Origin of the sequence: Stappia sp. P2PMeth1, from assembly GCF_900185735.1 — a bacterium.
Lineage (GTDB): Bacteria > Pseudomonadota > Alphaproteobacteria > Rhizobiales > Stappiaceae > Stappia.
Map to the genome: position 1 here is coordinate 1 of NZ_FYAW01000016.1, position 53,463 is coordinate 53,463.

The 53,463-nt window shown below is 65.3% G+C and carries 62 protein-coding genes and 2 pseudogenes (1 of these 64 only partly in view); 49 read left to right on the forward strand and 15 right to left on the reverse strand.

The window, feature by feature from the left end:
- Positions 1 to 154: 154 nt before the first annotated feature.
- The 6 genes and pseudogenes from P2PM1_RS08440 to P2PM1_RS08465 form a co-directional block, all read left to right on the forward strand.
- Positions 155 to 250, forward strand: a pseudogene (locus P2PM1_RS08440) (zincin-like metallopeptidase domain-containing protein); the annotation flags it as partial.
- 218 nt (positions 251 to 468) lie between these two features.
- Positions 469 to 1,926 carry a site-specific integrase gene (locus P2PM1_RS08445; protein ID WP_049775853.1) on the forward strand — a complete coding sequence of 486 codons (1,458 nt, stop codon included), beginning with the start codon at positions 469 to 471 and terminating at the stop codon, positions 1,924 to 1,926.
- Complete coding sequence (locus P2PM1_RS08450; RefSeq protein ID WP_012112822.1) at positions 1,923 to 3,764, forward strand: hypothetical protein; 1,842 nt, start codon at positions 1,923 to 1,925, stop codon at positions 3,762 to 3,764. Before P2PM1_RS08445 ends, P2PM1_RS08450 begins: the two co-directional genes overlap by 4 nt.
- Positions 3,761 to 5,926: a hypothetical protein gene (locus tag P2PM1_RS08455; protein ID WP_012112821.1), complete on the forward strand. Its 2,166-nt coding sequence runs from the start codon at positions 3,761 to 3,763 to the stop codon at positions 5,924 to 5,926. The genes P2PM1_RS08450 and P2PM1_RS08455 overlap by 4 nt, the downstream gene beginning before the upstream one ends.
- Complete coding sequence (locus P2PM1_RS08460) at positions 5,923 to 6,363, forward strand: hypothetical protein (protein ID WP_012112820.1); 441 nt, start codon at positions 5,923 to 5,925, stop codon at positions 6,361 to 6,363. Before P2PM1_RS08455 ends, P2PM1_RS08460 begins: the two co-directional genes overlap by 4 nt.
- A gap of 216 nt (positions 6,364 to 6,579) precedes the next feature.
- Positions 6,580 to 7,506, forward strand: a complete 927-nt coding sequence (locus P2PM1_RS08465) for an ArdC family protein (RefSeq protein WP_012112819.1) — start codon at positions 6,580 to 6,582, stop codon at positions 7,504 to 7,506.
- Between the two features lie 16 nt (positions 7,507 to 7,522).
- Here P2PM1_RS08465 and P2PM1_RS08470 read toward each other — a convergent pair whose 3' ends face one another.
- The gene (locus tag P2PM1_RS08470; RefSeq protein ID WP_012112818.1) at positions 7,523 to 7,951 is read right to left on the reverse strand and encodes a helix-turn-helix domain-containing protein; all 429 of its coding nucleotides are present in this window, start codon (positions 7,949 to 7,951) and stop codon (positions 7,523 to 7,525) included.
- Between the two features lie 116 nt (positions 7,952 to 8,067).
- Here P2PM1_RS08470 and P2PM1_RS08475 point away from each other — a divergent pair, with 116 nt between their 5' ends.
- The 18 genes and pseudogenes from P2PM1_RS08475 (at position 8,068) to P2PM1_RS08560 (ending at position 20,956) form a co-directional block, all read left to right on the forward strand.
- Positions 8,068 to 8,463 (forward strand): mercuric transporter MerT family protein, encoded by a 396-nt coding sequence (locus P2PM1_RS08475; protein ID WP_231771510.1) that lies wholly within the window; start codon positions 8,068 to 8,070, stop codon positions 8,461 to 8,463.
- Between the two features lie 21 nt (positions 8,464 to 8,484).
- Positions 8,485 to 8,781 (forward strand): heavy-metal-associated domain-containing protein, encoded by a 297-nt coding sequence (locus tag P2PM1_RS08480; RefSeq protein ID WP_012112816.1) that lies wholly within the window; start codon positions 8,485 to 8,487, stop codon positions 8,779 to 8,781.
- A gap of 1 nt (position 8,782) precedes the next feature.
- Positions 8,783 to 9,031, forward strand: a complete 249-nt coding sequence (locus P2PM1_RS08485) for a hypothetical protein (protein ID WP_036742955.1) — start codon at positions 8,783 to 8,785, stop codon at positions 9,029 to 9,031.
- The gene (gene merBA / locus P2PM1_RS08490) at positions 9,028 to 11,331 is read left to right on the forward strand and encodes a bifunctional organomercurial lyase/mercury(II) reductase MerBA (RefSeq protein ID WP_012112815.1); all 2,304 of its coding nucleotides are present in this window, start codon (positions 9,028 to 9,030) and stop codon (positions 11,329 to 11,331) included. Before P2PM1_RS08485 ends, merBA begins: the two co-directional genes overlap by 4 nt.
- Positions 11,332 to 11,378: 47 nt before the next feature.
- Positions 11,379 to 12,725: an NAD(P)/FAD-dependent oxidoreductase gene (locus P2PM1_RS08495; RefSeq protein WP_012112814.1), complete on the forward strand. Its 1,347-nt coding sequence runs from the start codon at positions 11,379 to 11,381 to the stop codon at positions 12,723 to 12,725.
- Positions 12,726 to 12,957: 232 nt separating this feature from the next.
- Positions 12,958 to 13,188, forward strand: a pseudogene (locus tag P2PM1_RS08500) (zincin-like metallopeptidase domain-containing protein); the annotation flags it as partial.
- On the forward strand, positions 13,185 to 13,580 hold the full coding sequence (locus tag P2PM1_RS08505; protein ID WP_039194750.1) for a DUF2958 domain-containing protein: 396 nt from the start codon (positions 13,185 to 13,187) through the stop codon (positions 13,578 to 13,580). The pseudogene P2PM1_RS08500 and the gene P2PM1_RS08505, both read left to right, overlap by 4 nt.
- Before the next feature lie 123 nt (positions 13,581 to 13,703).
- On the forward strand, positions 13,704 to 15,854 hold the full coding sequence (locus tag P2PM1_RS08510; RefSeq protein WP_039194752.1) for a chromosome partitioning protein ParB: 2,151 nt from the start codon (positions 13,704 to 13,706) through the stop codon (positions 15,852 to 15,854).
- A gap of 98 nt (positions 15,855 to 15,952) precedes the next feature.
- On the forward strand, positions 15,953 to 16,429 hold the full coding sequence (locus tag P2PM1_RS08515) for a hypothetical protein (protein ID WP_012092595.1): 477 nt from the start codon (positions 15,953 to 15,955) through the stop codon (positions 16,427 to 16,429).
- A 71-nt stretch (positions 16,430 to 16,500) separates the two neighbouring features.
- A complete protein-coding gene (locus P2PM1_RS08520; protein WP_012092596.1) occupies positions 16,501 to 16,767 on the forward strand; it encodes a DUF6117 family protein in 267 nt (88 codons plus the stop codon).
- Entirely contained in the window at positions 16,764 to 17,060 is a 297-nt protein-coding gene (locus tag P2PM1_RS08525; protein WP_012092597.1) for a hypothetical protein, read from the forward strand. Before P2PM1_RS08520 ends, P2PM1_RS08525 begins: the two co-directional genes overlap by 4 nt.
- 424 nt (positions 17,061 to 17,484) lie before the next feature.
- The gene (locus tag P2PM1_RS08530) at positions 17,485 to 17,649 is read left to right on the forward strand and encodes a hypothetical protein (protein WP_166507195.1); all 165 of its coding nucleotides are present in this window, start codon (positions 17,485 to 17,487) and stop codon (positions 17,647 to 17,649) included.
- A gap of 210 nt (positions 17,650 to 17,859) precedes the next feature.
- Complete coding sequence (locus tag P2PM1_RS08535) at positions 17,860 to 18,348, forward strand: DUF6878 family protein (RefSeq protein WP_012092608.1); 489 nt, start codon at positions 17,860 to 17,862, stop codon at positions 18,346 to 18,348.
- Positions 18,349 to 18,358: 10 nt separating this feature from the next.
- A complete protein-coding gene (locus P2PM1_RS08540; RefSeq protein ID WP_012092609.1) occupies positions 18,359 to 18,739 on the forward strand; it encodes a hypothetical protein in 381 nt (126 codons plus the stop codon).
- Between the two features lie 39 nt (positions 18,740 to 18,778).
- Positions 18,779 to 19,147, forward strand: a complete 369-nt coding sequence (locus P2PM1_RS08545; protein ID WP_012092610.1) for a thermonuclease family protein — start codon at positions 18,779 to 18,781, stop codon at positions 19,145 to 19,147.
- Between the two features lie 131 nt (positions 19,148 to 19,278).
- Entirely contained in the window at positions 19,279 to 19,836 is a 558-nt protein-coding gene (locus P2PM1_RS08550; protein WP_039194755.1) for a hypothetical protein, read from the forward strand.
- Positions 19,837 to 19,902: 66 nt separating this feature from the next.
- Complete coding sequence (locus tag P2PM1_RS08555; RefSeq protein WP_186398808.1) at positions 19,903 to 20,319, forward strand: hypothetical protein; 417 nt, start codon at positions 19,903 to 19,905, stop codon at positions 20,317 to 20,319.
- Positions 20,312 to 20,956 (forward strand): antitoxin, encoded by a 645-nt coding sequence (locus P2PM1_RS08560; RefSeq protein ID WP_039194756.1) that lies wholly within the window; start codon positions 20,312 to 20,314, stop codon positions 20,954 to 20,956. Before P2PM1_RS08555 ends, P2PM1_RS08560 begins: the two co-directional genes overlap by 8 nt.
- Positions 20,957 to 20,973: 17 nt before the next feature.
- Here the strand turns inward: P2PM1_RS08560 and P2PM1_RS08565 are convergent, their stop codons facing one another.
- Positions 20,974 to 21,357 (reverse strand): type II toxin-antitoxin system VapC family toxin, encoded by a 384-nt coding sequence (locus P2PM1_RS08565; RefSeq protein ID WP_012092614.1) that lies wholly within the window; start codon positions 21,355 to 21,357, stop codon positions 20,974 to 20,976.
- Positions 21,354 to 21,611, reverse strand: coding sequence for a type II toxin-antitoxin system Phd/YefM family antitoxin (locus P2PM1_RS08570; protein ID WP_028034381.1), 258 nt, complete (start codon positions 21,609 to 21,611; stop codon positions 21,354 to 21,356). Before P2PM1_RS08570 ends, P2PM1_RS08565 begins: the two co-directional genes overlap by 4 nt.
- A 161-nt stretch (positions 21,612 to 21,772) precedes the next feature.
- Between P2PM1_RS08570 and P2PM1_RS08575 the strand changes: the two genes are divergently transcribed.
- The 24 genes from P2PM1_RS08575 (at position 21,773) to P2PM1_RS08685 (ending at position 43,339) form a co-directional block, all read left to right on the forward strand.
- Positions 21,773 to 22,195: an antirestriction protein gene (locus P2PM1_RS08575; protein ID WP_012092616.1), complete on the forward strand. Its 423-nt coding sequence runs from the start codon at positions 21,773 to 21,775 to the stop codon at positions 22,193 to 22,195.
- A gap of 158 nt (positions 22,196 to 22,353) precedes the next feature.
- Complete coding sequence (locus tag P2PM1_RS08580; RefSeq protein ID WP_039194760.1) at positions 22,354 to 26,709, forward strand: strawberry notch-like NTP hydrolase domain-containing protein; 4,356 nt, start codon at positions 22,354 to 22,356, stop codon at positions 26,707 to 26,709.
- Complete coding sequence (locus P2PM1_RS08585) at positions 26,709 to 27,752, forward strand: toprim domain-containing protein (protein WP_039194763.1); 1,044 nt, start codon at positions 26,709 to 26,711, stop codon at positions 27,750 to 27,752. Before P2PM1_RS08580 ends, P2PM1_RS08585 begins: the two co-directional genes overlap by 1 nt.
- A 338-nt stretch (positions 27,753 to 28,090) precedes the next feature.
- Positions 28,091 to 29,026, forward strand: coding sequence for a DUF2493 domain-containing protein (locus P2PM1_RS08590; protein WP_012092619.1), 936 nt, complete (start codon positions 28,091 to 28,093; stop codon positions 29,024 to 29,026).
- A 160-nt stretch (positions 29,027 to 29,186) separates the two neighbouring features.
- Positions 29,187 to 29,603 carry a hypothetical protein gene (locus tag P2PM1_RS08595; RefSeq protein WP_039194765.1) on the forward strand — a complete coding sequence of 139 codons (417 nt, stop codon included), beginning with the start codon at positions 29,187 to 29,189 and terminating at the stop codon, positions 29,601 to 29,603.
- Between the two features lie 703 nt (positions 29,604 to 30,306).
- Positions 30,307 to 30,708, forward strand: coding sequence for a single-stranded DNA-binding protein (locus P2PM1_RS08600; RefSeq protein WP_012092621.1), 402 nt, complete (start codon positions 30,307 to 30,309; stop codon positions 30,706 to 30,708).
- A 232-nt stretch (positions 30,709 to 30,940) separates the two neighbouring features.
- On the forward strand, positions 30,941 to 31,192 hold the full coding sequence (locus tag P2PM1_RS08605; protein WP_012092622.1) for a helix-turn-helix transcriptional regulator: 252 nt from the start codon (positions 30,941 to 30,943) through the stop codon (positions 31,190 to 31,192).
- Between the two features lie 96 nt (positions 31,193 to 31,288).
- Entirely contained in the window at positions 31,289 to 31,564 is a 276-nt protein-coding gene (locus P2PM1_RS08610; RefSeq protein WP_039194909.1) for a DNA -binding domain-containing protein, read from the forward strand.
- 112 nt (positions 31,565 to 31,676) lie between these two features.
- Complete coding sequence (locus tag P2PM1_RS25410) at positions 31,677 to 31,985, forward strand: transcriptional regulator domain-containing protein (RefSeq protein ID WP_073469400.1); 309 nt, start codon at positions 31,677 to 31,679, stop codon at positions 31,983 to 31,985.
- Entirely contained in the window at positions 31,939 to 32,448 is a 510-nt protein-coding gene (locus P2PM1_RS08615; protein WP_197057540.1) for a DUF2285 domain-containing protein, read from the forward strand. Before P2PM1_RS25410 ends, P2PM1_RS08615 begins: the two co-directional genes overlap by 47 nt.
- A gap of 139 nt (positions 32,449 to 32,587) precedes the next feature.
- On the forward strand, positions 32,588 to 32,869 hold the full coding sequence (locus P2PM1_RS08620) for an AlpA family transcriptional regulator (protein ID WP_039194768.1): 282 nt from the start codon (positions 32,588 to 32,590) through the stop codon (positions 32,867 to 32,869).
- An 18-nt stretch (positions 32,870 to 32,887) separates the two neighbouring features.
- Positions 32,888 to 34,063, forward strand: coding sequence for a replication initiator protein A (locus P2PM1_RS08625; RefSeq protein WP_039194769.1), 1,176 nt, complete (start codon positions 32,888 to 32,890; stop codon positions 34,061 to 34,063).
- Positions 34,060 to 34,713: a ParA family partition ATPase gene (gene parA, locus P2PM1_RS08630; RefSeq protein ID WP_012092628.1), complete on the forward strand. Its 654-nt coding sequence runs from the start codon at positions 34,060 to 34,062 to the stop codon at positions 34,711 to 34,713. Before P2PM1_RS08625 ends, parA begins: the two co-directional genes overlap by 4 nt.
- Positions 34,710 to 35,453 (forward strand): site-specific DNA-methyltransferase, encoded by a 744-nt coding sequence (locus tag P2PM1_RS08635; RefSeq protein ID WP_039194770.1) that lies wholly within the window; start codon positions 34,710 to 34,712, stop codon positions 35,451 to 35,453. Before parA ends, P2PM1_RS08635 begins: the two co-directional genes overlap by 4 nt.
- On the forward strand, positions 35,450 to 35,704 hold the full coding sequence (locus P2PM1_RS08640) for a hypothetical protein (protein ID WP_039194771.1): 255 nt from the start codon (positions 35,450 to 35,452) through the stop codon (positions 35,702 to 35,704). The genes P2PM1_RS08635 and P2PM1_RS08640 overlap by 4 nt, the downstream gene beginning before the upstream one ends.
- On the forward strand, positions 35,701 to 36,186 hold the full coding sequence (locus P2PM1_RS08645) for a DUF2840 domain-containing protein (protein ID WP_012092631.1): 486 nt from the start codon (positions 35,701 to 35,703) through the stop codon (positions 36,184 to 36,186). Before P2PM1_RS08640 ends, P2PM1_RS08645 begins: the two co-directional genes overlap by 4 nt.
- Entirely contained in the window at positions 36,183 to 36,728 is a 546-nt protein-coding gene (locus P2PM1_RS08650) for a S26 family signal peptidase (RefSeq protein ID WP_012092632.1), read from the forward strand. The genes P2PM1_RS08645 and P2PM1_RS08650 overlap by 4 nt, the downstream gene beginning before the upstream one ends.
- A 68-nt stretch (positions 36,729 to 36,796) precedes the next feature.
- Entirely contained in the window at positions 36,797 to 37,132 is a 336-nt protein-coding gene (locus tag P2PM1_RS08655; RefSeq protein ID WP_012092633.1) for a DUF736 domain-containing protein, read from the forward strand.
- A 2-nt stretch (positions 37,133 to 37,134) separates the two neighbouring features.
- A complete protein-coding gene (locus tag P2PM1_RS08660) occupies positions 37,135 to 37,899 on the forward strand; it encodes a lytic transglycosylase domain-containing protein (RefSeq protein WP_012092634.1) in 765 nt (254 codons plus the stop codon).
- Between the two features lie 243 nt (positions 37,900 to 38,142).
- Positions 38,143 to 39,882 (forward strand): VirD2 family relaxase/mobilization nuclease, encoded by a 1,740-nt coding sequence (locus P2PM1_RS08665; protein WP_037092212.1) that lies wholly within the window; start codon positions 38,143 to 38,145, stop codon positions 39,880 to 39,882.
- A 24-nt stretch (positions 39,883 to 39,906) separates the two neighbouring features.
- Positions 39,907 to 41,892, forward strand: coding sequence for a conjugal transfer protein TraG (locus tag P2PM1_RS08670; protein WP_012092636.1), 1,986 nt, complete (start codon positions 39,907 to 39,909; stop codon positions 41,890 to 41,892).
- A gap of 4 nt (positions 41,893 to 41,896) precedes the next feature.
- On the forward strand, positions 41,897 to 42,346 hold the full coding sequence (locus P2PM1_RS08675; protein WP_012092637.1) for a CopG family transcriptional regulator: 450 nt from the start codon (positions 41,897 to 41,899) through the stop codon (positions 42,344 to 42,346).
- Between the two features lie 140 nt (positions 42,347 to 42,486).
- Positions 42,487 to 42,771, forward strand: coding sequence for a hypothetical protein (locus P2PM1_RS08680; protein ID WP_036749074.1), 285 nt, complete (start codon positions 42,487 to 42,489; stop codon positions 42,769 to 42,771).
- Between the two features lie 91 nt (positions 42,772 to 42,862).
- Positions 42,863 to 43,339 (forward strand): hypothetical protein, encoded by a 477-nt coding sequence (locus tag P2PM1_RS08685; protein WP_147307258.1) that lies wholly within the window; start codon positions 42,863 to 42,865, stop codon positions 43,337 to 43,339.
- A gap of 152 nt (positions 43,340 to 43,491) precedes the next feature.
- On the opposite strand, the gene P2PM1_RS08690 is transcribed toward P2PM1_RS08685, so the two are convergent.
- Genes P2PM1_RS08690 through P2PM1_RS08715 form a run of 6 tightly spaced genes read right to left on the reverse strand, consistent with a single transcriptional unit; the run spans position 43,492 to position 47,878 of the window.
- Positions 43,492 to 44,718: an MFS transporter gene (locus tag P2PM1_RS08690; RefSeq protein ID WP_012092639.1), complete on the reverse strand. Its 1,227-nt coding sequence runs from the start codon at positions 44,716 to 44,718 to the stop codon at positions 43,492 to 43,494.
- Positions 44,715 to 45,431 carry an arsenical resistance protein ArsH gene (gene arsH / locus P2PM1_RS08695; RefSeq protein ID WP_012092640.1) on the reverse strand — a complete coding sequence of 239 codons (717 nt, stop codon included), beginning with the start codon at positions 45,429 to 45,431 and terminating at the stop codon, positions 44,715 to 44,717. Before arsH ends, P2PM1_RS08690 begins: the two co-directional genes overlap by 4 nt.
- Positions 45,428 to 46,516, reverse strand: coding sequence for an ACR3 family arsenite efflux transporter (arsB, locus tag P2PM1_RS08700; RefSeq protein WP_012092641.1), 1,089 nt, complete (start codon positions 46,514 to 46,516; stop codon positions 45,428 to 45,430). The genes arsH and arsB overlap by 4 nt, the downstream gene beginning before the upstream one ends.
- 27 nt (positions 46,517 to 46,543) lie before the next feature.
- Positions 46,544 to 46,969, reverse strand: a complete 426-nt coding sequence (gene arsC, locus P2PM1_RS08705) for an arsenate reductase (glutaredoxin) (RefSeq protein ID WP_012092642.1) — start codon at positions 46,967 to 46,969, stop codon at positions 46,544 to 46,546.
- Positions 46,970 to 46,977: 8 nt separating this feature from the next.
- Positions 46,978 to 47,526: an arsenate reductase ArsC gene (locus P2PM1_RS08710; protein ID WP_012092643.1), complete on the reverse strand. Its 549-nt coding sequence runs from the start codon at positions 47,524 to 47,526 to the stop codon at positions 46,978 to 46,980.
- A complete protein-coding gene (locus tag P2PM1_RS08715; protein WP_012092644.1) occupies positions 47,519 to 47,878 on the reverse strand; it encodes a helix-turn-helix transcriptional regulator in 360 nt (119 codons plus the stop codon). The genes P2PM1_RS08710 and P2PM1_RS08715 overlap by 8 nt, the downstream gene beginning before the upstream one ends.
- A 46-nt stretch (positions 47,879 to 47,924) precedes the next feature.
- On the opposite strand from P2PM1_RS08715, the gene P2PM1_RS08720 reads away from it, so the two are divergent.
- Positions 47,925 to 48,422 (forward strand): DUF6428 family protein, encoded by a 498-nt coding sequence (locus P2PM1_RS08720; RefSeq protein ID WP_012092645.1) that lies wholly within the window; start codon positions 47,925 to 47,927, stop codon positions 48,420 to 48,422.
- A gap of 105 nt (positions 48,423 to 48,527) precedes the next feature.
- Here the strand turns inward: P2PM1_RS08720 and lspA are convergent, their stop codons facing one another.
- From lspA to P2PM1_RS08750, 6 genes are all read right to left on the reverse strand, one after another.
- A complete protein-coding gene (gene lspA / locus P2PM1_RS08725; RefSeq protein WP_012092646.1) occupies positions 48,528 to 48,992 on the reverse strand; it encodes a signal peptidase II in 465 nt (154 codons plus the stop codon).
- Positions 48,993 to 49,017: 25 nt separating this feature from the next.
- Positions 49,018 to 49,761 (reverse strand): cytochrome c biogenesis CcdA family protein, encoded by a 744-nt coding sequence (locus P2PM1_RS08730; protein WP_012092647.1) that lies wholly within the window; start codon positions 49,759 to 49,761, stop codon positions 49,018 to 49,020.
- Positions 49,761 to 50,381, reverse strand: a complete 621-nt coding sequence (locus tag P2PM1_RS08735) for an SCO family protein (protein WP_012092648.1) — start codon at positions 50,379 to 50,381, stop codon at positions 49,761 to 49,763. The genes P2PM1_RS08730 and P2PM1_RS08735 overlap by 1 nt, the downstream gene beginning before the upstream one ends.
- Positions 50,378 to 50,881 carry a copper chaperone PCu(A)C gene (locus tag P2PM1_RS08740; RefSeq protein WP_028034400.1) on the reverse strand — a complete coding sequence of 168 codons (504 nt, stop codon included), beginning with the start codon at positions 50,879 to 50,881 and terminating at the stop codon, positions 50,378 to 50,380. Before P2PM1_RS08740 ends, P2PM1_RS08735 begins: the two co-directional genes overlap by 4 nt.
- Positions 50,874 to 51,491 (reverse strand): cation transporter, encoded by a 618-nt coding sequence (locus P2PM1_RS08745; RefSeq protein WP_012092650.1) that lies wholly within the window; start codon positions 51,489 to 51,491, stop codon positions 50,874 to 50,876. The genes P2PM1_RS08740 and P2PM1_RS08745 overlap by 8 nt, the downstream gene beginning before the upstream one ends.
- A gap of 66 nt (positions 51,492 to 51,557) precedes the next feature.
- On the reverse strand, positions 51,558 to 53,463 hold the 3' portion of the coding sequence (locus tag P2PM1_RS08750; protein WP_028034401.1) for a heavy metal translocating P-type ATPase. It continues 227 nt past the right edge of the window; only the last 1,906 of its 2,133 coding nucleotides appear in the window; its start codon lies off the right edge, out of view — the gene reads right to left on this strand; its stop codon occupies positions 51,558 to 51,560.

Genomic DNA, 53,463 nt, shown 5'->3' on the forward strand with positions numbered 1-53,463 from the left:
GCCCAAGCGATGAGCTGCTCGCTTTCCTCGAAACGCTCTGATTATGCCGAACTGCCGCATGGCCGACAGCAGACGCAACGGCCGCCGAACTCGGCCATGCGGCATAATCCAGCTTACGGCATAATGCCCCTTATGCCGATATCGGCATAATATCCATGCCACAGGCCATGCCTCGCGCTTGGGGCGGGATTTTTCGGGCAGCTTCGGCACGAAGAAATACGCCTTCGAGGAGCTGGTCGCCTTATCCTGACTCTGTGATCCTGTCTCAGAATCATGCATTGGAGGCGCCTCACCACGGCTCCGGTGAAGCTCTTCAGACGTCCGGGTCAAGCGTTCCCGCAGCGTAGCGAGGACAACGCTTGACGCGGCGGCGGCACGACAAGCTGTTCATGGGGTGCAGGCTAAGTCCTGCACCCCTGCCACGCGGCGAGCGGGAGAGCGCGAGGGGAACCCCTCGCATTCTAAACAATGAAGTTGCGCCGAAGGCGCTCCGCTTGGGTATCGTGCGTGCATTTGTATTTTACCGATCTTGACACTATTTCGCGTCCGCTTTTCCTTGATGACCTTGCAGTGAGCCTCGCGCCCGGTGCGCTCGACGCGGTCGAGCGCACCGGGCTGATTCACGGCATGCCGTTCATCCTGATGGATGACGGCAGCTACGATCTCGCTCTCAACCGGTTCTTTCGTGCCTGTCCTGCTATGGGAGCGCGATCGCCGAACACGTGGCGCTCCTACGCCCGCGACATTCTCGTCTGGGCGCGCTTTCTTGTCGAACGGCGCGGCGGCAAGACGGTCTGGCAGGCCGGCCGCGACGATGTCCTGGCCTTTCACCGGGCGCGTCGGCTGTCGGCAGCTCCCTACCGCATCTCGGCTGCGAGCTGGAACCGGAGCGTTGCCGCGCTCGACAAGCTCTATCGCTGGGCTGTCGAGGAAGGAATCATTGCGATCTCGCCCTTCAGCTACGGCGCCACCCTTCGCAGGGCCGGCGGTAGCCGCGCAGTGCTCGCTGTGACGACGAACCGTGCCCGCGAGCGCGCCGCGCGGCGCCACGATACCCGTTACATCGATCTTGGCCGCTACCTGCTGTTCCGCGAGGTGGGATTGCGCGGCCGGCTTCCCGACGGCTCGGAGGACGCGACGTGGCGCGGCCGCAACGGCGAGCGCAATGCGTTGTTTGCCGAGCTTCTCGTCACGACCGGCCTGCGGCTGACAGAGGCCGGCAGTCTGCTGCTGAGTGAGCTGCCGCGCCTGACCGATCCCGAATCGCGCTCGGTGCCGTTCGATCTCCCCGGTCCGATCGCCAAGGGCGGACGACCACGGCGCATCCGCGTTCCCCGCCGGGTACTGAGATTGATCGGCGACTATGTCGATCTCGAGCGCACGGTCTCTGCCGCGCGCTCAGAGCCTTCGGTGTCCGATCCGCTCTGGCTGATGCTGGAGGACGGGAAGGCAACAGACGCGGCGGGCAAGCGTGTCCGGCTCGACCGTCTGACGCTGGGCGAACGCCGCCGCGTGCTGGTCGGCACGCCCGGCCAGGCGCAGCATGCCTTGCTCTGGCTGACTGAAGGCGGCAAGCCCGTGCCCTCGGCGACTTGGGAAGCTGCCTTTCGGCGGGCCTGCACCCGCTGCCGCCGTTTCGGCATCGAGGTCGAGGTGACGCCACACACGCTGCGGCACACCTTCGCCGTCAACATGCTCTCCATGCTGATCCGCGAGCAGATCGGATCCGTGTTCGATCCGCAGGACCAGCACGGCGCAGCCTATCGGCGGATTCTCGGCGATCCTCTGCAGAAGCTCCAGCACCTGCTGGGGCATGCGAGTATCACCAGCACCTACATCTATCTCGACAGCCTCGCCGAGGCGCAGGAGCTGGTCGAGGCCGCCGCGGATCGCTGGGCCGAAGACACGGCTGGCGGCGCGGCATGACCGCCGCGGCGGCTCCATCGGTGCGGCGGCCGGGTCGCCGCGCCCTCTTTCCCGAGGCGCTGCCCGATCCCGAGGGCGAGGCCGCCGCTGCGATCGCATCGCTGCGCTTTACCGTCACGCTGGCGGATCGCAGCAAGACGATCGACCTGACGATGCTCGCCGGCCGCAAGGCATTGGCGCGGACCTTTGCCGGCGCGCTCTGGCGCGCCTGCCAGGTCGGTGGTCCGGCCGGCTCGATCTCGACGGCCTACGCCTATGCCAATGCGCTCAAGACATTTTGGCGCTATCTCGATTCCGCCGGATCGCACGTCGCCCGTCTCTCCGACGTCAGTGCCGTCTGCATCGACGGCTTCGATTCCTGGATGGAGGGGAGCGGCCTGCATCCCAATCACCGCCTGCACCGCATGAGCAAGGTGCTCAACCTGCTGCGGCTTGCCGAGGCCGCGGAGCCCAGCCACCTGCCGCCCGATGCCTCACGCCGGCTGATGTACACGAGCGATCGGCCCGGCGTGCGCGCCAGGCCGCGCGATGCCTATGGCGATGATGTCGCCGCGGCATTGCGGAAGGCGGCGCGCACCGATCTCGCCGCCATCATCCGCCGCTTGGGCGAGGCCGATCGTATTCCGGCGGTCGAGGATTCCGATCGGAGCAAGGCGCTGGCAGCAACCCACAAACAGGTAATGGAAGTGATCGACGCGGAAGGCGTCATCGGGCACAGGCACCCTCTCTTCAAGCGACTCTACACGCTCCGCCGCGAGAGTGGCCTGCCGAACGATCGCCTGATCCACGATCTGCATGGCCGCCGGCATCTCATCGCCGCCGATCTCGTGCCGCTCATCGTGCTTATCTCGCTCGACACCGGCATGGAGATCGAAGCGATCAAGGGCTTGCGAGCGGACTGCCTGAAGAACCCGGCGGGCGGCTATGTCGAGATCGAGTATTGCAAGCGTCGGGCGCGCGGCGCCGAGTGGAAGCGGCTGCGTGTGCGCGACGGCGGTTCCTCGACGCCGGGCGGCTTGATCCGCAAGGCGCTGCAGTGGACCGGTCCGGCGAGAAGCCGGCTCGGCGCCGACACGCTCTGGGCGCACTGTGCCTGGGGCCGCCTGACCCCTCGGGTGCTCAGCATGAAGGAGCTCGCGGCTTCATGGACGCGCCGGCACGGCATCCTTGATGAGCGGGGCCAACGCCTTCGCCTCAATCTGACGCGCCTGCGCAAGACGCATAAGGCGGCATGGTACCGGCGCACGGGCGGCCAGCTCGACCGCTTCGCCGTCGGCCACACTGTCGCGGTCGCGGCCGACCACTACGCCGACATTCCCGCGCTTCGTCATCTGCACGAGGCGACAATTGCCGACGCCATGACCGATGCGCTCGACGCCGCGTTCCCCCCCTGTGTCCTGTCGTCGGAGGAGGAAGCGGCCGTCCAGACCGATCCCGACAAGGCGACCGGCCTTCCCGTTGTCGGCGCCGCCGCGGTCAAGGCGCTGTTCGGCGGCGAGCAGGACGTCTGGCTCGCCAGTTGCGGCGGCTTCTACAACAGCCCGTTCGGCTCGGAGGGAGAGGCCTGTCCGTCCCCCTTCTGGGGGTGTCTCGAATGCAGCAATGCCGTGGTCACCGCCCGCAAGGTGCCCGCGCTCCTGGCCTTCCTCAACTTCATCCGGGCGCAGCGGCAGGTGCTGAGCGAAGCCGACTGGATCGCCAAGTTCGGCCGGGTTCACGGACGCATCGCCGAACAGATTCTGCCCCGGTTCGCCGACGCCGAGATCGAGGAAGCCCGTCGGATTGGGTCATCGGACCCCGCGCTCCTCTACCTGCCGCCCGAAGCGAGAGCGCCATGATGCCGGCACCGATCAAGCTGCCGCAGCACGCGTCGCTGCCTTCGGCCATTTATGGCAACGACGAGCCCGTGCTTGCCGGCGTGGCGGTCAGGGACGATGCCGACCGCACGCGACTTCCGCGCTTCGGTGACGATCTTTGGGACCTGGGCGCCGCCATTTTCCGGGTGAACGCCCGCTACAGCAATTACCGGCTGAACCTCGCCCGCATCGCCGATCCCGTCACGCGGCGGCTGGCGAAGGAGTACGTGATCGCCCGCCTGCGCATCCATGTGCCGGGATATCGGGCGCCCTGCGGCGCGACCTCGGCGATCCGCCTGCTGCGCTACATCCAGCATTTCGCCGCGTTCCTCCGCGCAAGGACTGGCGCCGTCGATCTCAGCCGGATCGATCAGGCGCTGCTCGACGCCTATCTGGCGTATGCCCGTGACGGCGGACGGCGAACGCCTCACGAGACGGTGAAGTATGTCGAGGTGCCGATCGACCTGCATCACCTGGCGCCATGGCTAACCGGCGGCGGCATCGGTTTCCTGCCGTGGCGTGGACGTGCGGCGCACCGCGTTGCCGGCCGGCCGCCAGCGCCCGCCGAGAACGCCACGCCGCGCATTCCCGAGCCGGTCATCGGCGCCATGCTGCGCTGGGCGCTCAAGTATGTCGAGGTCTATGCGCCCGATATCCTCGCGGCGCGGGCCGAGCTTGACGCTCTCGAAGCCCGCTGCGCCCGATTGATGGCGCGGGACGCGCGGGCCGGACGGGCCGTGGCCAAGAACTATCGCGCCCGCGTGGCCAAGTGGCTCGACGTGCGCCGGGCCATGGGCCGAGGCGTGCCGATCTGGGAGCACGCGCCCAATGTGGCCCGCCGCATCGACCCGCTCACCGGCGAAGAGACCCCGCCCTACAATCTCCATCTGATGCGCCTTCACGCCGGCGCTCCGCAGAGCGGCCGCATCAGCCAGTCCGAGCCGACTGCACGACTGATCGAGAAGGCAGCCGCCGAGCTCGGAACCGAGATCGGCGGGCTCGATACGCCGATCTCGATCGATCCGGACACCGGACTGCCATGGCGCGAGCGCTTCGACGGCCTCAGCCTCGCCCGCGAAGAACGGATGTTGCAGGGCGCCTGCTATCTCGTCTGCGCCTACCTCACCGGCATGCGCGACAGCGAGGTGCAGGCGATGCAGCCGGGTTGCGTGTCGCCGGTGCGCAGCGCCGACGGCCTGGTCGAGCGGTACCGGCTGCGCAGCACGGTGTACAAGCGCCATGGCGCGCGCGGCGTCACGGCCGACTGGATCACGATCGAGCCCGTCGCTCGCGCCGTCGCGGTGATGGAGGTTCTCTCGGCACGCAATCGCCGAGAGAAGGAACTGTCATCCTTGTGGGTGGCGCTGAAGGACTGGCCCTGGAGCAACGATCATCTCGGGATGGGTGCAACGCCGACACTCAACCTTTTCCGCGAGGGCCTCGACACGCGCTCGGAGGCCGCGCCGGCGATTCCGCGCATCGGCGACGAGCCTTGGAAGTTTACGACCCGGCAGCTCCGACGCACGATCGCCTGGTACATCGCCAACCGGCCGTTCGGCACGGTCGCCGGCAAGATCCAGTACAAGCACGCCTCGGTCGCCATGTTCGAAGGCTATGCCGGATCGGCGCAGGCCGACTTCCGCTTGGCGATCGAGCGCGAACGTGCACTCGGCCAGCTCGACGACATTGTCGCCCATTACGAGGCCTATCTTCGCCGTGAAGGCCCGGCGGGACCGGGTGCTGCGCGACTGCGACGCGAGTTCGGCCGCGTGCAGGAGGAACTTGGCGATCTTCCCGGCCGGATCTTGGACCGCAAGCGGCTGCGCACCATGGTTGCCCATCTCGGGCGGACCCTGCATGTCGGTTTCCTCAACGACTGCCTGTTCGATGCAGCGACCGCGCTCTGCCTCACCGGCGCGCCAGATGCCGAGCGGACGGCGCCGGCCCTATCGCGCTGCAGCCCCGACCGGTGCCCGAACGCCTGCCTGACCGCCCGGCACCGCGAACCGTGGCAGGCCTCGATCGTCGAGGGCGAAGCGCTTCTGGCCGACCGGCGTCTATCGCCGCTGCAGCGCACGGCGATCCTGCGGGACAACGAGCGCAAGTGCCGGCTGATCGCGCCTCTCATGGACGGTGACGCATGACCGCGCTCGGGCCGAAGAGCCAAGCGGCGCTAAGGGCTGCCATGAAGCGGTTGCTCGACGGCCGCCCTGAACGCACCGACGGGGCGCTGACCGTCGCCAACCTGGCGCGCGAGGCCGGCGTCAGCCGAGCGACGGCGAACCGGGCCGGCGATCTTCTCGCCGAGCTCCGCGCGGCCGAAGCCCGCCTGCGGCGATCGTCGCCCAGGGCCCTCAAGGAACGCATCCATGCTCTGGAAGCGGAACTACGCGCCGTGCGTGGTGCCGAGATGGCGGAGCTGCGGGCGCTCACCCGGACGCTCGCGCAGCACATCCAGATGCTGACGTTGCAGCTCGCCGAGCGAGATGCCGTCATCGAAGGTCTGCGAGCGGAGCTGTCTCGATCCGTGGACGCCAGGGTCGTCCCGTTGCGGCGTCCGCCTCTGGACGGCACCGGCTGACAGCCGCGCTTCATCCTGACCGGTCCAGGCGCCGCTCGCCGGTCATGGCTGCCTCCCGTGCTCGCCCGTCGAGGCAGGGCTCGGGTTGTGGCAGACGCTGCCGGCCCATCAACCCTGTTCCGCACCAGCACCGAGAACAGGGTGTGACGGCCCGGCTTCCCGCGTCTGCCCCTGCCGCCTCGCCCTCGACGGAGAGGGCGAACACAGGAGGCAGCCATGACCACCGATCGCACACCCCAGCCCCGGAACGACATCTACGAGCGTGTCACCAGCCAGATCATCGCCGCCATCGAGGCCGGCGCCGACCAGTACCGGATGCCCTGGCACCACGACGGATCGGCCATCACTACGCCCGTCAACGTCGCCTCGCGCAAGGCCTATCGTGGCGTCAACGTCATCGCACTCTGGGCCGCCGCGCACGCCGCCGGCTTTCCCGCCGGCATCTGGGGCACCTATCGCCAGTGGCAGGCGCTCGGCGCCCAGGTCCGCAAGGGCGAGCGCGGGCACCTCGTCGTGTTCTGGAAGACCGTCGATCGCCACGGCAAGGCAGACGTACAGGACGGCGACGAGGATCGCGACGAGCCCGCCCGGCGCATGTTCGCCCGCGGCTACACGGTCTTCAACTGCGCGCAGGTCGACGGCTACACGCCGCCCGAGATACCGGTGCTACCCGAGGCCGAGCGCATCGAGCGGGCCGAACGGTTCTGCGCAGCGCTCGGCATCGACATCCGCCACGGCGGATCGCAGGCCTGTTACCGCCCATCCACCGACCACGTGCAGATGCCCGACTTCGCCTGCTTCCGCGATGCCGCAGCCTATTACGCCGTGCTGCTCCACGAATGCGGGCACGCCTCCGGCGCCAGGCATCGCCTCGACCGTGATCTCTCCGGACGGTTCGGCTCGGCCGCCTATGCTATGGAGGAATGCACGGTCGAGCTCCTGAGCGCCATGATCTGCGCCGACCTCCATCTCAGCGTCGAGCCGCGGCCCGACCACGCCAGCTATATCGCCTCCTGGCTCGAGGTGCTTCGCTCCGACAAGCGCGCGATCTTCACCGCCGCAGCCAAGGCGCAGCAGATCGCCGACTGGCTGCACGCCCAGCAGGGCAACGCTTGCCGGAACGACGTCAGGGGCGCCGCATAGGCGCTCCTCGACCCGATCAGTTGACAGTTCGCTCCCGGAACAGCGCCTCAATCAGCGGACATTCCGGCCGCGTGCCGTCGGCGCATTGCGCGACGACGTCCTTGAGCACCCGCTCCATGCGCTTCAGGTCAGCGATCTTCGCCCGCACATCGTCGAGATGCGCGGCGGCGACCGCGCTTGCCTCGGCGCAGGGCTGGTCGCGTTCGTCGACCAGGCGCAACAGCTCGCGGATTTCGTCGAGTGAGAAGCCGAGCTCGCGTGCCCGCAGCACAAAGCGAAGGCGCCGCTCGTGCGTCGTGTCGTAGCTGCGGTAGCCGGCCGCCGTGCGCGGTGGCTCGGGCAGGAGCCCGACCTTCTCGTAGTAGCGCACAGTCTCCAGATTGCTGCCCGTCCGCCGGGCGAGCTCAGCCCGCTGCAGGCCCTTCACGCCAGCGTGATCGCGCATCGCAAAAATCCCTCTTGACCCTGTAGTTGCTACAGACCGCATGGTACTGCGCAATGAGGATTTCGGCAAGGAAAGCGAGATCGGACATGGATATATCGCGACCCAGCACGGCGGGCATGACGTCCGCCACGACCGACGTGCTCGCGTCGGACCGAGCCGAAGTCGGACGGCAGCGCCTGGTCGCCGTCGGCGGCATTCTCGGCGCGCTTGCCGCCTCCTCGTGCTGCATCGTCCCGCTCATCCTGTTTAGCCTAGGCATTGGTGGCGCCTGGATCGGCAATCTGACGGCGCTCGCGCCCTACAAGCCGCTCTTCGTCGCCGGGACGACGGGCGTTCTCGGCTACGGCTTCTATCTCGTCTACTGGAAGCCGAGGCGGGCCTGCGCCGAGGATGCTGCCTGCGCGCGCCCGATCCCCAGCCGCATTGTCCAGATCGCGCTCTGGTTTGCGACGGTGCTCGTCGCGGCCGCCTTCGCATTCGACTACGTCGCCCCGCTGCTGCTTTCCGCCTGACACCAAGAGGAGACCCGTCCCATGAAGAAGAGTTTGAGTGCTCTTGCTTTGATCATGTCGGTGATGACCGCGCCTGCCGTGTTCGCTACCGAACGCACAGTCACCTTCGCCATCGACAACATGACCTGCGCCTCCTGCCCCTACATCGTGAAGACCTCGATGGCGGCGGTCCCCGGGGTCTCGACGGTGGCCGTCTCGTTCGAAGCCAAGACCGCGACCGTGACCTTCGACGACGCGCAGACGACCCCGGATGCCATCGCGGCCGCCAGCATGAATGCCGGCTATCCGGCCCGCCCGACGCAGGAGCAAGGCAGTTGACATGCATGACCGCGCCCTGATCCGCACCGGCGCCGCAGGCGCCATTGTCGTTGCGATCTGCTGCGCGGCGCCACTCCTTGCCGTGCCCCCGCCGCTGGCCGGCCTCGGCGCGTGGTTGACGGGTTCGGGTCTGGTCGTGCTTTCCCTGATCGCCGCGGGCCTCGGGCTTGTCGCCTGCGGCATCCATCATCGCCGTGCAAAGGTCGTCTGTTCCAACACGAAGATTCTGAATGAAGGCCTGAAGCCATGAACGATTGCTGCACATCCTCCGCGTCCCGCGACAAGGCGACGGTTTCTACATCCGCAACGGTGCCGAGCTTGGCCGTGCGGCCGGGTGTGACGTTTCCGGACTGGTCGGTGGTTTCGTCACCCGTGGTGAAGGAGGCCCTGCTGGCCATGGTCGGCTCCGACCATGTGCTCAACCGCTGGAGCGGCTACGAGGCGGCCACGGATCGCGTGCGCGTTGCGTTGCTACAGCTCTACGCCGAACACGGGCGAGCCCCGACCCCAAGCGCGCTTGCCAAGCGTGCGGGGCTGAGCGAGGAAGCCGTCCGTGCGCTGCTCGAAGAGCTCCGCCGTCGCGACCTCGTCGTACTCGATGGCGACATGATTGTCGGCGCGTATCCCTTCACCGACCGCGACACCGGCCACCGGGTCACACTGGACGGACGCACTCTTACTGCGATGTGCGCGGTCGACGCGCTCGGCATCGGCGCTATGACCGACCAAGACATCTCGATCGTCTCGCGCTGCCGCCACTGCGGCGCGCCGGTCCGGATCACCACGCAGGAACGGGGCCGGGCTCTGGCCGACGTTGAGCCGACGACGGCCGTCGTATGGCTCAGCGTCCATTACGAAGGCGGATGCGCTGCGAACTCGCTGTGCACTGCAACATCCTTCTTCTGTTCCGACGATCACCTCGCCGCGTGGCGCCGGCAGCGTCCTGCAGACGAGCCGGGATTCCGGCTGTCGATCGAGGAAGCTCTCGAAGCAGGTCGGGCGATCTTCGGGCCCAGCCTTGCCGGAATCGGCACAATCGCCGGCCACGGCAACAACGCGGCCGAGACACAAGGTGAGCCTCAATCGTCGGGCGATACGGCATCGCCGGACAGGCCCGTGACGCATCGGCGCCTTGGCACGAATGGCCGCAACAATGGTTCCTACGACCTTGCCATCATCGGCGCCGGCTCGGCCGGCTTCTCGGCCGCGATCACGGCAGCCGATCAGGGCGCCCAGGTGGCCCTCATCGGCAGCGGCACCATCGGCGGCACCTGCGTCAATATCGGTTGCGTGCCGTCGAAGACGCTGATCCGCGCCGCCGAGACGCTCCACAATGCCCGAGCCGCGGCACGTTTCGCCGGCATCACGGCCGAGGCCGAACTGACCGACTGGGGCGGAACCGTCCGTCAGAAGGACGCGCTGGTTTCGGAGCTACGTCAGGCCAAGTACGCCGACCTGCTCCCGGCTTACAACGGCATCGCCTATCGCGAAGGGCCGGCGCGCATCGTGGACGGCGGCGTCCAGGTGGACGGCACGTTTGTCTCAGCCGGCAAGATCATCATCGCGACCGGCGCGCGACCGGCCGTCCCTGTCATCCCCGGCATCGAGACCGTGCCATACCTGACGAGCACGACGGCGCTTGATCTCGAGGCGCTGCCCCGATCTCTGCTCGTGATCGGCGGCGGCTATATCGGGGCCGAACTCGCCCAGATGTTCGCCCGCGCCGGCGTCGAGGTGACGCTGGTGTGCCGCTCGCGTCTCCTTCCGGAGGCCGAACCCGAAATCGGCACGGCGCTGACGGGGTATTTCATGGACGAGAGCATCGCGGTGATTTCCGGCATCACGTACCGGACGATCCGCAAGACCGCGGACGGTGTTGCACTCACTGTCCATCGCGACGGCAAGGACGTCACGATCGACGCCGATCAGGTGCTCGTGGCGACGGGCCGCGCGCCCAATATCGAAGGTCTCGGGCTCGCCGAGCATGGGATCGCTCTCTCGCCGAAGGGCGGCATCTTCGTCGATGACCGCATGCGCACGACAAGATCGGGCGTGTACGCTGCCGGCGACGTCACCGGTCACGATCAGTTCGTCTACATGGCCGCCTACGGTGCCAAGCTCGCGGCGAAGAACGCCCTCAACGGCGACAGCCTGCGCTACGACAACAGTGCCATGCCGGCCATCGTCTTCACCGATCCGCAGGTGGCGAGCGTCGGGCTGACAGAGGCGGCTGCGCGGACCGCCGGCCACGCCGTCCGTGTCTCCACGATCGGTCTCGACCAGGTGCCGCGCGCGATTGCCGCCCGAGACACACGCGGGCTCATCAAGCTCGTCGCCGACGCTGGCAGCGGCCGGCTGCTCGGGGCGCATATCCTCGCACCGGAGGGAGCCGACAGCATCCAGACGGCGGCCCTGGCAATCCGGCACGGCCTCACCGTCGACGACCTCGCGGATACGCTCTTTCCGTATCTCACCACCGTTGAGGGCCTGAAGCTCGCGGCTCTTGCCTTCGACAAGGACGTGGCGAAGCTCTCATGCTGCGCCGGCTGAGCCGTGAAGGCTCGGATGTCGAACGTGACAATGTTGGAGGAGATCTAGTGGCGAAGAGATATGACCTTGCGATCATCGGCACGGGAACGGCTGCGATCGTAACAGCACACAGGGTTCGTGCGGCTGGCTGGAGCGTCGCCGTCGCGGACTTCCGGCCCTTCGGGGGCACCTGCGCCTTGCGCGGTTGCGATCCGAAGAAGATGATGGTCGGCGGCGCCGAGGCGGCTGATCACGCCTGGCGCATGAGCGGACGTGGAATCGAAGGGGACGCGACGCTCGATTGGACGGGACTGATGGCCTTCAAGCGCAGCTTCACCGATCCGGTACCGCAGAAGCGTGAGAAAGCCTTTGCCGACAAAGGGATTCACGCCTTCCACGGTCACGTTCGCTTTATCGGCCCGAATGCGCTCGAGTTCGGAGGAGAGAGGATCGAGGCGGACCGTATCGTGATCGCCGCCGGCGCCGAGGCCGTGCCGCTCGGCATTCCGGGCGAGCAGCACCTGATCACCAATGAAGGCTTCCTGGAACTGGAGAGCCTGCCTGAACGCATCGTCCTTGTCGGCGGCGGTTATATCGCGGCCGAGTTTTCGCACATCGCGGCGCGCGCCGGAGCACAGGTCACAATTCTTCAGCACGGGAAGCGAATGCTCAAGCAATTCGACCCCGATCTCGTCGGCTGGCTGATGGACAAGTTCAGCGAGCGCGGCATCAATGTCCGCACACAGGCAGGGGTGACCGCCATTGAGAAGGTATCAGACGGCTATCGCGTCCGGGCGGACTGTCCTGACGGCGAACTCGATATGGACGCAGATCTGGTCGTCCATGCCGCGGGTCGGGCGCCGGCGCTCGCGACGCTCGATCTCGATGCCGGGAGCGTAAAGCACCATAACGGGCGGCTGGCGTTGAACGGATTTTTGCAAAGCGTCTCCAACCCCGCGGTCTACGCAGCAGGTGATGCCGCCGGCCTAGGACCGCCGCTCACTCCGGTATCAAGCCATGACGCGAAGGTAGTCTCGGCGAACCTGCTCAACGGCAACACGGTCAGGCCTGAATACACAGGCGTTCCGAGTGTCGCCTTCACCATCCCGCCGATCGCAGCCGTCGGCATGAGCGAAGCCAAGGCGCGTGAGAAAGGCCTGAACGTTCGCGTAAAGACCGAGCGCGTGGACGGCTGGTTCACCGCACGCCAGCAGGCCGAGACGGTGTATGGCTTCAAAACGTTGGTCGACGCGGACACTGACCGCATCCTCGGCGCCCATCTTGTCGGTCCGCACGCTGACGAAGTGATCAACATCTTTGCACTGGCGATCAGGCAAGGGCTGACGGCAGAGCAGTTGAAGACCACCATGTTCGCATATCCCAGCGGCGCGTCAGATATCGGCGAGATGCTTTGAGCGTAAGTGAGGTGGTCGACCGGTACGGCCGCGGAGCAGTCTGCACGAAAGAAATCCCTTCACCAGTCGCATTCGGTTCGCTGAGCAGTCGTAAAAACCACGAACCGCAATGCGAAGAGCAGCCCTCCAGATACTCCCGAGTGTCTCACCCGTTCTAAAACCGCGCAACGCCGCCAGATCGGCTGGTTTCGGCTGATGAAAGTCCGCTGAGACAGCTTGACTGTTCAGATAAGTCGCCGAGATGAACGCGGCCTTCTGCTGCGCCTCGCTCGGCATCGTGCCGACCGTGCGCCACGCCGACTACATCGGCTCCTGGCTGGAGGTGCTGCGCGAGGATAACCGCGCCATCGTCCGCGCCGCTTCGCAGGCGAGCAAGGCGGCCGACTGGCTGCTGTCGCATCTGCCCGACGAGGACGGCGCTGAATCGGTTGCGGCCTCGACCGAGCGGAGGGTGGCGGCATGATCCTCCTGACCCGTACCCAGCGTGCGCAGCTCCTCGCCAATGGCCGGCAGCGCGGCGCCGATCACGTCCCCGTCGTCAAATTCTTCAATCCCTTCGGCGCGGGCGTCTGGCTCGCCACCGAGCTGGATCAGGGCGGCGACATCATGTTCGGCCTGGCCGATATCGGCTACCCCGAACTCGGCTCGTGGAGCCTGGAAGAGCTGCGTGGGGTCCGGTTGCCCTTCGGCATGGGGATCGAGCGGGATCTGCTCTTCACCGGGGATTTCCCGATCTCGGTCTGGGCGGAGGCTGCGTGGGAAACCGGCAGCATCCAGGCGGCGGAACGAGCCCTCTACCGCGCCGGTGCGGCATTCACCCGCACATCCACAGATACGGAAAGCCGGGAATCCTGATTTCCGGTTGCCGGCTTTGTGGCCTGGCGTCGCACTCTTCAGAGGAAGAGGGCGGCGCTTCGCTTCGTGACGGGTTGGAGGTCGAGAGAGTGGCTCCCGGCCGCCCGTCGCGGAGAAATCACCATGGCCAAAGCTGCCAGGAAGAAGCCCGTCGCCCCGATGATCGTCTTTTCACGGGCGCGCGACATTCCGTTCAACCGGATCAGGCTGTCGGACAGCAATGTTCGCGAGGCTGACGTCGAGGCGGGTCTGGACGAACTTACCCATGACATCGACCGGCGCGAGGATCTCGTGCAGGGCCTCAACGTTCGCGCCATCCTCGACGCGGACGGCGTTGAGACCGGCGATTTCGAGACCCCGGCCGGCGGCCGCCGCTACAGGTCCATCGCGCGCCTCGTCGAAGCCGGTCGCTTCCCGGCCGATGGCCTCGTCCCCTGCATCGTCAAGAAGGCCGATGCCAAGACCTCGGCAGTCGACGACTCGCTGGCCGAGAACCTGCTGCGCCTCGCCCTGCATCCGCTCGACCAGTTCAAGGCGTTCAAGCGGATGTTCGACATGGGCATGTCGAAGGAGGAGATCGCCGACGCCTGGCGGACCACGCCGCGCTACATCATGCAGCGCCTTCGTCTCGCGACGGTCGCGCCGGCGCTGCACGACGCCTATGCGCGGAATGAGATGACGCTGGCGATGCTGGAAGCCTTCACCGTCAATCCCGACCACGAGCGCCAGCAGCAGGTCTGGGAGCGGATCAGCACGTCGTGGCAGAAAGAGCCCTGGCACATCCGCAGCCTGCTGACCGAGACCACGGTTCCGGCTGCCGACAAGCGCGCCCGCTTCATCGGCATCGACGCCTATGAGGCGGCGGGCGGCCCGGTGCTGCGCGATCTCTTCTCCGACGAGAACGGCGGTTGGTTGCAGGACGTCACGCTGCTCGACCGCCTGGTTGACGAGAAGCTGCGCACTGTCGCCGACGAGATCGCCGGACAGGGCTGGAAGTGGATCGACGCGGCAGTCGAACTTCCCTACGGCTACGCCAACGGCCTGCGCAGGCTGGTCGGTGTGACCCAGGAGCTGACCGACGAGGAGCGCACCGCCCGCGAGGCGCTGCGCGACGAGTATGACGAACTCGAAGCGCAGTATGCAGAAGCCGACGACCTGCCCGATGAGATCGACCAGCGGCTCGGGGAGATCGAAGCCGAGTTGGAAGGCTTCGAGAACCGGCCCGTCACCTTCGCGCCGGAAGACATCGCCCGTGCCGGTGTTTTCGTCAGCATCGACCGCGATGGCGAGTTGATCGTCAGTCCCGGTTATGTCCGCCCCGAGGACGAACAACCCGAGAGCGTCGATGGTGAGGATGCGGGCGAAGGTGCCGACCCGTCCGATCCCGATGCGGTGCAGCGCGCGGTTATCACCGTCGGCGGCGAGCCGGTCCCGGACGGCGATGAAGAGGAGGACGATGCCGTCAAGCCGCTGCCCGAGCGGCTGGTGACCGACCTGACCGCCTGGCGGACGCTGGCGTTGCGCAATGCGCTTGCCGAGAATCCGCGCGTCGCCATGACGGCGCTGCTGCACAAGCTGGTTCTCGATACTTTCGAGCGCACCGCCACCTCGGGAACCAGCCTCTATGCCGCCGTGCGTCACATCTATCTTCCCACGGATGCGACCGGGCTCGCTGACAGCGCCGCCGCGAAGATGATCGACGAGCGCGCGGACGCCTGGCGGGGCGACATCCCCGCTGGCGATGACGACCGGCTCTGGGACTGGATCGACGGTCTCGACGATGCCAGCCGCCTGGCGCTGCTCGCCCATTGCGTCAGTTTCGGGGTCAACGCGCTTTACGAGCGGCCCAACCCCTATTCGGGGAATGGCATCTCGCAGCACGGTCTCGACCGCCGCATGGCCGAGGCCGAACGGCTGGCACAGGCCACCGGCCTCGATCTCGTCGAAGCGGGCTGGAGGCCCACGGTCGAGAACTACCTGGGTCGCGTGACCAAGACCCGCATCATCGAGGCGGTGCGCGAGGGCGCCGGCGATCGCGCGGCCGATCTCATCGCGCATCTCAAGAAGGGCGATATGGCGAAGGAGGCCGAACGGCTCCTGGCCGATACCGGCTGGCTGCCGGAGCCGCTGCGCCCCGCCATCGAGGCGCAGGCCGTGGATGGCGCGACCGATCAGGACGAGGACAGCGTGGCGCTGCCCGACTTCCTCGCCGGTGGCCATGAGGACACGGCCGAGGCCGCCGACGATCCAGAGGCCCTCGTCGCCGCCGAGTGACGCGCAGCAGCGGGGCGGCCTCCGCCGCCCCGCATTCCATCCCTTCCATCTGAAGGCCCGGCATCTCGCCGGGCCGCTTTCGTTTCAGGAGCAAGATCATGTCCGCTTCCCTCATTTTCGACATTGCGCCTCTCGGCTCGCTCGTGGCCTATAGCGACGGCCAGCCGAAACCGCCCGCACGTTTCACCAAGAAGCTCGCCGCGTGGAAATCCCGCAACGGGGCCGGTCGCCTCGTGCGCAAGGAACCGGGCCGCGAGCGCCCGACCTACACGACGCCGCCGTCCTTCACCCTGCATGAGGGTGATTTCGGCGAAGGCGGCATCATCCTCATCACCATCATGCGCAGCTACGGCATCGACAGCGATCTGAGCTTCCGGGTTGTCGAACGCCCGAAGATCGGTCAGGTCCGTGTTGTGCAGGATGTCGGAGAGAACGTCGAATTGCTGCACCTCGCGGAGAACCACGAGGCGGCCGAACTCTGGCTAGCCAGGAACGGCTACAGCCGCGCGCGCCTCGAGGAGATCACCGCCGACGAGGCAGGCGCCGATGCCGTCGAGGGTCGAGCTGCCGCGTGACCATCGCCGATCCCGTTCATCCGGCCCGCTTGTCCCGTGACGGCGGGCCTTCTTCGTTTCAGGAGAACACAATGGCCATTCCCGATCCCGTTCGAACGAACTTCGACACTCTGCTTCGTGCTGCCGATGACGGCAATCTCGCCCTTATGGAATGCCTCGACGCCGCGACCCGTGAGACACGCTATGTCCTGTGCGCGGTCGGCCGCGACGGGGGTGATTACGTCTTCACGCCGTTCGGCCATCTCGCAAGCGGCAACCCCTATGACGCCTATCTGCCGCCGGATCCCGACGATCCTGCCGGCTTTGTCGAGAAGGCCGAAGATGGGGGCGCATCATGATGACGGTCGATGAAATCTTCGCCGATGACCGCCGCAATCCGCCATCGGAGCGCTCGCTTCCCTGGGAGGAAACCCGCAACGGCGTCACCGTCATCGTGGAACCGAAACCGCATTGGGCCGAGGACATGCGCGCCTTCCGGCTCGATGCCCGCGAATACTGCCGCTATGCCGACTGGACGGCCCATGGCGCCCGGACGCGCTTTTTCGGTCATATCGACACCTCCGGCGACGATGTGATGATGAAGGCCCGCGCCATGATCGCCCGCGAAATCGCCGATGGGTTCTGGGACTGACCGGCCCTGAAAGCCGAACCTTGCACACGGGGCTATCGGGTATCGCTGCACAAGCAGCGATGGATCGAGTTCGAGCTTCACCATTGCGCCAACTCCTTGGTGTTGTGGGGGCAACGGGTTCCGTCCCCGGCCTGAAACACACCCTGAATATCCGCCGGCAACGAGGCTGGCGCAGCAAAGCATCTGCGACGGGTTTCCGGCACCGGCTCGACGCAAAGCACCATCCCCCGCTTCCATTCGCTAACCTTGGTCCGACCGTCTCTTTGCATTCAACCCCGGTGGGGTCGGCTTACGCGCGCGTGCCGCCCTCGGGGATTCGGAAAGAATCCGAACGCCCGAGGGTGATTGCAGATCCGGTCAGACACTTCGGGCGCCTGTCGCGCGGGGGATGGTCCCCCGCCTCCAAAGACAGGAGCCGGAACCCATGTCCTACGCAGATGCCACCGCTTTCGCCGCCAGCCTCGCCACCACGCTGATGGTCGTGATCGTCGTGTTCCAGGCCGGGGACGGCACCCACGGCGCCATGCCCGCCGACGAGTTCGACGGCGACGAAGAGATGGTGAAGCTCGAACTCGATCCCTTCGGCTGAGGCGCGAAAGCGCCTCCGCCCGACGGCCCGGCCCGCGTCAGGCGCAGCCGGGCCTTGTGCCATGCGCAGGCTGCGCATCGCCAGCGGCGGTGCCGAGGCCTCGCCTCGGCTCTGGAAAGGGAGAGTTGGGCCGGGATCGGGGCGAGCCTGGCGGAAGGAGAGGAGAGCGCCGCCGGGCCATATCATCCCGCTCTCCTGGAGGATCATCCAATGACCGATACCGACAAACCAGCCACGCCGGAATTCGACATGGCCGCCAGCGTCGCGCGCTTCTTCGCCGAGCGCGATGAGCGCAACCGTCGCGCTGAAGCGGTCCGTCCCGACAACAAGACGGCGCTGTTCGATGCGCTGGCCGCCGCAGGCATCACTCTCGTGACCGTCACCTTCGACGGTTCTGGCGACAGCGGCCAGATCGAGGACATCACCGCGCAATCGGACGACCGGACCGTGGACCTGCCGCAGGGCGAGATCACCATTGCCACGGTGGCATGGGGAACCGACAAGGTGACCGCAATCTCAATGGGCGTTGAGGCGGCCATCGAACAGCTCGCCTATGACTTCCTCTCGGAAACCCATGGCGGCTGGGAGAACAATGATGGCGCCTATGGCGAGTTCAGCTTCGATGTGGCGGCGCGCACCATCACGCTCGACTACAACGAGCGCTACACCGCCACCGAATTCTACAGTCACGAGTTCTGAGGGGGCGGAAATGGCACATCCCTATCATCATGCGCTCTCGTCGGTGAAGAAATGGGGCGGCACGGTCGAGGATTACTTGCCCATCCATAGCTGGTTCGATGCCAGCAAGGAGATCCTGGCCGATTTTCGTCATCGCGCGCTTCGCCACCATGCCGAGGGCATCTTCATGGCCGAGACCATTTTCGGGGCGACGATCACCCTGTCCACCGGCAGGGTGATCCCGGCCCGATGGGTCGGGGAGCAGCATGTCCGCGAGGATCTGGGCCGTATCCCGTCCTTCGCCGATTGGGCGCGGGCAATCCACCCGGCGCCTTGGATGGGGCGGACGCAGCGGATCGAGGCGGAGGTCGATCCGCATTGCGTCAATGGCCGACTTCAGGAAGAAGTCTGAGCAGTCGCGTCAGCCTCCCCCTTATGAAAGCCTCTTGCCATGCTCAGCCATATCGTCATCTCCGTCCTGCTCTGCACGGCTTCCTGCGAACCGGCGGAAATCCGCGTCTGGGACGGTGACTCGATCCGGCTGGGTATGGGACAGCAGTCCGAAGCTGTTCGGATATTCAACATCGACGCTCCCGAAATGGAGGGCCGCTGCATCCATGAAACCGACCTTGCCCGGCAAGCGAAGATCAGGCTGGCGGAAATCCTGCAAGGTCGGCGGGTCGAAATCCTGCGTCAGGGGACCGACCGCTATGGCCGGACCCTGGCGGCGATACGCGTCGAAGGCCGCGATGTCGGCGATATTCTCGTCGATGAAGGGCTGGCGAGAACCTGGGCCGGGCGGCGTGAGCCCTGGTGCTGATCGCCGGATCGTCCCGCCGAGGTGCGGGACGATCCACCGTCGGGACGGGAGAGTAAGAGTGCGGGCCGGTTGGCCGTGACGGATTGTGAGGCGGGAGAGGGGCTTCCGCCGTCCGTCGCGGAGCATTCCCCATGAGCCTTTCCCACCACACCACTTTCGCCTCGATCGGCGAAATTGTCGCGCGACAGATCCTGCCCCGGCTGCGTCATGCCCAGAAGCTGCCGCTGCGCATCTCCTGCATCGGTATCGCCAGCGATGACGAAAGCGATGACGTCGGCGGCTTCGACCGCACGCTCGTCATCGGCCAGTGCCAATCCCCCGAAGAGGCGCTGATCATCGCCAGCCAGCGCGTTGCGCGCGGTGATTTCCGCGTTGGACAGGGCGATGCGCTGCGCTTTCGCCCCCGCGTCATGGTCATTCAGGACAACGAACTGGGCCTTGTCCTTGCCGGTGAGGTCCGGGCCGGGATCGTGCTCTGGCAGCATCCGGTCGCCTCCGACGCCGAGGCTCGCCGCACCGTCACGGAGGCCAGCCGTCTGCGGGGCATGGCCTTCACGGCATCCGGGCGCGGCGATGCGGTATCGGCTCGTGATCTCCGCCACCGCGCCAGCCTGCTCGAGGCGCGGCTGGTCGATCCCTTCTGGCGCGAGACGACTGCCGATCTGCTGCGGCTGCCACAAGCTGCCTGACCTGTCGCCCCTTTCCATCCACTAGGCCCGGCCCCGCGCCGGGCCTTCTCGTTTCAGGAGCCTGACATGGCCGACTACTTCACCCATTTCTCCTGCCTGCTCGACGTGGGCAGCCCCGAGAACGCCGCCCGCGCGCTTGATCTCTACAACGCGCTGGCGCGCGAAAACGCCGCCGAAGATCCGCCCTCGGACGGCTTCATGCTTTCGATCCAGCCCGAACATGGCGGCACCCAGCTCTGGATGCGCGATGACGGCACCGGCGATCCCGAGCATGTCATCCAGTTCGTCAAACGCTGTGCCGCCGCGTTCGGCCTGACCGGGCTATGGGGGATGCAATACGCCAATACCTGCTCACGTCCGAGAATCGACGGGTTCGGGGGCGGCGCGCATGTCCTCGACCTCGCCACCGGCGAGACGGTGGACTGGATCTACACCGACGGTTGGCTTTCCACCGTTCTGGACAGGGGCGACCCCAATGCCTGACGTCATCGAAACCACGGTCTATCGGCTCGACGAGCTTTCCGAAGCCGCGAAAGACAATGCCCGCGCCTGGTATCGCGAGGGCGGCTTCGACTACGATTGGTACGATGCCGTCTATGAGGATTTCCGGCGGATCGCGGACATCCTCGGCATCCGCATCAAGACCCGCACCGTCCGCCTCATGGGCGGCGGCGTGCGACAAGAGCCTTGCATCTGGTTTACGGGCTTCTGGTCGCAGGGCGATGGCGCCGCGTTCGAAGGCCACTATTCCTATCGCAAAGGCACGGCGGCGGAAATCCGTACCTATGCGCCGAAGGATGTGGAGCTGCACCGCATCGCGGATGCCCTGCACCAGGCGCAACGCCGCAACTTCTACCAGTTGACCGCCGAGGCGACCCATCGGGGGCGATACTATCACGAATACTGCATGGCGATCTCGGTCACCCGCGACAGCCCGACCTGGCAGGACATGACCGCCGATGCCGAGGAGACCGTCATGGAGGCATTGCGCGATCTCGCCCGTTGGCTTTATCGCCAGCTTGAGCGCGAATACGACTACCTGACTTCGGATGAGGCGGTCGATGAGGCCATCGTTGCCAACGAATACAGCTTCACAGTTGATGGAAAGCGCTTCGGCTGAAACCCTTCTGCGCTGCCTCACAGAACCGACAGCAGGTCCGTCCGTGAGAAGTCGTCGCCGACGAAGAGCAACGGGCAGCCGCGTTCGCTGGCGACCTCATAGGCGAAGCAATCCCCGTAGTTGAGTCCGGCGGGATGAACGCCCTTGCCCCAGCGGGCATAGGCTTCGGCGATCCTGCGTGCCGAGGCTTCAGTGACGGAGACCACCTCGAACCCAAGGCCCTCGACCAGGGCGGCGATCTCTTCACCGACATTGCGCCGCCCGGCGACGATCAGCGCCTCGGCCACTGTTCCGGCCGAGATCAGCAGGCCGTCTGCCGCCTCGATCGCCACCATGCAGGTCTCGGCCTGCGGCTCGTCCAGCACGATGGCCATCAGCGCCGAGGTATCGACGGCGATCATGCCGGCATCCCGTCATCCCCGTAGAGGAAATCCTGGCTGCGCGCGGCAGCCGCGCCGGGCAATGCCTTGCCCCGCGCCGTGGCCCGGACCCGCTCCATCAGCGCGCGCCGGCCTTTCGGGGTCGCCACCACGGCAACCGGCACGAGGCGGGCGACCTCGTGGCCCCGCCGCGTCAGGATCACCTCGTCGCCGGCTTCGGCCCGCTTCACCAGTTCGGTGAGCTGCCCCTTCGCCTCGGTGACAGAAACCCTCATCGCATATCACTCCAGATGTTCTCCGCTATTCTGCACAAGATGGTCCAGATAATGGTCCACTTCAAGCCCCCAGAGCGAAAGGACGGCCGGGAACAGGTGCCCCCGGACGGGTTGAGAGAGGGTCGTCCGGCAGGTGCCCCTTTCCCTCTCGGAGACCGATCATGGCTTTGCCCGAACTTGCTTCCCAATCCGCAATCCGCGTCCCCGACGAGCGCCGCATGGACTTCCTGCCGCGCCTTTTTGGCCGGCGCCTGCTCATCATCGGCGAGCATACCGTCTTTCGCTTCATGGAGATACTCAGCCCCGGCGATTACGGCGGCGGGCTCTGGGATTTCTACGAACGCGCCGGCCAGCCGCTCTATCTCGCGCCGACCTCAAAGCCCCGTTGCCGCCTGTTCTGCGAAGGCAACGGCTTCGAGGGCGAGGTCTCAAGCGATGCCGCCGGGATCATCGCCACGCTCTTCGCCTTCTCGCATCTTTCCTTCCGCTACGATGACGACGAACTCGCCGAGGGCTATGGTCGCCTCTACGAGCATGCCGCCGATCACGCGGAGGCGGCGGCGATTTTCCAGGCCATCGACTGAAACCCACAAGCGCCCAGCCTGACGGTCGGGCGCTTGTTTCATGCCTGCTTTCGCCACGGCTTCAGAGCGAGAGATGGGCCGGAAGGGGTTTGAGCCGGTGCGGTCGAGAGAGAGCGCTGCCCGGCTTGATCCTGACTTGCTCTCCCGAGGAATCCCCGATGAACATGATTTCCGCATCCGCGGCGGCATCCGCCACCGCGCCGCTTCCGTTCGACCATGACGCTGAGACCGCGGCCTGCGTTTTCACCGCTGCCGGTCTGCTGCTGCCGCATCTGGAACGCGGTCAGCGTGTCGACGCCGCCACGCTGCGCGGCGCCATGGAGGCCGCCTTCGGCACGTCCGATGCCACCGGCGCTTGGGACTGGAAGACCGCCTATGATGCCTGCGAGGCGGCGACCGTCCTCTTCCTGCGCAAATACGGCAATGCACTTTTCCGCAAAGCCGGGTCTCCGTCGGCAATCCTGCCGCAGCTTACGAAAATTGCCGGGCTCCTGCCGACCCACACCCGGCGTTCCGAGGAAGCGCAGACCTTCCAGCAGTTCTCCACCCCGATCCCTCTCGGCTTCGCTGCGGTGACGGCGGCGGCGATCACGCACGCCGACCGCGTGCTGGAGCCCTCGGCCGGCACCGGGCTCCTCGCCATCCTGGCCGAGATCGCCGGCGGTGCGCTGCTCGTCAACGAACTGGCCGAGGTCCGCGCCGGCCTGCTTTCCTCCCTCTTTCCGGCCCTGTCCGTCACCCGCTTCGACGCCGCCCAGATCGACGATCATCTCGATCCCGGCCTGATCCCGACAGTGGTGCTGATGAACCCGCCGTTCTCGGTCATGGCCCATGTCGAGGGCCGCGTGGCTGATGCCGCCTTCCGCCATGTCGCCTCGACGCTGGCGCGCCTTGCGCCCGGCGGGCGGCTCGTCACCATCACCGGCGCGAGCTTCGCCCCCGACAATCCGGCCTGGACGGCTAACTGGAAACGGCTGCAGGAGCGCGGCCGCGTGGTCTTCTCGGCCGTCATCGATGGATCGGTCTATGCCAAGCACGGCACCACCATCGACACGCGGCTGACCGTCATCGACAAGCTGCCCGCCGAAGACCCGGCGGTGTTCCCGGCAGCGCCCGGTGTGGCGTCGGATGTTGCCACCCTGATGGGCTGGCTGGCGGAGCAGCTTCCGGCCAGGCTTCCCGTCGATCCCGGCCTGGCCGTGCCGGTGGCACGACCGACCGCGCCGCGCACCGTGCGCGGCTATGTCAACCGCGCCGCGCGATCCGCGCCCGACGCGCCCCTTGCGGAACCGGAGGCCGTGCCGGTCGCCTACGAGATCGTGGATTGGGAACCGGCCGAGGGCGGCCGCCTCTCCGACGCGATCTACGAGGAATACGGTCTTCAGACCATCCGCATCGCCGGGGCGCAGGCGCATCCGACCCAGCTCGTGCAGTCGGCCTCGATGGCGAGCATCGCGCCGCCGAAGCCGAGCTATCGTCCGGTGCTGCCCAAAGACATTCTCGGCAGGCTGTCCGAGGCGCAGTTGGAGACGGTGATCTATGCCGGCGAGGCCCATATGGGATTCCTCGCCGGGGCTTGGACGGTGGACGACACGCTCGACAATCTTGCTGCCACGCCGGAGGACGCCAAGGGCGCCGTCCGCTTCCGCCAAGGGTTCATGGTCGGCGATGGCACCGGCGTCGGCAAGGGCCGGGAATCCGCAGCGATCATCCTCGACAACTGGATGCAGGGGCGGCGCAAGGCGGTCTGGATCTCGAAGTCCGACAAGCTGCTGGAGGATGCGCAGCGCGACTGGTCGGCGCTTGGCATGGAGCGGCTGCTGGTCACGCCGCTGTCGCGATTCCCGCAAGGCGCAAAGATCACCCTGAACGAAGGCATCCTATTTCTAACCTATGCCACGCTGCGCTCCGACGACCGCGGAGAAAGGATTTCCAGGGTCAGGCAGATCGTCGAATGGTTGGGTTCCGACTTCGATGGAGTGGTGATTTTCGACGAGGCGCACGCAATGGCCAATGCCGCAGGAGGCAAGGGAGAACGCGGCGATGTCGCCGCCAGCCAGCAGGGCCGTGCCGGGCTGCGCCTCCAGCACGCCCTGCCGCAGGCCCGCGTGGTCTATGTCTCGGCCACCGGCGCCACCACCGTCCACAATCTCGCCTATGCGCAGCGGCTCGGTCTCTGGGGCGGCGAGGATTTCCCATTCTCGACCAGGGCGGAGTTCGTCGAGGCGATCGAGGCCGGCGGCGTCGCGGCGATGGAGGTGCTGGCGCGCGACCTGCGGGCGCTTGGCCTCTACACCGCCCGCTCGCTGTCCTTCAAAGGCGTGGAATACGAGTTGCTCGACCACGAACTGACCCCTGAACAGGTCCGCATCTACGACAGCTATGCCGATGCCTTCGCCATCATCCATAACAATCTCGATGCGGCGATGCAGGCCGCCAACATCACCGGCGGCGAGGGCGGGTCCGGCACGCTGAACCGGCAGGCCAAGTCCGCCGCCCGCTCGGCCTTTGAGAGCGCCAAGCAGAGGTTCTTCGGGCACCTGTTGACGTCGATGAAAACCCCGACGCTGATCCGGTCCATCACGGCCGATCTGGAAGCGGGACATTCTTCCGTCATCCAGATCGTCTCGACCGGCGAGGCGCTGATGGAACGGCGGCTGGCAGAGATCCCCACCGAGGAATGGGGCGATCTGAAAATGGACCTGTCGCCGCGCGAGTATGTCCTAGACTACCTCGCTCATTCCTTCCCGGTGCAGCTTTATGAGCCGTTCACGGATTCGGAGGGCAACCTGTCGTCGCGCCCGGTCTATCGTGATGGCCAGCTGGTCGAGAGCCGCGAGGCCGCGGCCCGGCGCGACGAGATGATCGCCAACCTCGCCAGCTTGCCGCCGGTTCCCGGCGCGCTCGACCAGATCATCCAGCATTTCGGCACCGACACGGTGGCGGAGGTCACGGGCCGCTCGCGTCGTATCGTCCGCAAGCGCGGCGGCGGCGTTACCATCGACCGGCTCGTCGTGGAAAGTCGCGCCGGTTCGGCCAACCTGGCCGAGACGCAAGCCTTCATGGACGATCAGAAGCGGGTGCTGGTGTTCTCCGATGCCGGCGGCACCGGGCGCAGCTATCACGCCGAACTGTCAGCGAAGAACACCCGGCTGCGCGTCCATTACCTGCTCGAAGCCGGCTGGAAGGCGGACGCCGCCATCCAGGGCCTTGGCCGGACGCATCGCACCAATCAGGCGCAGCCGCCGCTGTTCCGGCCGATCTCGACCAATGTGAAAGCCGAGAAGCGCTTCCTCAGCACGATTGCCCGCCGCCTCGACACTTTGGGCGCGATCACGCGCGGCCAGCGCCAGACCGGCGGCCAGGGCCTGTTCCGGCCCGAGGACAATCTGGAAAGTCCCTACGCCCGCGACGCGCTGCGCCAGCTCTATCTCCTGCTGGTGCGCGGCAAGGTCGAGGGATGTTCGCTCGAACGCTTCGAATCCGCCACCGGGTTGAAACTGATGGACGCGAACGGCATCAAGGACGAGCTGCCCGCCATCACGACTTTCTTGAACCGGCTGCTGGCGCTGACCGTCGAGCTTCAGGGCGTTCTCTTCAGCGCTTTCGAGCAGCTTCTGACCGCGCGGATCGAGGGCGCCATCGCGTCCGGCATCTATGACGCTGGGCTGGAGACGCTGCGCGCCGAGAGCTTCACCGTCACCGACCGTCAGGTGATCTACACCCATCCCCGCACCGGGGCCGAGACCAGCCTGCTGACGATCACCGAACGCAAGCGCAACCGGCCCGTCATGCTCGATGCCGCCCTAGCGGAACTCGACGATCCGCGCGCGAAGCTCCTGATCAACGGGCGCTCAGGCCGCGCGGCGGTGCAAATCCCCACCACCAGCGTCATGCTGGACGATGGCGAGATCGAGCGCCGCGTCAGGCTGATCCGGCCGATGGAAGCACACAATATCCCCATCAGGATGATGGGCGAGACCCATTGGGTCGAGGCCGACCGGGACGCATTCGCTGCGGCCTGGAATGCGGAACTTGCGGAGGTGCCGGAGTTCGCAGACAGCACCCTGCATATGGTGACGGGCTTGCTGCTGCCGATCTGGAAACGGCTGCCGAACGAGTCCACCCGCGTCTATCGCCTCCAGTCTGACGCGGGCGAGCGCATCATCGGCCGCAAGGTCTCCCCGGCCTGGGCCGCGAACGCGACCACGACCGGCATCGCGAAGGTCACGCCGAAGGATGCTTTCGCGGCGCTGATGGAAGGCCGGACGATCCTCGATCTCTCCGAGGGCCTCCAGCTTCGCCGGGTCCGCGTCATGGGGGTGAACCGCATCGAGCTTTCCGGCTTCACCGACACCATGCGCCAGCGTCTCACGGCATACGGCCTCTTCCACGAGATCATCTCCTGGAAGCTGCGCATGTTCGTGCCAGTCGATGCCAGCGGACCCGCCGTGCTGGCCAAGCTCTTCGACCGCTGGCCGGTCGAGCGCATCGGTGAACGGGAGGCAGCCTGATGCCGCGTCACGACGCCTCCGAACTGGCGACCCGTCTCGGCCGAGAGGCCGAGGCGGTCTGCCGCCACTATCTCTCGTCCGGCCACCGCGCCGGGCGATATTGGCTGGTCGGCGATGTGCAGAACACTCCTGGCCGCTCGATGTTCGTGCGCCTGACCGGCCCGGGTTCCGGCAAGGGCGCGGCGGGGAAATGGACCGACATGGCCACCGGGGAGCATGGCGATCTGCTCGACGTCATCCGCGAGGCGCTTGGCCTTGTCGACTTCAAGGAAGTGGCCGAGGAAGCGCGCCGTTTCCTTGCCCTCCCGCATCCTGAACCGGAGAAGACGAGGACGCCGACCGGCAGCACATCCAGCAGCGTGCCCGGTTCGCCTGAAGCGTCGCGCCGCCTCTTCGCCATGGCGCAGCCGATCCACGGCACCCTTGCGGCGATCTACCTCAACGGGCGGGCGATCACCTCCCTCTCGGACACCACCGCGCTGCGCTACCATCCGAGGTGCTACTATAGACCCGACGAGTCTTCACCCACCGAGATCCGGCCGGCACTCGTTGCCGCCGTCACCGATCTTGCGGGCCAGCAGACCGGCGCGCATCGCACCTGGCTCGCCCCGGACGGTTCCGGCAAGGCGGCTGTCGAAACACCGCGGCGGGCGATGGGCGTCCTTCTCGGGCACGCTGTCCGCTTCGGAACCGCCGCTGAGGTTCTCGCCGCCGGCGAGGGCATCGAGACCGTGCTGTCGCCCCGTCAGGTTCTGCCCCGCATGCCGATGCTGGCGGCGCTTTCGGCCGCTCACCTCGCTGCCATCCTGTTCCCGCCGTCGCTGCGCCGGCTCTATGTCGTCAGGGATCGCGACCCGGCCGGGGACGGTGCAAGAGACGGCCTGGCCGCCAGAGCAGAGAGCCTCGGGATCGAGGCGATGTCGCTCACGCCGCTCAACGGCGATTTCAACGATGATCTGCGACGCCACGGCGCCGATGCCCTCCGGGCGCGTCTGAAGGATCAGCTTCATCCTGAAGACGTCCGCCGGTTCATGGAGAGGTGAGGTCGTGATCGGTCCCGGAGGCGCGGCCCAGCGTCATCCTCTGCCGGTTTCAGTCTTTCGCCATCGGCAGGTGCATCCATCGTCGGAGAGTCCCGCGCCCACGGCCTTCGGAGAGGGCGATCGGCGCACAAACGGGCCGGGCAGGCAATGGCCGGGTTTGGACTATTTTCCGCCGGCGGGGACGAACCCCGCCTTTGCATCGCGAAAGTCAAAATAGCCCACCCCCGGCCATCAAGGCCCTCGCGGAGCGGGCGAGGGCTGCCAACCCGTCCCGCCCGTGCGCTTCGACGCCTGCGAAGGCCGCGATGGGCGCGGTCTCCAGACGAAGGACGCTCCCGATGACGAACGAAACCTATTCCGCAGGCGACGAGCCGGTCCACACCTCCTCCCAGACCGATCACACCCTCACCGAACTCCAGCTCTACGGCTGGCGCCCGTTCCAGGACGAACCCGATCCGAGGCCGCTGCCCGAGGGCAACACCGTCGCCGCCGCCGTCACCGACATCTTCGACGCCCTCGTCGCGACGCTCGGCGACACCCGCTTAGAGCCCGACCTCGAAGAGCTGCTCTGGGGGACCGTCAATCTCTTCCACCGCGCCACCGGCCGGGTGGAGCGCGATCTCGACGACAACGAGCAGGCGCAGCGCCGGCTTCAGCGGGAACAGGACGGCAGCGAGGTCAAGTCGGTCGAACTCGAACGCCTCACGGCCGAGGGGCAGACCCTGATCGAACGGCGCGCCAGCATGGAACTCTTCCGCGACCTCGCGGCCGAGGCTTTCGAGCACCACACCGGCAGTGCCTGGCGGCCGCGCAGCGGCTCGATGGTCAACCATCGCAACCTGACCGCCGCGATGATCGACAGCCGCGACTTCCTTGCCGCGAAGCGCCGGGCCGAGACCGAGGTGATGCTGCCCGCCGGCCCGAAGGTTGCCGTGACTGGCGGCGCGGACTTCAACGATCACCGCCTGATCTGGGCGAAGCTCGATCAGGTCCATGCCAAGCACCCCGAGATGGTGCTGCTGCACGGCGGGTCGCCGAAGGGAGCCGAACTGATCGCTTCCCGTTGGGCAGATCACCGCAAGGTGCCCCAGGTCGCCTTCCGGCCCGACTGGACCAAGCACGCCAAGGCGGCGCCGTTCAAGCGAAACGATGCCATGCTGGACGTGCTGCCGGTCGGCGTCCTCGTCTTCCCCGGCACCGGGATTCAGGAGAATCTCGCCGACAAGGCCCGCAAGCTCGGCATCCCGGTCATGAAGTTCGACGGCGGCGCGTAAGCGCCGCCGCCTGGCGGCTTTCGGCCGCCGATACTTGACAAGATGCAAGGCCGCGCCTTTGATGGAACATCCTTGCAGAACCGGCGAAGCAGCATAGTCGCAGGCGGAGCGCATCTCCCGGCAGCCTGTCGTGATCCCCAACCGTTCTCTGGAGGTTTCCATGACGCTGATCCTGCTCGCCATCTCGCTCACCATCGCGGCCTGCGTGATCGCCTGGAATCTCGCGATCTATGCCTTGCCCGTCATGGCAGCCATCACGGCCGCGCAATATGCCTGGGGCGCGGGCGCCGGGGTCGTGATGTCCGGCCTCATGGCCATCGGCGCCGCCGTGCTCTCGATCGCGCTTGTGATCGTGACTCTTGGCTTCGCGAAGAACCCGGCCCTGCGGCTCATTGCGCTCGCTCTCTTCGCCGTGCCCGCCGTCATCGCCGGCTATGCCCTTGTCTATGGCATCACCAAGAACGCCATCGACTCGGGGCTGGTTCTCAACCTGTTCGGCGGCATGGGCGGTCTCGTCATCGGCATCTCGGCCATCGTCAATCTGAACGCCCTCGGCGAGTCGGTGTTCTCGCGCTGAAACGGCAGACGCGATCAGCCACTTCTGAGGAAGGCCGGCAGCTTGCGCCGCCGAGCCCCGGTCGTTTCGCCCAAGACGGAAAAGCAGTTCGTCGCAGCATGTCACCATCGCACCCGGTCTGCTTCTCGCGGCGCTTGAAATGGTCTGCGGTGCGAACCGTGGTCCCGTGCGGTCGATGCCCCGCTGCATCGGTCCACGTCGTTTCGTGGGGCCTTCGCGAACACCTTCCTTGTCCCTTCACGATGCTGAGGGACCGAGCCTTTGGCCGATGAAGCAGGGCGGCGCCATACCGGACCTGAGAACCCGATAGCCTGTCCGATCACATCGCGGATGACATGGCCTTCCGGCGGCGGACACGACGGTGACCGGCAAAGACGGTTGAAGGAGTGCCATGCCGGTGGTCTCGGTTCGCATGGGGGCCTGCCTGGTCGCTGTCGCCAGCAAGGACGATGGTTCTGCTGTGCGTCCCCGATCTGCTTTCGAAAGCACCATCCCTCCGCCTGACTGATCCCCTAAGTCCGTTCGGCTTCCACCAGCAACCCCCGCGGCTCCCAGCCGTGTTGCCGCGCAAACGCGGCTGCCCGCCCCACCTGGGGCCTTGGGGGCAAGCTGCAGCAAGGGCGGCAGTTGCAGGAGTCTTCCGACGGCCTTGGCCGGGTCTCGTCGGAGGGACGGTCCCTCCGAGGAGCAACGGAGACCTACAATGCAGAACATCGTCATCCTCGCCGGCAACATCGGCCAGGCCCCCGAAACCCGCACCACCCAGGGCGGCACCGGCATCACCCACTTCACCCTGGCCACCTCGCGCCCCCGCTATTCGGAAGGCCGCGTCCTGCGCGACGAGAACGGCTATCGGGTCCAGGACACCGAATGGCACCGCATCACCTGCTTCAACGGCCTCGGCAAGACGGTCCAGCAGCATTGCGACAAGGGCATGAAGGTTCTGGTTCGCGGCCGCATCCACTACACGAAATGGACCGATGCCGCCGGGGTCGATCGCTACGGCTGCGAGATCATCGCCGAGACGGTCGATTTCCTGAGCCGGGCGAAGCAGACCCAGAACGACGACGGCAAGTTCATCGACGACGATGACATTCCGTTCTGATCGGGAACCCGAGGCCCGGCGGCGCAAGCCGCCGGGTTTCCCTCCTGCTTCACCGGATCGCGCCCGCCGCTTCTGGCAAGGTCCAGCGACCGAATCAGACGGGCATGGACGGGAGCGTCGTCTCTCTATCCTTGATAATTGCACCTGAATTTCGGCTGGTGCTCACAGCGAGAACGACTATTATAGCCGTAGTTCTGGAGTGCGTGCGTATCCCGGTGGGAGGTGATCATGTATGATCACCGCTCGCCAATCTCGGGCTGCGCGCGCGTTACTGGGATGGACACAGGAGACGCTCGCCGACAAGGCCCAGGTCGCATTGACCGCACTCAAACGCCTCGAATCCCAAAGCGGGCTCGAGGTGTTCGAGTCCACCCGCGACCAGGTGCGCCGCGCTCTCGAAGCGGCCGGGATCGTTTTCTTGTCGACGGATAAGGGCGAGGGCGTGTTGCTGCAACACGATACGGTCAACACCGACAAACGGTGAAACAGCGGCCAGCGTGATGTCAGGTTCTCGTCAAAAGGAATGGCTGTCTTCCGCCGAAGATGGTTAACAAATACGTTACCCAAACGTGAGCGAATGATGGGACGCCCGACACAGACTTTCCTCGACAAGCCACCGTCCAGCCAGACGCTGACGTCCTATGATCGCGAGCATATGAAACTCTACATGCGCCTGCTCGATGCCGAGCGTGATGGCGCCGATTGGCGCGAAGCTGTGCAGGTTCTCTTTGGCCTCGATCCCGAACATGACCCCGAGCATTGCCGGTCCATCCATGACGCTCACCTCGCCCGCGCGCACTGGATGACCGAACACGGCTACCGCGAGCTGGTCCGCGAAAGCCAGCGCAATTCCTGACGCGTGATGCGTGCCGCGCATCACCTGTTGACCATCGCCTGACTTCCTCAATTCAACGCGTGCGGGAATCCTGACCCTTCTCAATTCGTTTGAGTAGACCCGGGAGGCCGCGATGACCCCTGACGCATCGACTTGGCGTTCGTCGGCGCAATACGACCATCTGGATGAACTGACGGCATCCGATCTGGCCTGGGAATGGCTGCGCCGCAATGACGATTATGACGCAGATTTTGAAGCCTCAATTGCCGACCATGGAGACCCCCAACCGCTGACCGAACGGATCCGGCAGCGATGGGGGTTGCGATTTCCCTGTCGATCCGTTGGTCCCGCCACCCGATGCGCCGGTCTTTTGGCTCCCGGCGGAGGACACAAGTGTGGTGGTGCTGACCGGGGTCCCTTCGGAACTTGGCGACAGCGCTGACGTCACTCCGCAGAACTGGCGCATCGACTACGCGGTCGAGAATGCAGGTGCGGAGTTTCACTTTCCGCTCGGCAACGGGCAGAAGCTCCAGATTTTCGACGGTGCCATCAAGGGGGACGCGATCGCGGTCGCCATCGTCCCTCTCAGCCTCGCCGGTTTCGACCGGATCGAGGCCATTCAACGCTTCCTTTCGGCCCTGCATGGTCGCGCGATCCCGCCGGATACGCGCCTGACACGCCAGCAACGCGCACGCCTCCGACGGATGCTGCGGGCCTTCGATGGCCATCGGGCCGGCGTCACGCAGCAGGAGATCGCGCGGGTTCTTCTGAACACCGGCCGGCTTGAGCGGGACGAATGGCAGGCGTCCTCGGCCCGTCATGCCATCAAGGCACTCCTGCGCGACGCCCGTTCCATGGTCGCCGGCGGTTATCGGAAACTCCTTCGTCATCGCCGCCCACGATAACGCGATCCTTTGCCCTGATGGTGGGCGATTTCGATACCCCCCAACTTCGCCCTGCAACTCGCCGCTCTTCCTGCGCCACCGTGGTCATTGCCCGCCGCTGATCCGCAGCGGCCGCTTGCAACCCCACGGAGGCCCGATCATGCCACATGAACCCGTCGTCCTGCCGCCGCGTTTTCTACGGACCAAGGAGGCCGCGACCTTTCTCAGCCTCTCGGCCCGGACCCTCGAAAAGCACCGCACCTACGGAACCGGGCCTGCCTATCGCAAGCTCGGCGGCCGTGTGGTCTATGCCATCGACGATCTCGAGGCCTGGACCGAGCGCGGCGCGGTGACCTCCACCTCCGATCCGCGTGGCTCAGTGCTGCCCGCCAAGCGTCAGTCGCTTCCGTCCGGCCCGCAGGCCGGTCGTTACGCCCGCTGATCGCAGCCGGTTCCCTTCATGACGGTGCGACGCCGATCCCTTTCTGAGCGCGGGCAGCTCGACCTGTTCCGGGCGCTCCCCGGCGACTTCGCGCCACGAGACGCGCAGGATCTCATGGCCTATCCCTTCTTCTCCCTCGCCAAGTCGAAGCGCATCGCGCCCATCGACTTCGCTGCCGGCAGCGTGACCATCCGGGTCGAGGCGGTTCCCGATCATGGCATGGCCACGATCTGGGACGCCGACATCCTGATCTGGGCCGCGAGCCAGATCGTCGAAGCCCGCGATGCCGGGCTTCGCACCTCCCGGCTGATGGCCGCCACGCCCTATGAGATTCTCACCTATGTCGGGCGCGGCACGTCGCTTCGCGACTACCAGCGGCTGAAGGCGGCGCTCGACCGGCTGCAATCGACCACGATTTCCACCTCGATCCGCCAGCCGACCGAAGGCCGCCGTCATCGTTTCTCGTGGATCAACGAATGGCAGGAGCGCACCGACCGCAACGGCCGACCCGACGGCATCGAGATGATCGTGCCGGACTGGTTCTACCAAGCCGTCCTCGACGATGCGCTCGTGCTGACCATCGACCGGACCTATTTCGATCTCACCGGCGGCCTCGACCGCTGGCTCTACCGCCTGGTGCGCAAGCACGGCGGCCGCCAGCGCGATGGCTGGCGGTTCGATTTCCGTCACCTTCACCAGAAATCCGGCAGCCTGTCGCCGTTCAAGCGCTTCGCCTTCGAGCTGCGCGACATCATCCGGCGCCAGCCTCTGCCGGGCTATTCGCTGTTTCTCGAAGCTGAGGTTGGCGGGCGGATGCTGCTGGCCTTCGAGCCGGTCGCGCCCTGTGGAAAACCTGTGGATGGCCTCGTGCTATCAGGAACCCGGACTATCGTGCTATCGGGAACCGGAGGCTCGTGCTATCAGGAACCGAAACCGGGCTTAACACCCGGAACCCATTCAGGAAATCGCGCCCTTAACTTAGAGTCTAACAAAGAGTCTAACTTTGAAGAGCGCGCGCGCGATGTGGAAAACCTCATCCGCGACACCGCCAGAAGCCTTGGTAGAGCCGCTAAGAAGAGGGCATCCGACGCCCCGGCATCGCCTCGACCGGCATCTGATCGAGGCGCAACCGAGGCTCCTGAATCTGCAGAAAGACCCCGCCTGCCTCTCGATCTGCCGGGGGGGTGCAAATGATCATCGCGCTCCTCAACCAGAAGGGCGGTGTCGGCAAGACGACGCTGGCGCTGCATCTTGCCGGTGAACTGGCTCAGGGTGGCAAGCGCGTCACCCTGATCGACGCCGATCCGCAAGGCTCCGCCCTCGACTGGTCGCAACAACGCGCGCGTGAGGGCCTGCCACGCGCCTTCGGCACCGTTGGCCTGGCCCGCGACACGCTGCATCGCGAAGCGCCCGAACTCGCCCGCGATGTCGATCGCATCGTCATCGACGGGCCACCGCGCGTCGCCGGCCTCATGCGCTCCGCGCTGCTCGCCGCCGATCTCGTGCTGATCCCGGTGCAGCCATCGCCGTTCGACGGCTGGGCTTCGGCGGAGATGCTCGCCCTCCTGGCGGAGGCGCGCATCTACCGGCCCCAGCTCGTTGCCCGCTTCGTGCTCAACCGCTGCGGTGCCCGCACCGTCATCGCCCGCGAGACCGCCGAGACGCTGGCGGACCACGATCCTCCCGTGCTCACCAGCGCCATCGGCCAGCGCGTCGTCTTCGCCGACGCCGCGCAGACCGGGCGGCTCGTCCGCGAGATCGGGCGCCGATCACCCGCCGCGCGCGAGATTGCCGCCCTGGCCGCCGAGATCGGCCTGCTGGGGATCGGGAGGGTATCGGCATGACGATCCTTACCGGCGACTGCCGCGAAGAAATGCCCTGGCACGCACCCTACGACATGATCATCGCCGATCCGCCCTATGGCGACACTTCGCTCGCCTGGGATCGGCGCGTCGAGGGCTGGGTCGTGCTGGCGCGCGCCGCCCTCAGGCCGACCGGCTCGCTCTGGGTCTTCGGCTCGCTGCGCAGCTTCATGGCGACCGCCGACCGCTTCACTGACGCCGGCTTGCGGATCGCGCAGGAGATCGTCTGGGAAAAGCAGAACGGCACCGGCTTTCATGCCGACCGCTTCAAGCGGGTGCATGAACTGGCCGTCCAGTTCTATCCCGCCGAGACCGCTTGGCGTGACATCTACAACGACGTCCAGACCACGCCCGACGCGACGGCCCGCACGGTGCGGCGCAAGCAGCGCCCGCCCCATACCGGCCAGATCGACGCCGGCCATTATGTCAGCCATGACGGCGGGCCGCGCCTCATGCGCTCGGTCATCTACCTGCGCAACTGCCACGGCCGCGCCATCCATCCGACCGAAAAGCCGTCGGCGCTCCTGGAGATCCTGATCCGCACGAGCTGCCCCGAAGGCGGCCTGGTCGGCGACTGGTTCGCCGGTTCCGGCGCGGTCGGGGAAGCCTGCCGGCTTTCCGGCCGGCGCTATCTCGGCTGCGAGATCGACCCCGACATGGCCGAGTGCGCGCGGGCGCGCATCGCCACCGTGCTGCCATTCCATGACGGAATTTCGTCATGACGGCGCGCACCGAGAAGCGCAGCTTCGCTACGCGCCCGGCCGATCCCGATAGCTGGATCAAGGCCGGCGACGCGCCGCCAAAGCGCACGGATACCGCCGACGCCTATTCGGCGCGGCTGACCGTGGACATCACGCCGGCGCTGCGCGGCCGCATCAAGATCGCGGCCTTCCAGCGCGGCATCACCGTCGCCGACATGCTGCGCGACCTGCTGGCGCGCGAGTTTCCCGACATAGGGGGAGACCGCCCATGATCGGCATCGACGCCCATGACGGCGATCTGACCCGCGCGGAACTGACCTGGGTGGAAGGCAAGACCGAATACTGGATCAGATTCGGCCATGCGACTGGTGAGCAGATCCTCGATCGCAACCGGCGTGTTGTATTCTTCCATCCCGGCACGGTGTTTGCGTTCGTCCGCTGGGCGGCGAACGACCACGGCACGATCATTTCGCGCCTCGACATCCTGCGCGCGGTTGCGCCGGGCCAGTCCTATCAGACGCTGCCCTTCGTCCGTCCAGGCGGCGAAATCCTGCTGAAGATCGAAGGCTGGCCGAAGGTCGAGGCTGTCCTTCGCCATGTCGACGGGATCGAGGCCATAGGTGTCGATCCGGCCCAAGTCGATCCCGATCATTGGCGGCACGTCTCCCACTGGATAAACGCAGGCGAAGCGCCGCGTCCCTACACCGCGGAGCGTCATCAGGCATGGCTCTGGCGGCGGGAGATCGCCCCATGACGCGCTTTCGCTATGTCATGGTGACGACGGTTGCCACGCTCGGGATCGCCTTTGCCGGATTCGTTCCGACTGCGCCAAGGCTGGTCTGGAACGCATCGGCCAGCGTGCCGATCGGGTTCTATACTGTCGCACCCGACGACCGGATCGCGGTGCCCGATCTGGTCGCCGTCATCCCACCCGAACCCTTCGCCTCGTTTATGGTCGAGCGCGGCTACGTCGCACGCGACGTGCCGCTTCTGAAGCACGTTCTCGGCCTGCCCGGACAGCGCCTGTGCCGCGATGGCCGCGCCATTATCGTCGACGGCGTTCCGCTCGGCGAGGCGCGCGACCACGACAGCTTCGGCCGAGACCTGCCGGTCTGGCAGGGCTGTCGCGTCATCGCCGAGGGCGAAGTGTTCCTGATGAACCCGGACGTCGGCGACAGCCTCGACGGCCGCTATTTCGGCCCGTTCCCCGCCTCGGCGGTGATCGGCCACGCGATCCCGCTTTTCACCGACGAAGACGGCGAGGGCCGCTTTGTCTGGCGCGCGCCGATGCGGTGACAGCGCGTCCAGAGCGGGGCCGTTGAGCCGTCCCGCGTCTTCTCCACCGCATAGGAAAGGAGCCTTCCATGGCACAGATCGGCCAGTTTACCCGCACCCCGTCCGGCTATTCCGGGCGACTCCGCACGCTCTCGCTGGACGTCGAGCTGACCTTCACGCCGTCGGAAAATGCGGACGCCGACAAGGCGCCTGCCTATCGCATCCATCTCGGCGATGAGTATGGGCCGGAAGTCGGCGCAGGCTGGAAACATTCCGGCGAGCGCGCGGGACCGTTCGTCTCCGTGCTTCTCGACGATCCAGTTTTCCAGCAGCCGATCCGCGCCCGCCTGTTCCAGTCGGACGAAGACGGCCGCGACTGGGGCTTGCACTGGACCCGCCAAAAGAAGCGCGACGAGCAGGAGTGATCATGGTCACGTCCTGCATCCGTCCCGCCTCGGGGAGATGTGGCGCCCGCCGCCGCATCCTCCTCCTTCTTCTTTCCGGCCTGTTCGTCACAGCCATTGCCCCGCTGCCCGGCCTGGCGCAGATCGCCGTGATGGGTCGTGCCGTCGCCGTGCATCCGCACGGCGCCCATATCGAAGAGGCTTCGCAGCGGTTCGGCATCCCGGCGGCATGGATCATCGCCGTGATGCAGGTCGAAAGCGCGGGCAATATGCACGCCATATCGTCTGCCGGCGCGATGGGGCTGATGCAGGTCATGCCCTCGACTTGGGCGGAGCTGCGCATCCGCCATGCTCTCGGCCGCGACCCCTTCGAGCCGCGCGACAACATCCTCGCGGGCACCGCCTACCTACGCGAGATGTGGGATCGCTACGGCAATGTTGCCGCGATGCTCGCGGCCTACAATGCCGGTCCCGGTCGCTACGATGAATACCGCGCGACGGCTCGTCCGCTGCCTGCCGAGACGCGCGCCTATGTCGCTGCTTTGACGCCGATCCTGCTCGGCGAGCGGCCTTCCGGCAGCGGCTCGACGGTCGCTCCGCCGCCCGACTGGCGCGAGGCGGCGCTCTTCGTCGCGCGTGAAATCGGCGCTTCCGCTGCCGATCCCGCGTCCCCCGACCGCACGCCGGACGATGCCCCTTCGCTCGTCCCGGCGGCACCGGACGCACTCACCGCCTTGCAGTCGGAGGGGCTGTTCGTCGCCCGCGATGCCGGTGGGGACCGGCCATGAGCAGCGGCACCGCAATTCGCATCCCATCGGGCGCTGGCGTGTCATGGAGGGCGCAGAGGGTGGCGGCAGGCACCACGACCGAAAGATGGCGAGATAAAAGGCCGCACGGTGCGGCTGTGGCGGGCGGGTGTTTTTGTTCAGGTTTCCGGCGCGTCCCGCACCGTGCGGCGCTGGCGCGCACCGTGCGCTGCGCGCTCCTCTTCCTGATTTTCCTTGATGATTTGCACCGTGCGGGGGCGCCCCATGTCCGATGACAACGAGTTCCGCATCCGTCCGGGCCGTATCCGCTCGACCCGCGCGCAACAGGCGAGGCCCTTTGTCGCCCAGGCGCTCGCCGCCGCCCAGAAAGCCGGCGGACGCGTCTCGCGCTCCGGCAAGATCACCTCGGGCAACCGCTCACGCTTCGGGCGCGGTCAGCGCGCCAGCATCCAGGCCAACCGGCTTCTCACCGGACGCTCGCGCATCGCCGTCATCAAGACCCGCGTGGTTCGCCAAACGGCACGCTCGGCTCCGCTCGGCGCACACCTTAATTATCTGCGCCGCGATGGCGTGACCCGCGACGGGGAAAAGGCGCGGATGTTCGGCCCGGAAAGGGACGACATGGATGTCGGCGCTTTCGCGGAAAAGTGCCAGGACGACAGGCATCATTTCCGCTTCATCGTCTCGCCCGAAGACGCGGTGGACATGGCCAATCTGAAGGATCACGCCCGCGAGCTGATGGGGCAGATGGAGAAGGATCTCGGCACGCGCCTCGATTGGGTCGCCGTCGATCACTGGAACACCGACAATCCCCATATCCATATCATCCTGCGCGGCCGCACCGACGATGGCCAGGACCTGGTGATTTCCCGCGACTACATCAAGGAGGGCATGCGCGCCCGTGCGCAGGATCTGGTCACGCAGGAACTCGGGCCCCGCACCGATCTGGAGATCCACCGCAATCTGGAGCGGCAGGTCGAGGCGGAACGCTGGACGCAGCTCGACCGGCAGCTTGTGCGCGACGCCGGCAAGTCCGGCATCATCGACCTTGCCCCGCTTCCCGACCGCCAGCCGGACGAGTTTCATACTCTGAAGGTGGGGCGGCTGCGAACCCTTGAAATCCGCGGGCTTGCCGAAGAGATCGGCCTCTCGCAATGGTTCATCAAGCCCGAAGCCGAAGCGGTCCTGCGTGAACTGGGCGAGCGCGGCGACATCATCAAGCGCATGCACCGTGCCCTGACCGAACGCGGCATCGAACGCGGCTCGGCCAGCTATGTCCTCGCCGGCGAAAGCCTTGACGTTCCCGTCATCGGCCGCCTGGTCGAGCGCGGCCTCGACGACGAGTTGAAGGGCACCGCTTATGCCGTGGTCGACGGCACCGACGGGCGGACCCATCACATCAAGCTGCCGCATCTCGACGCCGCCGGCGACAGTCCGCCCGGTTCCATCGTCGAGTTGCGATCCTGGGAGGACCCGCAGGGGCAGCGCCGCGTCGCGCTCGCCGTCCGCGCCGATCTCGATCTTGGTGCGCAAGTCGGCGCCTCGGGCGCGACCTGGCTCGACCGGCAGGCCATCGCCCGCGATCCGATCGCGCTGTCGGACAGCGGTTTCGGCGCTGAGGTCCGTCAGGCTCTGGACGAACGCGCTGAACATCTGATCGGCGAGGGCTTTGCCGAGCGGCAGGGCGGTCGCGTCGTCTTCGCGCGCCGGCTGCTCAGCACCTTGCGCCAACGCGAACTCGACAACCTCGGCGAGAAGCTCGCAACCGAGACCGGCATGTCCTTCGAGCGCGCAGCCAGCGGCGAATATGTCGCCGGCTCCTATCGCCAGCGTTTCGCGCTCGCCTCCGGCCGCTTCGCCATGATCGACGACGGCCTCGGCTTCCAGCTCGTGCCCTGGTCGCCCTCTCTCGAAAAACAGATCGGCCGTCACGTCTCCGGCGTAGCCCGCGATGATGGCGGCGTAGATTGGGACTTCGGGCGCAAGCGCTCCCTCGGCCTTTAGCCTCAACCAGAAAGGACCATCGCAATGTCCGCGACCAAGATCCTCTGGGGACAGATCACCATCGTCTTCCTCATCATCCTCGCCACCACCTGGGGCGCGACCCAGTATGTCGCCTCGAGCCTCGGTTATCAGGCGCAACTCGGGCCGCCCTGGTTCGTGATGTTCGGCGTGCCGATCTATTATCCGCCCGCGATCTTCTGGTGGTGGTATTTCTACGAAGCCTATGCGCCGCCGATCTTCGCCAAGGGCGGGATCATCGCGGCATCGGGCGGCTTCATCGCCATTGCCGTCGCCATCGGCATGTCGGTCTGGCGGGCGCGCGAGGCGAAAAACGTCGCCACCTATGGCTCGGCGCGATGGGCCGGGAAAGGAGAGATCAAGGCGGCGGGCCTGCTCGATCCCGATGGTGTTGTTCTCGGCCGTTACGAGAAGGACTATCTACGCCATGACGGGCCGGAGCATGTCCTGTGCTTTGCCCCGACACGTTCGGGCAAAGGCGTCGGCCTCGTCGTCCCGTCGCTGCTGACCTGGCCGGGGTCGGCCATCGTCCACGACATCAAGGGTGAGAACTGGCAGCTCACCTCCGGCTTCCGCTCGCAGCACGGCCGCGTGCTGCTCTTCGACCCGACCAACCCGAAATCCTCGGCCTACAATCCGCTGCTGGAAGTGCGCCGCGGCGAGTGGGAGGTGCGCGACGTCCAGAACATCGCCGACATCCTCGTCGATCCGGAAGGCAGTCTCGACAAGCGCAACCATTGGGAAAAGACCAGCCATTCGCTGCTGGTGGGCGCCATCCTGCATGTGCTTTACGCCGAACCCGACAAGACCCTGGCAGGTGTGGCCAAATTCCTGTCCGATCCGAAGCGCCCGGTGGATTCCACGTTGCGCGCCATGATGAAGACCGCGCATCTGGGCGAAGCGGGGCCGCACCCGGTCGTTGCCAGCGCCGCGCGCGAGCTGCGCAACAAGTCCGAGAACGAGCGCAGCGGCGTGTTGTCGACGGCGATGTCGTTTCTCGGCCTGTATCGCGATCCGGTCGTGGCCGAAGTCACACGCCGCTCCGACTGGCGCATCAGCGATATTGTGGGAGGCGATCAGCCGGTCACGCTTTACCTCGTCGTGCCGCCCTCCGACATCAACCGCACCAAGCCGCTGATGCGATTGCTGCTCAATCAGATCGGCCGTCGCCTGACCGAAGACCTGCAGGCGAACGCCGGGCGGCATCGGCTCCTTCTGATGCTGGACGAGTTTCCGGCGCTGGGCAGGCTCGATTTCTTCGAGACCGCGCTGGCTTTCATGGCCGGCTACGGTCTGAAATCATTCCTGATCGCGCAGTCGCTGAACCAGATCGAGAAAGCCTACGGGCCGAACAACTCGATCCTCGACAACTGCCATGTCCGCGTCAGCTTCGCCACCAACGACGAGCGCACGGCGAAACGGGTGTCGGATGCGCTCGGCACCGCCACCGAGATGAAGGCGATGAAGAACTATGCCGGCCATCGCCTGTCGCCCTGGCTCGGGCACCTTATGGTCTCGCGCTCGGAAACCGCGCGCCAGTTGCTGACGCCGGGCGAGATCATGCAGCTTCCCCCACATGAGGAGATCGTCATGGTGGCGGGCATCCCCCCGATCCGGGCGACGAAGGCGCGCTATTACGAGGACGCCCGGTTTCGCGAGCGCGTTCTGTCACCGCCTGAATTGAAAGGTCCCGAAGAAACGCGGCCCGACGACTGGACCAAGCTTCCGATCCCGGCGCGACCGGAAGGCGCCACGGATCACGGCGACCAGAGAACCAATGACGAAGATCCGACCGAATCCGAACGCCGATTGCAGCCTGAACTCAGCCGCGTAAAGCCCGTGGAGAAGAAAAAGCCCCTCGAGAACGAATTCGAGATCGCGCCGCCCGATGAAGTTGAGGAAGAGGCCATGCAAAATCGGCGCATGATCCGCCAGGTGCAGGGCATTGCCCGGCAGGTTGCCATGGACCCGAACGACGGCATGGAGCTGTAGCGCCATGGCCAATCTCCGGAAGAAGAAAAAACTCACCGTCTATCTGGACCCCGATGTCGAAAAAGCCCTGACCGAGTTTGCCGCGCGGCGGGACCGGTCGCAGTCGATGATCGGCGAGGCGGCCATCGCCTCATTCCTGTCTCCCGACGATGCCGAACGCCGAGAGGCGATAATCGCCAAGCGCCTCGATCGACTCGATCGCCGCATGGACCGGCTTGAACGAGACGTCGGCATCGCCGTCGAAAGCCTGGCGGTCTTCATCCGCTTCTGGGTCAACACCACACCGGCCTTGCCTGAGCCGGCGGCAAAGGCCGCGAAGGCCAAATCAGCGGAGCGATACGAGGCGTTCATCACCGCGCTCGGTCGCCGCCTCGCACAGGGACCGAAGCTGCGGCAGGAGGTGTCGGAGGATGTGACGGATCAGAGAGTTGAATTTGGCCGCCTTAGTCGTTGACACGAGTTCCCGCTCCCGGTTGGCTGAGCAGTAACAAGGATCCGCCGGAAGCGGCCTTCGCGACTGTCGCGGTCTTTGGGATTTTCGCGAATTATCCTAAGGTGATGGCTGTATATTCACTCGACTTTGGAGGAACAGCCTTGAGACTTGCCATTGCCAGCCTGTTCGCCATCGGTCTCGCCGTCCCTGCCTTCGCCCAGACGGAACCGCCCGCAGATTTTGACGAAGCCGCATGGCAGGCCGAATGGGACGCGGGCGACACGGATGGCGACGGCAAGCTGAGCCGGGAAGAGGCGAAAGCCGGGAATCCGAACATGACCGATGAAGTCTTCGACCAGATCGACACCGATGGCGACGGTTTCATCAGCCCCGCGGAAGACAAGGCCGCGCTCTTCGAAGCACGCGGCAAAACCACAAATGAATAGGGTATGGGCGGGGGCTTTTGGCGCAACGGTGTTTGTCGCGGCAGCATCCGTGGCAGGCGCGGAGGCGCCCACGTCCGCCAGACCGGCCGGGTTGCCTGAGAACTATGTTCCTGAAATCCCCTCGCATGAGATGGAGCCGGACACCGGCCCGCTTTCGGCCGCCCTACAGGAGCGTTTCCGCGACCGTATCGCCGGTATCTTCATCGAGCGCGAGCCCGATTTCCATGTCGTCGTCAGGCTAACGGGAGACCGGGATGCGGGCACGCTTCAGTACCAATTGGGCGAAGATCGGGTGCGTGTCGAAGTCCTGACAGGCGCATCCCATACCGTCGATCAACTGGTCGCCGCGTTGGATGACCGCCAGATGATTACGCGCGTTCTTCCCGATGGCTACGGCGGATATGTCGATGAGCGCACCGGATATGTGGTTCTTACGGTTCTCCCCGGAACAGAGCTTGCCGGTGGCAGCGAAGCATCCCTTTCGGCTGCTTTGGGCGTGCCGATCCGCATCATCGAAGGGGAACCCGCTACAATCGGTCCAGCACCACAGCAGCGGGAAGAGCGGTAATCCATTGCGGCCCGGATTCCGGGCCGCGACGTGTCGCAAAAATCAGTCGCACAATTTTGACTTTCGCACGCGACATTTGCGACAGAAATTCCCCTGAAAATTCAACGTTGGCCTGACCTGCTACAAAAATCAGGGATCTTCGTGACGGCTTCTCAAAACTTATCGTTGCTTCCCGCTTCTCCTTTGATCGGCCCCCATAACAGCGCGACGAGGGCGAGATTGGCGATGGCGAGAGCTGCCAGCGCCACAAGAGTTTGATCGGTGCCCCCGACCGAAAGCAGGATCGCACCCACGGTTGGGCCGGCAGCTTGGGCGACGAGACTGGGCCGGGCAAGCCGCCCCATGATCGGCGCATAGCGGGAAGGTCCGAACAGGGCGAGCGGGAGCGCACCCTTGGCGATCGAGAAGATGCCATTGCCGGCCCCGTAGAGGATGAGCGACAGGCCGATGATGAGAAAACCTGCCGCGAGCATCGTCACCCCTGCCGCGCTCAGGACGGAGGCGGCCGCGAGTGTCCAGAAGGGATGATGCCTCCCCCCGCTCGCCATTTCGCCAATTCGGCCGGCGACTTGGGCCGGGCCTATCAGCGCGCCGAGGGCTACAGCTTCGCCCAGCGACAGCCCGCGTTGCTGCAACAGGGTCAGCAGATGCACCGATATGATGGTGACGCCCAATCCGGCCAGCACCACGATCGCCATCATGATCAGATAGGCCCGGCGCTCATGGTCGCGCAGCTTGATCGCAGGAGCTTGGTCTTTGCCACCGATCGGCCTGGGCTTGCCGTTGCTCGGAAGGACCAGCAGCACGAGCGGCAGGCAGATCGCGAGATGAATGCCGGCATAGGCCATGCAGGCCCCGCGCCATCCCAGATGCTCCAGAAACAAGGCCGAGAGCGGCCAGCAGACCGTGCTTGCGAAGCCGCCCCACAAGGTCAGTGTAGTGATGGCGGATCGCGCGGAACGGCCATAATAGCCCCCGAGCGTGGCAAATGCCGCATCATAAAGGCCGGCCCCCATGCCGATACCGAGCACGATCCATCCGGCGACGAATACCCATAGGGACGGCGCAGCCGCAAGGATGACGAGGCCGGCAGCGAACAGCAGGCAAGCCAGAGCAAGGATGGGACGCCCGCCGTGCTGGCCAATGGCGTCACCCACGCGCGGGGAAACGACGCCGGCCGCGAGCAGGCCAATGGAGAGAGCGCCGACGATCCATGAAAGCGGCCAACCCGTATCGGCCGCGATCGGGGCGGCGAGAACGGCGAGCAGGTAATAGGAGCTGCCCCATGCAAATATCTGTACGATGCCGAGCGCGGAGATGACGGGCCACCTTCTCGCGTCGGGAGACAGGCCCGTTTGAGCCGGCAGGTTTGTCGTCACCGGACGCGCTTGAGCGCCATACGCTCTTCCAGCTTTTGGGCGGTTTCCTTGCGCTCGCTGTAGCGGTCGGTGAGGTAAGGAGCGACGTCGCGGGTCAGAAGCGTGAACTTCACCAGTTCCTCCATCACATCGACCACCCGGTCGTAATAGGATGAAGGCTTCATTCGACCCGCTTCGTCGAACTCCTGATATGCCTTGGCGACCGAGGACTGGTTGGGGATGGTGATCATCCGCATCCAGCGGCCGAGGACGCGAAGTTGGTTGACGGCGTTGAAACTCTGCGAGCCGCCAGAGACTTGCATCACGGCCAATGTGCGGCCCTGGGTGGGGCGAACTGCGCCAACCGCGAGCGGTATCCAGTCGATTTGCGCCTTGAGGACTCCGCTCATGGCACCGTGACGTTCGGGGCTGGTCCAGACCTGCCCTTCGGACCATTCCGAAAGTTTCCGAAGCTCCTGCACCTTCGGATGATCAACGGGCGCACCATCAGGCAGCGGCAGGCCGTGCGGATCGAACACACGGGTTTCCGCGCCGAAGTGGTTGAGGAGCCGTTCGGCTTCGAGCGTGAGCAGCTTGCTATAGGAGCGTTCACGCAACGAGCCGTAGAGCAGGAGAATGCGCGGCGGATGAGCAGAGGGCGTCGTTCGTAGGCGTTCAGCCGATGGGCTGTCGAGCACCGCGCGGACCACATTAGGAAGGTCGGAAACCGTCATGGCTTGGCCTCGGCCGGAACGGCAACGGGCGTCCCTTTCTCGGGAAACCACTTCGCGCCGAGCCTGAGCGCGACATGAACGAGCAGGATCAGTGCGGGCACTTCCACGAGCGGGCCGATGACGGCGGCGAAGGCCACCGGCGATGCGAGACCGAATGCCGCGATGGCGACCGCGATGGCCAACTCGAAATTATTGCCGGCAGCGGTGAAGGCGATGGCCGTGGTGCGCGGATAATCCGCCTCGATCAGCCGGCCCATCGCGAAGCTGATGAGGAACTGGATGACGAAATAAAGCGCCAGGGGAATGGCTATGCGCAGGACATCGAGAGGCAGCGACACCACGTCCGCGCCCTTGAGGCTGAACATGGCGACAATGGTGAACAGCAGCGCGGCTAGCGTTATGGGGCTGATGCGCGGCAGAAATTCGTGCTCATACCAGCCCGCGCCTTTGCGAGCGATGAGGATGCGGCGCGTCAGGAACCCGGCGAGGAAGGGAATGCCGAGATAGATCAGCACCGCTTCGGTAATGGTCCAGAAGCTCACGTCTATGACGCTGCCCTCAAGGCCGAAGAGGGGTGGCAAGACGGAAAGGAAAAACCACGCATAGGTGGAGAAGAACAGAATCTGGAATATCGAGTTGAAGGCAACCAGACCGGCGACATATTGATTGTCGCCGCGCGCGAGTTGGTTCCAGACCAGCACCATAGCGATGCAGCGGGCGAGTCCGATCAGGATCAGTCCTGTCATGTATTCCGGGTGGTCGCGCAGGAAGATCACGGCCAGCGCGAACATCAGCGTCGGGCCGATGATCCAGTTTTGTACCAGCGAAAGGATCAGCACTCGCTTGTCGGAAAAGACCCGGTGCAGTTCTTCGTAGCGCACCTTGGCGAGCGGCGGATACATCATCAGGATCAGGCCGATGGCGATCGGTATGTTGGTGGTGCCGACCGACATGGCGTTGAGAGCTTCCGGCAAGCCGGTGAATATCGTGCCCAGCACGACGCCGAGTGCCATCGCGGCGAAAATCCACACCGTCAGATAGCGGTCGAGGAAACCAAGGCGGGAAGCTGGCTTGAGGGAAGCCATCAGTATTCTCCAATCGCAGGCTGAAAGTCAGGCGGAAGCAACGCGCCGTCCATGTTCGTCAATGATCCGCTCGCCATCCTCTTTGACGAACTCGCCCCGTTGTGGGGGCAGCAGATCAAGAACGGCTTCGGACGGTCGGCAGAGCTTGACCCCTTGGGGGGTGACGACGAGGGGGCGATTGATGAGGATCGGGTGCGCCATCATGGCGTCGAGCAATGCGTCATCGCTCAATTCTGGATCGCCAAGGCCGAGGTCGGCATAGGGCGTTCCTTTCTCCCGCAAGATCGAGCGGGCCGTCAGGCTGGCGCGCTCGATGAGTTGCGCGAGCAGCGCCCGTGAGGGCGGGGTTTTCAGATATTCGATGATATGCGGCTCGACGCCGGAATTGCGGATCAGGCCGAGCGTATTGCGCGAGGTGCCGCAATCGGGATTGTGGTAGACAATGACATCCATGGATTGCCTCACGCCGCGCCAGAGCGGGGCGAGGCTGCCCCTTCGGATTGACCGATTTCGTTGAGCTTCATATTGAGCGACGATTTATCGAGGCTGGCGACGGGCAAGGCCACGAAGACCGAAATCCGGGTTTTCATGTAGCGAAACGCCGTGACAAAAGCCGCCATGCGCTGAATCTCGGTGCCCTCGACGGTGGCGGGGTCTTCGATACCCCAATGCGCGGTCATCGGCTGGCCCGGCCAGACCGGACAGGCTTCGCCGGCCGCGTTGTCGCAGACGGTGAACACGAAATCCATCACCGGCGCGTCGGGGCCGGAGAATTCTTCCCATCCTTTCGATCGGAAGCCTTCAGCCGGGTAGTCGTAGCTTTCGAGTACCTTCAGGGCGAGCGGGTTCACTTCGCCTTTGGGCTGGCTTCCAGCCGAATAGGCCCGGAAGCGACCCGCACCATCCTTGTTCAAGATGCTTTCGGCAAGGATCGAGCGGGCGGAATTTCCGGTGCAAAGAAACAGCACGTTGAAGATTCTATCGGAGTGATTGGCCATAGGCTCAGGCATGGGTGACGCCTTTCGTCGGTTTGCAGCAGGACAGCGCGGCGACTGCCGGGTTGCACACGTCCGGGTGGCCTTGGCAGCAATCGCGCATGAGAAATTCGAGCAGGCCGGACAGCGCCGGATAGGAGGCGCTGTAGATGATCGAGCGCCCGTCGCGCCGCGACTCGATGAGGTCGGCTTGTTCAAGGTGGCTCAGGTGGAAGGACATGCGCGACGACGATGCGCCGTCCATCGCTTCCCCGATCGCGCCGGCCGGCATCCCTTCCGGGCCGGCCGTCACCAGCAGGCGCACGATGCGCAGCCGGGTTTCCTGCGAGAGCGCCGCGAAGGCAGAGAGGGCTTGCTTTTCGTTCATGTATGCCTCAACATCTCAAGAGTAGTTGAATCATGGATACACGGACATGAACGCTTACGCCAGCCCCTTAATCACAGAATTTCCTGATGTTGCCTCGCTCGGGGCGATCCTCGATATTTTGGAGGGCCATGCCGACAAGGTTCTTGTGCTCGCCTATGGCGACGGGCAGCAGGTGCAGGCCGGCTATCACATCACGGAGGTCAAGGCCGGTTCCTTCGTCACGCTCGATTGCGGCGGCAATCCCGATGCGTGGCGGGAGACGGTCTTGCAGGTCGAGGATATTCCCCCGACCGAAGGCAGCATGCCGATGACCGTCGCCAAGTTCCGGTCAATCTTGGGAAAGGTCGGCAGCAGGGTCCAGCTTGACACGGACGCGCGGTTGACATGGGAGGTGAGCCGGCCCGGTGAGCCGATGCAGGTCTATGACGGGGCCGGAATCGAGATCGAGAAAGACCGGACGATTGTGCGTCTCAGCCCGCGCCCCGCAATCTGCAAGCCGAGGCATCGCGCGCAGCAGACGAGAGCGTCTGCCTGCTGCGGCTAAGCCCGCCCGAGCCATTGCCATGTCGCACTACTTCTAAAGCCCGCTACGTTGCAGGTTCCGGGAATTTTGCGGCGATAGTTTCGGATAGCTGGCGAGGACTTCTGTTCATGCAGCCTTTGTTTTGCCTCGTGCCAGAACGCTCTCCACCAGCAAAAGCCCGACCCCACAGACAATCGCCACGTCGGCAAGGTTGAAGGCGGGCCAATGATAGCTGCCAATGTAAAAATCCAGGAAATCCGCCACCGCACCCTGCCGCAGCCGGTCGAGCAGATTGCCGAGCGCCCCCCCAACCACGAGCCCGAGGGCGGATGCCGTCAGGCGGCTGTCGCTTCGATGGATCCAGACAAGGAGGCCAGCGACTATAGCGAGCGTGAACGCCATCAGGAGCCAAGCCGGCGCCTGGCCGAACAATCCGAAGCTCACGCCGGTATTGAAGCCGAGCACGAGATTAAAGAAGCCGGTGACGGGGATGACCTGAGGCGGGTTCATAACATGGTTCAGGACCCACCACTTCGTCGCCTGATCAAGGAAAAATCCGCCAAGGGCGATGGGAAGGCCGAGCCTGAGCATGTCCAAATGTCCTTTAAACTCCGGCTTAGCCGATCCGGCCGAGGGCCGGGAAAGTCTGGAGCAGCCATATCGCAAAGCTGGTTAGATGGCCGGTGATCATGGCGATGCCCATCACCACCATCACCCCACCAGCGACGATTTTGAGCACCCGGCCAGTACGGCGCATCGACATCATCCGCGCCATGAACCCGCGCATGAACAAAGCGGCCAAGATGAAAGGGAGGCCAAGGCCGAGCGAGTAGACGGCGAGCAGCGTCGTTCCGCTTGCGACCGTGGCGTTGGCGGCGGACAGGGTCAGAATCGCGCCCAGCACTGGTCCGATGCAGGGAGTCCAGCCGAACGCGAAAGCGAGACCGAGGAGATAAGCCGCGCCGGCGCTTCCGCTGCCCGGATTGGCATGGAACCGCGCTTCACGATTGAGCCAGGGCATTGGTACGAGGCCTGTCGTGAACAGACCGAAGAGGACGACGATTACGCCTCCGATCAGGTTCGCTTCGAAAAGATACATGCGCAGGAGCCGGCTCAACACGGTTGCGCTGGCCCCAAGGAGGACGAACACGGTCGTAAAGCCGAGCACGAAGCAGAGGCTGAGGCCGAGAGTTCGGCTTGCCGCCTTGAATTCGGCATCGGCCGCAGTGCCATCCGGGCTAATCGTGCGGCCTGCGACGTAGGAGATATAGCCCGGCACCAGCGGAAGGACGCAGGGCGACAGGAAGGATACGACACCTGCGGCGAAAGCCGTCGCTATTCCGATACTGGAGAACTCCATCAGCCAATCTCGCCCGCCAGGCGGCGGAGCTTCTGCAATCGAATCTCACGCGGCTCGTGCATGTCGAGCGTGCCGACGAATTGGCTCTCGGCATCCATCAGGTAAACGCCGGCGGTATGATCCATTGTGTATTCGCCCCCTTCCAGAGGCACTTTTCGCGCATAGGCCGCAAAGGCCTTCACCACAGCGTCCGTTTCCTGTCGATTTCCCCGCAGTGCGAGGATGCGGTTATCAAAGGCTGTCATGTACTGAGCCAGCAATTCTTGTGTGTCCCGTTCGGGATCGACGGTGAAGAACAGGACGTTGAACTGGTCGGCCACCGGCCCGAGCTCGTTCATGAGATCGCTCAGTTCATAGAGCGTCGTCGGGCACACATCGGGACAATGGGTGAAGCCGAAGAAGGCGAGATAAGGCTTTCCGGCCAGCGCAGCATTGTCGATCGTTTCGCCTCGATGGGATGTGAGCTGGAACGGGCCGCCGATGGCTGCCGTGCCTGTCGAGGACGCGACCGCCACGGTTTGCTGTTGCCAAGGCTTGGATACGGACAGGCCGATGAAAAGCCCGCCGACAGCGGCGACGGCAACCCATGCAACAAGGCGGAAAAGTTTGACGCCGCTCATTGGACAGCCTCTCCGTGTCCGTCATGTTCGTTCGCAGATTCCGGACGAGCGCCCATGTTCTGCACAACGAACTCAACGTCGATCGCACCGGCCTGCTCGAACACAAGAGTCGCGGCAAACCGCTCCCCATCCTTCAAAGGGCGCGATGGCTTCAAGAACATGATGTGCATACCGCCAGGTTGAAGCTCGACGGTCTCGCCAGCTCCAATTTCGATGCCATTTTGCACAGGCCTCATGCTGGCAACCCCATCGCTCACGGTCGACTCATGGATTTCCACCCGGTCTGACAGAGGTGATGAGATTGAAACCAGGCGATCGGCCATATCGCCATCGTTTGTCAGCGTCAGATAGCCGCCGGCTACCGGCGTGACCGGCGGAGTCGCGCGTGACCACGGGTGATTGATGGTGATCGAACCAGCTTGGAAGTCGTGACCCACAGCAGGAGAGATCGACACTGCAAGGGCAAGGAAGGCGGCGGATAGGGCTCGCAAACTAGTCATGTTCCTTTTCTCCTTTTCCAGCTTCGCCGGCCTTCTCAAGGATTTCGAAGCCGCTTCTGACAACGACTACAACCACACCCAAGCCAATGATCAGATCCGGATAAGGCGAATTGAAAAGAATTACTGCAAGACCAGAAACAGCGATCGCCGAGTTCACGAGCATATCGTTTGTCGTGAATATCCATGAGGCTTGCAGATGCACGCCACTTTCCCGATGTGATTTCAGGAACCACATGCAGATCATATTCGTAAGCGCGCTCGCGATTGCCACGGCGATCATGACCGGCCCGATCGGATCGGAGCCAGTGAAGAAGCGTCGGCCAACCTCAAACAGAAGCAAACCGGCGAATACTATCAGGAGCATACCCGACAGCCGCGCAACGCGAACCTTCGCCGCCAAACCGCGACCTACGACGAAAAGGCTGATGGCGTAGACACCGGCATCGCCAAGATTATCGAGTGCAGAGCCCATCAATCCTGTTGACTGAGCCCACCAACCTAATCCTCCCACAATGGCTGCCTGGGCAGTATTAATCGCAAGTACCCATGCGAGCGCCCATTGTTCGCTCTTCTCGGATGAATTGGCACTGCCCTGGGACTGATTACTCATAAATTATACCTCGGCTTTCTTGGCGAGAAGTGGAAGCCGCGACCTGCATGTGCGCACTGTTCAAGCTCATTTGTCGCGGGTGCCGCGCCAGGTCAGCAGGCGCAGCGCATTGGCCGTAACGAGGACAGTAGCGCCCGTATCGGCGAGGATGGCCATCCAGAGCGTGGTAATGCCGAATAGAGTCGTCACGAGGAAGACAGCCTTCAGACCAAGCGCTATTGCGATGTTCTGCCAGATATTGCCGAGCGTCGCCTGCGACAATCCGATGAGATCAGCGATACCCGTCACCCGGTTTCTGAGCAGCGCGGCATCAGCGGTTTCCAGCGCGACGTCGGTGCCCGCACCCATGGCAACGCCAACGGAGGCAGCAGCGAGCGCCGGAGCGTCGTTGATACCGTCTCCCACCATGGCAATCGGTCCATCAGCCCTGAGGCGGCCGATCTCGGCGAGCTTGGCGTCGGGCAGAAGTTCGGCGCTCGCCTCAAGGCCGAGATGAGCCGCAATGGCGTCGGCCGTGCGCTTGTTGTCGCCGGTCAGCATCAGAGGGCGCACGCCGCGATCTGTCAGCCGCTTCACACCTTCGATAGCGTCGTCGCGCGGCTCGTCGCGCAAGGCGATCAATCCCTCGATGGTCTTGCCCTTGATGAGCACGACGACCGTCTTGCCCTGGCTCTCCAGCCCGGTGATCGTGTCAACGATGCTCTCTTCGAGGCCCGTTTGTTCGGCGGCGTGACGGGGAGACCCGACCGAAGCGAAGCCGTCCTTCAACCGCGCTGTGACCGCTTTGCCGGGTGTGGCAACGCCGCCCCCGAAGGTGGCGGGCAGTTCGAGCCCCCGCACCTTTGCCGCCTCCACGATTGCAATCCCGAGAGGATGGCTGGTGCTGCGCTCGACGGCCGCCGCGATGGCAAGGACGGAGTTCTCATCACCATTGATCGGCACAATGTCCGTCACCTGGGGGTGGCCACGCGTCAGCGTTCCCGTCTTGTCGAAGGCAACGGTTACGACCTTGCCAAGTGTTTCCAGCGTCGCGCCGCCCTTGATCAACAGTCCCTGACGCGCACCGGCGGCAAGACCCGAAGCAATAGCCGCCGGTGTGGAAATCACGAGCGCGCAGGGACAAGCAATCAGCAACGTCGCGAGACCCCGATACACCCATGTCATCCAGTCACCGCCGAAGGCGAGCGGCGGCACGACAACGATCAGAGCCGCGACGACCATCGCGCCCGGCGTGTACCAGCGGCTGAAACGGTCGATCATACGCGCCGTCGGGGCCTTTGATTCCTGGGCTTCCTCGACCATGTGGATGATACGGGCGATGGTGTTGTCGGCCGCGACATGGCTGATCGACACCCGCAACTCGCCATTTGCATTGATGCTGCCGGCATAGACGTTTGCGCCGGCTTCTTTCAGCACGGGCACGGATTCGCCTGTCACCGGGGCCTCATCGACCTCAGAAACGCCGTCAATCACCGTGCCGTCAGACGGCACACGGTCACCAGGCCGAACAACGACAACATCACCGACGGCCAGATCTTCTGCGGCGACCTTCTCAACAACACCATCACGCTCGCGGAACGCGGCCCGAGGCACGAGATCGATCAGTGCTTCAATGCCAGCGCGCGCACGGCCGGCCGCCACGGTTTCAAGCAATTCGCCCACTGCGAACAGAAAGATCACGACAGCAGCTTCTTCGGCCTCGCCGATGGCGACCGCGCCGAGTGCCGCGACCGTCATCAGCGTCTCGATGGTGAAGGGGGAGCCGGACATCGCGCCGGCGACCGCCCGCCTCGCGAACGGGATGATGCTGATCAATGCAGCGCCCGAGTATAGCCATTGCTCCGATTCGGGCAGGACACGCGCGAGGGCGAAGGCAAGGATGAACAACGCGCCGGTAAGGAGCACAAGCCGACCCTTGCTGCCTTTCCACCACGCCTCCGTGCTGCGTTTCCGAGGTGGGCTCGCCTTTGCC

Coding starts and splice junctions, on each gene's coding strand:
- P2PM1_RS08445 (WP_049775853.1), top strand. CDS start 469: ATGAAGTTGCGCCGAAGGCGCTCCGCTTGGGTATCGTGCGTGCATTTG.
- P2PM1_RS08450 (WP_012112822.1), top strand. CDS start 1,923: ATGACCGCCGCGGCGGCTCCATCGGTGCGGCGGCCGGGTCGCCGCGCC.
- P2PM1_RS08455 (WP_012112821.1), top strand. CDS start 3,761: ATGATGCCGGCACCGATCAAGCTGCCGCAGCACGCGTCGCTGCCTTCG.
- P2PM1_RS08460 (WP_012112820.1), top strand. CDS start 5,923: ATGACCGCGCTCGGGCCGAAGAGCCAAGCGGCGCTAAGGGCTGCCATG.
- P2PM1_RS08465 (WP_012112819.1), top strand. CDS start 6,580: ATGACCACCGATCGCACACCCCAGCCCCGGAACGACATCTACGAGCGT.
- P2PM1_RS08470 (WP_012112818.1), bottom strand. CDS start 7,951: ATGCGCGATCACGCTGGCGTGAAGGGCCTGCAGCGGGCTGAGCTCGCC.
- P2PM1_RS08475 (WP_231771510.1), top strand. CDS start 8,068: ATGACGTCCGCCACGACCGACGTGCTCGCGTCGGACCGAGCCGAAGTC.
- P2PM1_RS08480 (WP_012112816.1), top strand. CDS start 8,485: ATGAAGAAGAGTTTGAGTGCTCTTGCTTTGATCATGTCGGTGATGACC.
- P2PM1_RS08485 (WP_036742955.1), top strand. CDS start 8,783: ATGCATGACCGCGCCCTGATCCGCACCGGCGCCGCAGGCGCCATTGTC.
- merBA (WP_012112815.1), top strand. CDS start 9,028: ATGAACGATTGCTGCACATCCTCCGCGTCCCGCGACAAGGCGACGGTT.
- P2PM1_RS08505 (WP_039194750.1), top strand. CDS start 13,185: ATGATCCTCCTGACCCGTACCCAGCGTGCGCAGCTCCTCGCCAATGGC.
- P2PM1_RS08510 (WP_039194752.1), top strand. CDS start 13,704: ATGGCCAAAGCTGCCAGGAAGAAGCCCGTCGCCCCGATGATCGTCTTT.
- P2PM1_RS08515 (WP_012092595.1), top strand. CDS start 15,953: ATGTCCGCTTCCCTCATTTTCGACATTGCGCCTCTCGGCTCGCTCGTG.
- P2PM1_RS08520 (WP_012092596.1), top strand. CDS start 16,501: ATGGCCATTCCCGATCCCGTTCGAACGAACTTCGACACTCTGCTTCGT.
- P2PM1_RS08525 (WP_012092597.1), top strand. CDS start 16,764: ATGATGACGGTCGATGAAATCTTCGCCGATGACCGCCGCAATCCGCCA.
- P2PM1_RS08530 (WP_166507195.1), top strand. CDS start 17,485: ATGTCCTACGCAGATGCCACCGCTTTCGCCGCCAGCCTCGCCACCACG.
- P2PM1_RS08535 (WP_012092608.1), top strand. CDS start 17,860: ATGACCGATACCGACAAACCAGCCACGCCGGAATTCGACATGGCCGCC.
- P2PM1_RS08540 (WP_012092609.1), top strand. CDS start 18,359: ATGGCACATCCCTATCATCATGCGCTCTCGTCGGTGAAGAAATGGGGC.
- P2PM1_RS08545 (WP_012092610.1), top strand. CDS start 18,779: ATGCTCAGCCATATCGTCATCTCCGTCCTGCTCTGCACGGCTTCCTGC.
- P2PM1_RS08550 (WP_039194755.1), top strand. CDS start 19,279: ATGAGCCTTTCCCACCACACCACTTTCGCCTCGATCGGCGAAATTGTC.
- P2PM1_RS08555 (WP_186398808.1), top strand. CDS start 19,903: ATGGCCGACTACTTCACCCATTTCTCCTGCCTGCTCGACGTGGGCAGC.
- P2PM1_RS08560 (WP_039194756.1), top strand. CDS start 20,312: ATGCCTGACGTCATCGAAACCACGGTCTATCGGCTCGACGAGCTTTCC.
- P2PM1_RS08565 (WP_012092614.1), bottom strand. CDS start 21,357: ATGATCGCCGTCGATACCTCGGCGCTGATGGCCATCGTGCTGGACGAG.
- P2PM1_RS08570 (WP_028034381.1), bottom strand. CDS start 21,611: ATGAGGGTTTCTGTCACCGAGGCGAAGGGGCAGCTCACCGAACTGGTG.
- P2PM1_RS08575 (WP_012092616.1), top strand. CDS start 21,773: ATGGCTTTGCCCGAACTTGCTTCCCAATCCGCAATCCGCGTCCCCGAC.
- P2PM1_RS08580 (WP_039194760.1), top strand. CDS start 22,354: ATGAACATGATTTCCGCATCCGCGGCGGCATCCGCCACCGCGCCGCTT.
- P2PM1_RS08585 (WP_039194763.1), top strand. CDS start 26,709: ATGCCGCGTCACGACGCCTCCGAACTGGCGACCCGTCTCGGCCGAGAG.
- P2PM1_RS08590 (WP_012092619.1), top strand. CDS start 28,091: ATGACGAACGAAACCTATTCCGCAGGCGACGAGCCGGTCCACACCTCC.
- P2PM1_RS08595 (WP_039194765.1), top strand. CDS start 29,187: ATGACGCTGATCCTGCTCGCCATCTCGCTCACCATCGCGGCCTGCGTG.
- P2PM1_RS08600 (WP_012092621.1), top strand. CDS start 30,307: ATGCAGAACATCGTCATCCTCGCCGGCAACATCGGCCAGGCCCCCGAA.
- P2PM1_RS08605 (WP_012092622.1), top strand. CDS start 30,941: ATGATCACCGCTCGCCAATCTCGGGCTGCGCGCGCGTTACTGGGATGG.
- P2PM1_RS08610 (WP_039194909.1), top strand. CDS start 31,289: ATGGGACGCCCGACACAGACTTTCCTCGACAAGCCACCGTCCAGCCAG.
- P2PM1_RS25410 (WP_073469400.1), top strand. CDS start 31,677: ATGACCCCTGACGCATCGACTTGGCGTTCGTCGGCGCAATACGACCAT.
- P2PM1_RS08620 (WP_039194768.1), top strand. CDS start 32,588: ATGCCACATGAACCCGTCGTCCTGCCGCCGCGTTTTCTACGGACCAAG.
- P2PM1_RS08625 (WP_039194769.1), top strand. CDS start 32,888: ATGACGGTGCGACGCCGATCCCTTTCTGAGCGCGGGCAGCTCGACCTG.
- parA (WP_012092628.1), top strand. CDS start 34,060: ATGATCATCGCGCTCCTCAACCAGAAGGGCGGTGTCGGCAAGACGACG.
- P2PM1_RS08635 (WP_039194770.1), top strand. CDS start 34,710: ATGACGATCCTTACCGGCGACTGCCGCGAAGAAATGCCCTGGCACGCA.
- P2PM1_RS08640 (WP_039194771.1), top strand. CDS start 35,450: ATGACGGCGCGCACCGAGAAGCGCAGCTTCGCTACGCGCCCGGCCGAT.
- P2PM1_RS08645 (WP_012092631.1), top strand. CDS start 35,701: ATGATCGGCATCGACGCCCATGACGGCGATCTGACCCGCGCGGAACTG.
- P2PM1_RS08650 (WP_012092632.1), top strand. CDS start 36,183: ATGACGCGCTTTCGCTATGTCATGGTGACGACGGTTGCCACGCTCGGG.
- P2PM1_RS08655 (WP_012092633.1), top strand. CDS start 36,797: ATGGCACAGATCGGCCAGTTTACCCGCACCCCGTCCGGCTATTCCGGG.
- P2PM1_RS08660 (WP_012092634.1), top strand. CDS start 37,135: ATGGTCACGTCCTGCATCCGTCCCGCCTCGGGGAGATGTGGCGCCCGC.
- P2PM1_RS08665 (WP_037092212.1), top strand. CDS start 38,143: ATGTCCGATGACAACGAGTTCCGCATCCGTCCGGGCCGTATCCGCTCG.
- P2PM1_RS08670 (WP_012092636.1), top strand. CDS start 39,907: ATGTCCGCGACCAAGATCCTCTGGGGACAGATCACCATCGTCTTCCTC.
- P2PM1_RS08675 (WP_012092637.1), top strand. CDS start 41,897: ATGGCCAATCTCCGGAAGAAGAAAAAACTCACCGTCTATCTGGACCCC.
- arsH (WP_012092640.1), bottom strand. CDS start 45,431: ATGACGGTTTCCGACCTTCCTAATGTGGTCCGCGCGGTGCTCGACAGC.
- arsB (WP_012092641.1), bottom strand. CDS start 46,516: ATGGCTTCCCTCAAGCCAGCTTCCCGCCTTGGTTTCCTCGACCGCTAT.
- arsC (WP_012092642.1), bottom strand. CDS start 46,969: ATGGATGTCATTGTCTACCACAATCCCGATTGCGGCACCTCGCGCAAT.
- P2PM1_RS08710 (WP_012092643.1), bottom strand. CDS start 47,526: ATGCCTGAGCCTATGGCCAATCACTCCGATAGAATCTTCAACGTGCTG.
- P2PM1_RS08715 (WP_012092644.1), bottom strand. CDS start 47,878: ATGAACGAAAAGCAAGCCCTCTCTGCCTTCGCGGCGCTCTCGCAGGAA.
- P2PM1_RS08720 (WP_012092645.1), top strand. CDS start 47,925: ATGAACGCTTACGCCAGCCCCTTAATCACAGAATTTCCTGATGTTGCC.
- lspA (WP_012092646.1), bottom strand. CDS start 48,992: ATGCTCAGGCTCGGCCTTCCCATCGCCCTTGGCGGATTTTTCCTTGAT.
- P2PM1_RS08730 (WP_012092647.1), bottom strand. CDS start 49,761: ATGGAGTTCTCCAGTATCGGAATAGCGACGGCTTTCGCCGCAGGTGTC.
- P2PM1_RS08735 (WP_012092648.1), bottom strand. CDS start 50,381: ATGAGCGGCGTCAAACTTTTCCGCCTTGTTGCATGGGTTGCCGTCGCC.
- P2PM1_RS08740 (WP_028034400.1), bottom strand. CDS start 50,881: ATGACTAGTTTGCGAGCCCTATCCGCCGCCTTCCTTGCCCTTGCAGTG.
- P2PM1_RS08745 (WP_012092650.1), bottom strand. CDS start 51,491: ATGAGTAATCAGTCCCAGGGCAGTGCCAATTCATCCGAGAAGAGCGAA.